Raw genomic sequence first — 57,671 nt, forward strand, 5'->3', positions numbered from 1 at the left:
CTATGATCGGGAGGGGATCACTTGGAAAAGGTTGATATTTTCAAAGATATTGCCGAAAGAACCGGCGGTGATATTTATTTAGGAGTAGTAGGTGCAGTTAGAACAGGAAAATCCACATTTATTAAAAAATTTATGGAGCTTGTGGTTTTACCGAATATAGACAATGAAGCAGAGAGATCGCGAACAGTGGATGAGCTTCCTCAAAGTGCTGCAGGTAAAACTATCATGACAACTGAGCCCAAGTTCGTTCCCAATCAGGCCGCTACTGTCCATGTTGACGAAGGACTTAATGTTAATATTAGACTCGTTGATTGTGTCGGTTACACGGTTCCAGGTGCTAAAGGGTATGAGGATGAAAATGGTCCAAGGATGATTACGACTCCTTGGTATGAAGAGCCGATTCCATTCCACGAAGCTGCTGAAATTGGAACTAGGAAGGTCATTCAAGAGCATTCTACGATTGGTGTAGTGGTGACTACTGACGGCACAATTGGTGAAATACCAAGAAGTAATTATATCGAAGCTGAGGAAAGAGTGATCAATGAGCTTAAGGAAGTGGGCAAACCGTTTATTATGGTTGTTAATAGCGCACAGCCATATCATCCGAGCACGGAAACACTCAGATCCAGCTTAGCGGAAAAGTATGACATTCCTGTGCTGGCAATGAGTGTTGAAAGCATGCGTGACAGTGATGTTCTTAACGTTCTTAGAGAGGCTCTATACGAGTTTCCAGTGCTCGAGGTTAATGTTAATCTTCCTAGCTGGGTAATGGTATTGAGAGAGAATCACTGGCTGCGTGAAAGCTATCAAGAAGCAGTTAAAGAAACGGTTAAGGATATCAAGAGATTAAGAGATGTCGATAGGGTTGTACAGCAATTCAGCGACTTTGATTACATTGAGAGGGCGGGATTAGCCGGAATTGAAATGGGTCAGGGTGTTGCGGAAATCGACTTATTTGCTCCAGATGAACTTTATGATGATATTTTAAAAGAAATCGTCGGAGTAGAAATTAGGGGTAAAGATCATCTTCTTGAGTTAATGCAGGACTTTGCTCATGCAAAAGCGGAATATGATCATATATCAGACGCGTTAAGAATGGTAAAACAGACAGGTTATGGTATTGCCTCACCGTCACTATCAGATATGAGCCTGGAAGAGCCGGAAATTATCCGCCAAGGTGCAAGGTTCGGTGTAAGACTGAGAGCAGTAGCGCCATCTATTCATATGATTAAGGTCGATGTAGAATCCGAGTTCGCCCCAATTATCGGGACTGAAAAGCAAAGTGAAGAGTTGGTGCGCTACTTAATGCAGGACTTCGAGGATGATCCACTGTCCATCTGGAATTCTGATATTTTTGGACGCTCGTTAAGCTCCATCGTCAGGGAGGGTATTCAGGCGAAACTATCCTTAATGCCAGAGAATGCAAGGTATAAACTAAAAGAAACATTAGAGAGAATCATAAACGAAGGATCTGGCGGTTTAATTGCAATAATTCTTTAATCTTGGAGACTCCAAATTGGAGTCTTCTTTTTTTGGCTGTGTTAATGAAAACTGTTGTGATTTTAGAACATGTTGATTGGAGCGGAAGGCGCTCGACTCCACATGAACGAGCTGAGTGCGACCCCGCAGGTCGGGACGACCGAAGGCTCACGGGCGAGCCCGCGGAAAGCGTAGCGCCTGAAGTGCAAATCAACAGCCCAGTTTAACACAGCCTTTTTTTTACAAAAAAACAACCAAGTTCGTCAAAAAAGGAGAAATTTGTAGAAATGAAGAAAAGATTACCATTATTTCATGAATTATTCTTGATAAGAGTAAATGATTGTGATAATCTTTTAACAGACTCACGTCATGGTGCTTAAAACCTTTATATAATAAGGTTTCTTATTAAAAAGTAGATAAAAATTTTAAAAACTGTAATTTTTGATTACTTTGCCAATAAAACCGCGCTATGACGTATAGAAATAAGAAAAATTGTTTAGAAATGTAGATAAGTAATCTTATTTACGATTCTTAACTTATATTATTGGGAGGAGGTGAATAGCATGAACAAGACAGAACTAATTAACGCAGTTGCAGAAGCAAGCGAACTTTCTAAAAAAGACGCTACGAAAGCAGTTGATGCTGTTTTTGATTCAATTCTAGATGCTTTGAAAAATGGTGATAAAGTCCAATTAATCGGTTTTGGTAACTTTGAAGTACGCGAACGTGCAGCACGTAAAGGTCGTAATCCTCAAACTGGTGAGGAAATCGAAATTGGTGCTAGTAAAGTTCCTGCTTTCAAACCAGGTAAAGCGCTTAAAGATGCAGTAAAATAATTACATAAATTTATTGCTTCGGCAAAAGGGTCATGGTAACACTCCATGACCTTTTTTCTATATGTTTGAACATCTTAACGGTTGTGCTAATATGTATTTGTCATATATACTTATTTGATATACACTAGGGGGAATATGCATGTCTAACGTGAATCGTACCCAGATTGAAGAGGCGGTACGTTTAATACTAACGGCGATTGGTGAAGATCCGACGAGAGAAGGTCTTCTTGATACGCCCAAACGAGTAGCAAAAATGTATGAAGAGGTCTTTAGTGGCCTAAATGAAGATCCAAAAAAACATTTCGAAACCATTTTTAGTGAAGACCATGAAGAATTAGTTCTAGTGAAGGATATCCCATTCTATTCCATGTGTGAACATCATCTTGTACCTTTCTTTGGTAAAGCACATGTAGCCTATATTCCTAAAAATGGCCGCGTAACTGGATTGAGTAAATTAGCAAGGGCAGTGGAGGCTGTCGCTAAGAGACCTCAGCTGCAAGAGAGAATTACCTCTACCATTGCTGATAGTATGATGGAAAAATTAGACCCTCATGGTGTAATGGTGGTTGTGGAGGCAGAACATATGTGTATGACCATGCGCGGGGTAAAAAAACCGGGGTCAAAGACAGTAACAACAGCAGTTCGAGGTAACCTTGCAAATGATACCATTGCCCGTTCTGAAATACTATCATTAATTAAGAATTAATGGGGTGATACTATGGAAAAAAGACAACCGCAAAGTAGTGACTTTGTTGTGATAAAAGCAATTGATGATGGTGTTAATGTGATTGGGTTGACTCGTGGAAGTGACACGAAATTTCATCATTCCGAAAAATTGGATAAAGGGGAAGTATTAATCGCCCAATTCACTGAGCACACATCCGCAATAAAGATTAGAGGAAATGCAAAAATATTGACACAATATGGTGAAATTGAAAGCGAAATGAGAAAATAAGATATCTAATATAGAAATGTATTTATTTTGTGAATTCCTGCCCATACATACGCTTTTGTGATATAATGGTCACTGCCTTGTTTAAACAAAAGGATCGTCATAAATATATAAATTCGGGGAAGCAAGGGTGATTAAATTGCCAGACATTCGACAAAAGTATACAGACATTAAGGAGCAAGTTGAGCAAAAAGTATTTCATCCTTACTTGCTAAAATATATTGAAACGCCAGTAATTGATGAAGATAAACTGCTTATTCTCGTGTCCATTATGGATCGACTCGAATTGTCTTACAATGAGATGAAAAATTACGCGATGACAACCATGCTTATTCAAATTGCCCTTGATACCCATGAGCATATATCTAACGATGCAGTAGATGAGATAAATAGACAATTAACGGTCCTTGCAGGGGATTATTATAGCGGCATGTATTATAAATTGTTGGCAGAGATTGAAGATATCAACATGATAAAGGAACTCTCTAAAGGAATTAAAGAAATTAATGAACATAAAATTTCTATTTATCAAAGAGAATTAAATGGAATTGAAAAGCTAATGACAAGTATAAAAAAAATTGAAAGCTCTTTACTTGTTAAGTTCTCAGAATGTTTTAAAGTTGACTTGTGGAATGAATTTATTGCTAATCTATTCTTTTTCAAGCGTTTACTATTTGAAAAAAGGCTTTTTCTTGAGGCTGGAAGCAGCTTAGTTTTCGAAACGTTAAAAGAATTAACTATTACGAATAACAATCGATCATTAAAAAGTTTGTCAGGAAAACAACAGAGTGATTTGCTTGTAATTTGTGATCGTTATCTTGATAGTTCAAAACAATTCCTCTTAAAAGGAATGAGTCAGCTGCCATATTTAAATGAGATGCTTGAAGCAAGGATTACTTCGATCATTAATGAACATCAACCAATTGCGAAAACTTTAGTGGAAGAAGGGTAAGCAAATGCAGCAATCAAAGGAACAACGAGTTCATAAAGTCTTTGAAAAAATATCCGATAACTACGATAAAATGAACTCGGTTATTAGTTTTCAGCAGCACATCAAATGGCGTAAGGATACAATGAAAAGAATGAATGTCAAACCAGGTTCGAAAGCCCTGGATGTATGCTGTGGAACAGGAGACTGGACGATTGCTCTAGCTGAAGCCGTTGGTCCTTCCGGTGAGGTTACTGGATTGGATTTTAGTCAAAACATGCTAAATGTCGGAATTGAAAAGGTTGAAAAACTCGGTCTAAAACAGGTTAATTTAATCCATGGAAACGCTATGGAACTCCCTTTCCCTGATAATAGTTTCGATTATGTAACGATAGGTTTTGGGTTAAGAAATGTACCTGATTACCTTCAAGTATTAAAAGAAATGAATCGAGTACTAAAGCCGGGAGGAATTGCTGTTTGTCTTGAAACCTCCCAGCCTACCTTAATTGGTTATAAACAGCTTTACTATTTTTATTTTAAATTTATCATGCCTTTATTTGGTAAGCTATTCGCTAAGAGTTACCAGGAATATGCTTGGCTTAATGAATCGGCACGCAGCTTCCCAGGTATGAAAGAATTAGCCCGAATGTTTGAGTCTGCCGGCTTTAAAGATGTGTTTTATAAACCATATAGCGGCGGGGCAGCGGCGGTTCATATTGGATATAAAAAGTAATTCTTTTTAGATTTGTAAACAGGAAGAAAAGCTGGTGAATACAAATGAAATTAAAGATGATGTATTCATTTTTGAATTCAGATATAAATACGATTGAAAAAAAACTCGAAGAGACCATCCAAGCTGATTCTCTTCTTTTGAAACGGGCTTCTTTGCATACCTTGCAGGCAGGAGGGAAAAGAATTCGGCCTGTTTTTGTTTTATTGGCTGGAAAGTTTGGCCGCTACGATATTAATGTGATGAAAAACGTTGCGGTTGCTCTTGAACTCATACATATGGCTTCACTCGTTCATGATGATGTAATCGACGATGCGGATTTGCGAAGAGGGCAGCCCACTGTAAAGGCAAAATGGGACAACAAAACCGCCATGTATACGGGCGATTTTATCTTTGCACTTTCCCTTGAATTGATGAGTGAAATTAATAAGCCCTTAGCTCATAAGATATTAGCTAATACTATTGTTGAAGTAACGGTTGGTGAAATCCAACAAATAAAAGATAAGTATCGTTTTAATCAAAATCTTAGGGATTATTTAAGAAGAATCAAAAGGAAAACTGCATTGCTGATCTCTGCAAGTTGTCAGTTGGGTGCGATTGCTGCTAATGTGGAGGAATCGATACATAAGAAATTGTATCTATTTGGTTATTATGTCGGAATGGCATTTCAAATAACAGATGACATCTTGGATTTTACCTCTTCTGAAGAGGAGCTAGGTAAGCCTGCGGGAAGTGATTTACTTCAGGGAAATATTACGGCTCCTGCTCTCTATGCTATGGAAAATGAAACAATTCGTTTGGAGATTGAAAAGGTTCATCAGGATATGGAACCAGCTCAAATTCAAAATATTATCACCCTTATTAAAGAGTCCAGTGCAATTGACAGGTCCATCGCATTAAGTGATATGTACTTAGATAAGGCACTGGCGGTGCTAGAAGAGCTTCCGGCTAATAAAGCCAAAAAGACACTGCGAGATATCGCAAAATTCATTGGGCGGCGTAAATATTAAAGCAAAGAGAGTAAAACAATCGTTTTCTCTCTTTTTATTTTTATTTTTACTAGAGTGAAGGCGCTTTCGACTTGCGAAATATTCCAAAAAATGATAACATTTTCATGGATTGTCCCACTATGGCAATTATTATACATACTAAATTAGGAGTGGAATTCATGGAAAAAACATTTTTAATGGTGAAGCCTGATGGTGTACAGCGTAATTTAATCGGAGAAATCGTTGCTCGTTTTGAAAAAAAGGGTTTTCAATTAGTAGGCGCTAAATTAATGAGCATCCCGACTGAACTTGCCGAGGAGCACTACGGTGAACACAAAGAACGTCCATTCTTTGGTGAATTAGTGGATTTCATAACATCAGGTCCTGTTTTTGCTATGGTTTGGCAAGGTGAAAATGTTATTGCTACAGCTCGACAAATGATGGGCTCAACGAATCCAAAAGATGCAGCCCCAGGAACAATCCGCGGTGATTTTGGCTTAACGGTTGGAAAGAATGTTATTCACGGTTCAGATTCACCTGCAAGTGCAGAGCGTGAAATTGGATTGTTCTTTAAAGATGGCGGAGTTGTAGAATACTCTAAACTAGTTAACGAATGGATTTACTAATTTAGATATAAGAGGCACTTGTATAGCACATACAGGTGCCTTTTTGTATGCGTATTCATCAAAAAAATAAAAATATTTTACAAACAATAGTGTACAAATAGAGTATCTGTTATTATCATTAGATAAATAATCATCAAGTAATTTATGCTATTTTCAGATAATTTTACTAGGTTTATTAGTCTGTTTATGGTATATTTATAAAAATCCTTTAATGAGTTGAAGGGGGAAAGTGTAATGGGAATGAGATATTTAACAGCTGGGGAATCACATGGTCCACAATTAACGACAATAATAGAAGGATTACCAGCAGGAATGCCACTATTGGCTGAAGATATAAATACTGAACTTGCAAGACGGCAACAGGGGTACGGACGCGGTAGAAGAATGCAAATTGAAAAAGATACTGTTGAAATTACATCTGGTGTACGACATGGACAAACACTTGGATCTCCGATTGCGCTCGTAGTAGAGAACAATGACTGGAAGCATTGGACAAAAATTATGGGTGCAGATCCGTTAGTAGATGGACAAGAGGATGAAGTAAAGCGTAAAATAACTCGTCCAAGACCTGGCCATGCTGACCTAAATGGGGCAATAAAATATGGGCATCGAGATATGAGAAATGTTCTTGAACGTTCATCTGCACGAGAAACGACTGTCAGAGTAGCAGCGGGCGCAGCGGCTAAGAAACTTTTGTCTTTAGTTGGTGTTACACTAGTTTCTCATGTAGTTGAAATTGGTGGTATTAAAGCGAATGCCAATGTCAATTTATCAATTGAAGAATTAAAACAAAAAACAGAGCTCTCACCTGTACGCTGTGCAGACCCAGAAGTAGAACAGGCAATGATGGATGCTATAGATAATGCTAAAAAGAATGGAGATTCAATCGGCGGCGTTGTTGAAGTAATCGCAACAGGTATGCCTGCTGGAGTAGGCAGCTATGTTCAGTATGACAGAAAATTAGACTCAAAGCTCGCAGCGGCAATTGTGAGTATCAATGCTTTCAAAGGAGTAGAGTTTGGCATCGGCTTTGAAGCAGCAAGAAAGCCCGGAAGTGAAGTTCATGATGAAATTGTTTGGGATCAGGAAAATGGTTATACTCGAAAGACGAATCGTCTAGGCGGTTTTGAGGGCGGTATGACTACGGGGATGCCAATTGTTGTTCGTGGGGTAATGAAGCCAATTCCAACTCTTTATAAGCCGCTCATGAGCGTTGATATCGATACAAAGGAGCCATTTTCGGCAAGTGTAGAGCGTTCTGACAGTTGTGCTGTTCCTGCAGCAGCTGTTGTTGCGGAAAATGTTGTCGCATGGGAACTTGCTAATTCGCTTATCGAGCAATTTTATAGTGATCGGTTTGATACTTTTGCAGCTGAAATTAAGCGTCAGCGTGAATACGCGAGGGAATTTTAATGGAGACCATTCAAATTCAAACGAGCTCCAAAAGCTATAAGGTGTTTGTTGGCGAAGGTGTAAGAACTGAAATTAGCAATTTTTTAAAAAATCATTTTGTAAATCTGACTAGAATATTAATTATAACAGATGAAACAGTTGCGGAAATTCATCTTGATAAGATAGTAACGCTCTTGTCTGAGTGGAACCCAGTTATTTATACTGCTCCGAGTGGTGAGAAGGCAAAAACATTCGAGGTATACTATGAAGCCTTATCCAAGGCATTAGAAAACCATCTTGACCGAAAATCTGTTATCCTCGCATTTGGCGGTGGTGCAGTGGGGGACTTATCAGGTTTTGTTGCTGCATCTTTTATGAGGGGAATACCATTTATCCAAGTTCCAACAACCATTCTCGCACATGATAGTGCAGTTGGCGGGAAAGTGGCCATTAATCATCCCCTGGGAAAAAACATGATTGGGGCTTTCCACCAGCCAGAGGCCGTCTTTTATGACCTTGAACTTCTCAAAACGCTGCCTGAGCAAGAAATTCGTTCTGGTTTTGCAGAGGTTATTAAACATGCTCTTATTTATGATGCTGACTTTTATCAATGGTTAAAAACAGAAATTCGTCATCTAAATGCTTTAACTTCTGAACAATTATTTGAATCACTCACAAAAGGGATTCAAATTAAAAATGAATTTGTGTCAAAGGATGAAAAAGAAACGGGAATCCGTGCTTTCTTAAATTTTGGGCATACACTAGGACATGCAATTGAATCAGAAATGGGTTATGGTAATTTCACACACGGTGAAGCAGTATTGATTGGAATGATTTTCGCTTTAAAGCTTAGTAATGAGGACTCAGGGTTATCCTTTAATACGGATGAGTTTATTTCATGGGTTCAAGAACTTGGGTATCAAACAGAGATCCCAACTCACCTATCAGCTGAGCGTCTCCTGTTAAAAATGAAGCAGGATAAGAAATCAGCCGGTGGAACAGTAAATTTTGTCTTATTAGAGCAAATTGGGAAACCAAAACTTCAAGAGCTTTCGGATGAATTTTTATTAAAACAAATTAAAAATTTCTAAAAAAGGGGGAGCTTTTCATGATTAGAGGGGTGAGGGGTGCAATCACGGTTGATTGCAATTCCGAAGAAGTAATTATATCAGCAACAGAAGAGCTTTTAAACCAGATAATCGAAGGGAACAACATCCTTCCAGACCAGGTTGCTTCTGTTTTCATTTCAACTACTGATGACCTAAACGCTGCTTTCCCTGCAAGAGCACTGCGAAAATTTCCTGGCTGGACGTATGTACCGGTGATGTGTATGAGAGAATTGGCAGTGCCAAATTCTCTGCCATTGTGCGTAAGAGTTATGCTGCATGTGAATACAGCAGTACCTCAGGAAGAAATTGTTCATGTTTACTTAGGAGGGGCAACGGTATTACGACCTGATTTAGGTAATACCTTGGCTAAATAAACAGATATTAATTGATCATTATAAGGATGGAGTGGAAATAAATGAGATGGAAAAAGCAGTTATTAACACTGACTCCATATCAGCCAGGTAAATCAATCGAGTCAGTTAAAAAACAATATAAATTAGATCAGATTGTTAAACTTGCATCAAATGAAAATCCTTTTGGGTGTTCTCCTAAAGTGCTTTCTGCCTTACAAAGTCAGCAGCCAGGCTTTGCTATTTATCCGGATGGGTATATGACCAGCTTAAGGGAATCAGTAGCTTCTTTTTTAAAGGTTGACCAAGATGAACTGATATTTGGTAATGGTTCAGATAATATTATTCAAATCATATCCAGGTCACTGCTGCACCCAGGTGCAAATACGGTGATGGCGACACCTTCCTTTTCTCAATACAAACATAATGCTGTTATTGAAGGTGCAGAGATTAGGGAAATCCCATTAATTGATGGTCACCATGATTTAGAACAAATGTATGCTGCGATTGATGATAATACCAATGTAGTTTGGGTTTGCAGTCCTAATAATCCGACAGGTACATATGTCTCACAAAATAAATTAATTTCATTTTTAGATAAGGTTCCATCCCATGTTTTAGTAGTATTGGATGAAGCTTACTATGAATACGTAGTTGCAGATGATTACTATGATTCAATTGAATTAACACGAACTTATCCGAATCTAATTGTATTGCGAACTTTCTCAAAAATCTACGGACTTGCCTCTCTACGGGTTGGTTATGGTGTTGCAAATCGGTCGATTATTCAAGCTTTGGAACCCTCAAGAGAACCTTTTAATGTTAATTCATTTGGACAGGTGGCGGCACAAGCTGCAATTGAAGACCAAGAGTTTGTCAAAGATTGTAAAGAGAAAAACAGCCAAGGTTTGACTCAATTTTATGATTTCTGCGAACGACACGATCTAAGCTATTATCCTTCTCAAACTAATTTTGTTCTAATAGATATCAATGCCGATGCCAATCAAGGGTTCCAATATTTATTAGAAAAAGGCTATATCGTTAGATCAGGAAAGGCCTTAGGATTCCCTACTTCCCTAAGAATTACAGTAGGCTCTTTTGATCAAAATGAAGGTGTATTAAAAGCATTAGGTGAATTTCTGACAGAACAAAATACAGCGAAACTCAGTGAAAACTAGGGGGACTACCAATGAAAGGCCGAGTTTTTGTTATTGGGCTTGGGTTAATTGGCGGTTCTTTAGCTTTATGTATAAAGAAAGAACATAAAGATTCTATCATAATAGGCTATGATATTTATCCAGAACAAGCTAGACTTGGAAAAATGCTAGGTGTTATTGATGAAGTCGCCGATGATATCGTCGAAGGTGCTAAAACCGCAGATTTAATTATAATTTCCGCACCAGTAATTGAAACGGAAACGATTATTCATTTGCTAGCAGGACAATCGTTGAAACCAGAAGTAATTATTACTGACACCGGAAGTACAAAAAGGAAAATAGTTGCTAATGCTGCAAGTTTAAAGGAAAAAGGATATACCTTTATTGGGGGTCATCCGATGGCTGGTTCCCATAAAAGTGGTGTGTCAGCGGCAAAAGAATTTCTTTTTGAAAATGCCTTTTACTTATTTACACCTGAGGACCATATAGAAATCTCAAAAGTGGAAAAGTTAAAGGAATGGCTCAAAGGTACAAATGCAAAATTCTTAACGGTTACCCCTGATAACCATGATTACTTAACGGGAATTGTTAGTCATTTCCCCCATATTATTGCCGCTTCGATTGTCCGTCAAACAGAAAGGTTAGCGGAAGGTGAAAGTCTTATTCCACGTTTAGCCGCAGGAGGGTTTAGAGATATTACTAGGATTGCTTCTAGCAGCCCTGAAATGTGGAAAGATATATTACTGCACAATCGTGAGGTTTTAATAGAGTTAATCGATAAATGGCAGGAAGAAATGGATTGGGTGAAGGTGTTACTCGAGCAAGAAAATAGTGAGGGGATTTTCCGCTATTTTTTGCAGGCAAAGCAATACCGTGATGGTCTCCCAGTAAGAGAAAAGGGAGCGATTCCTGCATTTTACGACCTATTTGTTGACGTTCCTGATTATCCTGGTGTTGTTTCTGAGGTTACAGGATATTTAGCAAAAGAAAATATTAGCATAACAAACATTCGCATTTTAGAAACTCGAGAAGATGAAATTTACGGAGTACTAGTAATTAGTTTTCAGACAGAAGAGGACCGCGGGCGTGCAGAAAGATGTATTCATTCCTGCTCAAGCTATGCTACCTCGATTGGAACATAATTTGATTTGAATATAGGTGATGAAATGGAAATAATAGCTTTACAGCCAACTCTAAATGGATTAAAAGGCAGTATTGAAATACCCGGAGATAAATCAATTTCACATCGCTCTGTTATGTTTGGTTCAATTGCCCAAGGTATTACAAAGGTGAAAAATTTCCTGCCAGGCGATGATTGTTTAAGTACCATTTCTTGTTTTCGAAAGTTAGGAGTCATCATTGAAGAAAATGACGAAGGTTTAACAATTTACGGAAATGGATTTGAAGGTTTAAAAGAACCTAATGAACTATTGGATGTTGGGAATTCAGGAACAACCATTCGACTATTATTAGGAATTTTAGCAGGGAGACCATTCTTCTCATCACTTATAGGTGACCAGTCGATTGGAAAAAGACCAATGACTAGGGTGACTGAACCATTAAGAACGATGGGGGCGAAGATTGACGGCAGAAAGAATGGAGAATTTACTCCACTAAGTATTCGTGGTGGAAGATTAAATCCTATTACCTATAAAATGCCAGTTGCAAGTGCTCAGGTAAAATCTGCTTTAATCCTTGCCGGGCTTCAAGCAGAGGGAGAAACGACTATAATCGAAAAAGAGGAATCACGTGATCATACAGAAAGAATGATTCGCAAATTTGGTGGTGAAGTCAAAAAGGATAATCGTAAAATCATGGTAAAAGGAGGTCAAAAGCTTATTGCTTCTGATATTCTTGTACCTGGAGATATCTCCTCTGCAGCGTTTTTCCTTGTTGCAGGTGCGATTGTTCCTGATAGTGAAATTCTCTTAAAGAATGTGGGTCTTAATCCGACTAGAACGGGAATCATTGAGATTATGAATCAAATGGGGGCTAATTTTGAAATTCATAACAAGGATGAAGATTCTTTTGAACCAGCAGGGGACATTACGATTAAAACTTCAAGGTTAAGAGGTACTGTGGTTCAAGGGGATGTTATTCCAAGATTAATTGATGAAATTCCAATCATTGCTTTATTAGCAACACAAGCTGAAGGGACAACAATTATTAAAGATGCTTCGGAGCTTAAAGTAAAAGAAACAAACCGAATTGATACTGTCGTTCAAGAGTTAACGAAATTGGGGGCTTCCATAGAAGCAACGGATGATGGAATGATTATTCATGGCGGAACTACCTTAAGAGGTGGAAAAGTCTCTAGTCATGGTGACCATAGAATTGGAATGATGCTTGCAATTGCCTCATTGCTATGTGAGGATCAAGTAGAACTCGAAGACCCAGAAGCTATCTCAGTTTCTTATCCTAATTTTTTCAATCATTTAAATAGCCTTAAGAACTAGAGCTGCCTTTGTGCAGCTTTTTTAATTCTTTATTTTCCTGTCATAGTTTATAAGAATGGCTCATAGCTTGTCTTAAGAAGGATAGATGTGAAAAGGGTGGTAGGATGGGTTATATTATTGAAAATGCTAATATTCTAAAGGAGACAAAACTGACAAAATTATCACTATTAATCGAGGGAGACCACATTGCTGTAAAGAAAGAACATATACAGAATAATAAATTAATAAAGATGTGTGCAGATTCATATATCATGACCCCGTCTTATGTAATTGTAGACACAAGAATACCTCTTAATGCCTCCTTTCTGGAATTTCGAAAATACATGGTGGAGAATTTTCTATTGAAAGGATGTACTACATTACTCACCTACTGTTCAATCACATACGAAAATCACATAACAGAAAAGATAAAAGAAACTAAAACGGCTCTCATTAGCAGTCCTATCGATTTTCTCATTAGTGTAAAAATTCCTCTGCGTCTGTTAACTCCTTCATTTATCAGGAAATGTAAGAAAGAAAGGATTCCGGCTATTTTTATCGATATAGAAGACCTTAATGAACTAACCAATGTTCCATGGGGATGGATTAGAGAGGCACTTTTTCCTTATAATTGTCCGCTTATCCCATTAATTTCTAACGGTTTAAAGAAGGATGCAAGAAGGGCTTTGTCGAAATGGAAGGATATAATGGAAAAAGAAAAAATTCCTGCAATCCTTGAAGAATTGAAGGAGAATCAGCCTTTGTCCATCCCAGTATTAAATAAAATCGGTTTATATCCTCATAAGGCAAGTTTATTGCATGGGACAGAAATAAGCTATAATCTATACCTTAAAGCTAGAGAAATCATCAATGTTGATGAAGTGGAATTATTTCATTATCATAGTGATAGACTTTTAGTTACAGTTAATAAGGGAAAAGTAATACGAGCAGGGGAAGAGGTTTTATTTAAACCTGGATTGGGAGAATATGTTAGGGTGCGAACCCCATCTTATTTTGCATTATAGTTAATTAAGGGAACCGAGAGGAAAGAGATAATGGACAGAGTGAATAAAATTATTACAATGTTGGAAAACGGCCAACATAATGAAGCCATAAATGAATATAATGTTGTATTAACAAAAGGTCAGCCCGATGAAAAATTCCTTCTTGCTGAAGAAATGTTCCAATTTGGATTTATAGCTGAATCAAAGGCACTGGTTGAAAACCTCTTAGCCATATATCCTGAAGAAGGGGAACTGCTCGTCCTACTTGGTGAAATATTAGTAGATGCCGGAGATGAGGAACAAGCCATCCTAGAATTAGAAAAAATCTCTGAACATGACCCCAGCTTTGGACAATCTCTCTTGCTGTTAGCAGACTTATATCAAGTTCAAGGTTTGTATGAGGTATGTGAAAGAAAATTGCAGCAAGCAAAGGATATATTACCAGATGAGGTTATTATTGATTTTGCACTGGGTGAACTCTATAGTGAACAAGGTGAAGTAACGAAGGCGCTGAAATCATATGAGGCTGTATTAAAGGAGCACCAAGAGATTGCAGGTGTAAGCATTTATCAACGAATAGCGGAGCTGCTAAGTGCCTCTGGAGAATTTGAAGAAGCTCTATTCTATTATGAGAAAGCAATTGAAGAGAAATTAGAGATTAATACCCTATTTGGTTATGCCTTTACAGCGCTTCAAGCAGGATATAATCGAACTGCAATCGAAAAGTTCGAGGAATTAAAAGGGCTTGATCCGGAATACCATTCTCTATATCTACATCTAGCGAAGGCATATGAACGGGAAGAAGAACTTGAAAATAGCTTAAACGTAATACAAGAAGGTATTAAGCAGGATGAATTTAATAAGGATTTATTTTTCTTTGGCGGCAAAATTGCCATTAAGCTCGCACAACCGGAATTGGCAGAACAATATTTCCGTGAGGCACTTGCATTAGATCCAGGCTTTACTGAAGCAGCACTAACCTTAAATAAGCTCTTCTTTCAGCAAGAGCGGTATGAAGCCGTAACTGATTTGATTTCACAGCTGGACTTTGTAGAAGATGAGGAACCCCAGCTACTATGGGACTCTGCCCTTGCCTATGATAAGTTAGAGGAATATTCTGAGGCATTAGACAAATATGAAAGTGCATATGCTTTTTTTAAGAATAATGAAGCATTTTTGAACGATTATGGTTATTTTTTAATTGAGGAAGGAAAAACCGACCTTGCTGCCGAAATTTTTAAACAGTTACAAAAAGGTGATCCAACAAATGGAGAGTATGCGGATTTGGTTGACCGTCTAATTAGTAGAGAGAATTAATAAAAAGCTGAATATACAGAGGAGGGAAACTATCATATGGCAACCCCTGTTTCTGTCAACGAGAAAAAGGACTTTATTCGCTGGTTTTTAAATCATTATCAATTAAAACGAAGAGAGTGTGTTTGGATTCTAAATTATTTAATGAGTCACGACCAATTAATGGAGAAGGTTCATTTTGTAGAGCAAGCACAGTATTGTCCGCGTGGGCTGATCATGTCTACTCACTGTGTTGATAAGGTACCATTTCGCTTTTATAAAGAGAATGTTATGACAACTGATGCTGAAAAATCCTTTCATGATATTCGCTTAAATCGTGACGAAGATATTTTTATTCAATTAAACTTTCATGCATCCAATCAGGCTCACCAATACGCTGCTGTATTAGAGGAAAACCCATTTGTTCCGAAACACCTTCAAGTAAATGAAAAAGACGGAGTTATAGCAGAACAATTTTTGCAAAACAGCATTGAACGGTTTCAACGCGAGAAGCTGCTTCAATTAATTGATGAAGCACTGGATAAGCAGGATAAAACTGCCTTTCGTGCTTTAACCGAACAGCTAAATCAACTCAAAGAAACAGAGCAAAATGGAAGCTTGCGATAAGCAAGCTTCCATTTTGTGTGTTTACTGAATTTTTTCTCTATTTCCTTTTATGTTGTCTAAAAAAAAATGATATGATAGAACTAATGATGAACAAGAGGGGGGTGTATGAATGAAGTGGGTTTCAAAGGATATAGAAACATACTTAACGGCAAAAGAATACGTGGATACAGCAGTAATCCCATTGTATTCTGTTTCATTTGGAAATGAAATGAAACAATCAGCCTCGAGCGCAGAATTTATTACGTTATTAACCAATTACCTTGAAAGACAATTTACTGGAAGACTGATGTTGGTTCCTCCATATACATACTTAAAAAGTGATCAGTATGAGGATATAATAAACGGATTGAAGAAATGGGAAGAGAATATTGAAAAAAACGAGTTTAAACATATATTCTACATAACATCTGAGATTGATTGGAAGAACTTTGAGGACGAACTTAAAGGATCATTAATTTGGCTTCCCTCCCTGCCGCTCGAGCATTTGAATGAATCACAAAAGATTTCAATGATTGAAAGTCAGGTAAAACAGCTTCTCACACTTTTCACGCAAAAATGGCATGAAAATTTGTAATTCTTTGCTGATTAACATGTTTTTGAAATAGTATGATATTGACCTAGGATAAAGATTGATATATCATGGTTATGTCCTAGTTTTATATGTGTTTAATTTATGTCCGATGGACTTAACTTGTGAATAGAGGGGGGATAAGCATGAGTAAGCATCGCGTATCAAGAAGACAATTTTTAAGCTATACTTTGACTGGTGTAGGGGGATTTATGGCAGCAGGTATGTTAATGCCAATGGTTCGTTTTGCAATTGATCCAGTATTAACAGCTGAAGCAGGTGGAGATTTTATTGCAACTCCATTAAAAACTAAAGATATTACCACTGAGCCACAACGAGTAGATTTCACCTTTGAACAAAAGGATGCATGGTATACCTCAGATGTTACGAATACTGCCTGGGTGTATAGGGATGAACAAGATAATATTGTAGCCCTATCTCCTGTCTGTAAACACTTAGGTTGTACTGTAGGATGGGCTACAGACAAGGCACATCCAGATCAATTCTTCTGTCCGTGTCACTTTGGCCGTTATACAAAGGATGGAATGAATGTTAAGGGTACACCACCAATTGCACCACTGGATGTATATCCAATTCAAGAAAAAGACGGTTTACTTTATTTAGGTAAAGCTGAACCACGGACGAAGGAGGCGTAATCATTGTTAAACAAAATTTACGATTGGGTAGATGAACGTTTAGATATTACGCCTTTGTGGCGCGATATTGCAGACCATGAAGTCCCTGAGCATGTAAACCCGGCGCACCATTTTTCAGCGTTTGTTTATTGCTTTGGTGGTCTAACGTTTTTTGTTACAGTCATTCAAATTCTTTCTGGTATGTTCTTAACCATGTACTATGTACCAGATATCAAAAACGCGTGGGAGTCTGTTTTCTACCTTCAAAACGAAGTTGCTTTCGGACAAATCGTACGCGGCATGCACCACTGGGGTGCGAGTTTAGTTATTGTAATGATGTTCTTACATACATTACGCGTTTTCTTCCAAGGCGCCTATAAAAAGCCTCGTGAACTTAACTGGATTGTTGGAGTTCTCATTTTCTTCATCATGCTTGCGTTAGGTTTGACGGGTTATTTATTACCTTGGGATATGAAAGCGTTGTTTGCAACAAAAGTAACACTTCAAATTATAGAAGCTACACCGTTTATTGGTGTATATCTAAAGACTTTACTTTCGGGCCATGAGACGATTGTTGGTGCTCAAACATTAACTCGTTTCTTTGCGATTCACGTGTTCTTCTTACCTGCTGCACTATTTGGATTAATGGCAGCTCATTTCATGATGATTCGTAAACAGGGTATTTCTGGACCACTATAATACTCTTATTTGATTCCGAACTATTTTTAATTTACGAATAAAGGAGGGGGATTGTTCGATGCATCGCGGTAAAGGAATGAAGTTCGTAGGTGACTCCCGTGTGTTGGCACCTGAGGCTCGTACGAAAAAGAATATTCCGAAAGATTACTCAGAATACCCTGGTAAAACAGAGGCGTTTTGGCCTAACTTCCTTTTGAAAGAATGGTTGGTAGGTGCAGTATTTCTTGTCGGCTTTTTAAGTTTAACAGTTGCACATCCGAGTCCACTTGAAAGGATTGCGGATCCATCAGATACTGGTTATACTCCAATGCCAGACTGGTACTTCTTGTTCTTATATCAATTGCTGAAGTATGAATTTGCTGCTGGACCTTATACAGTAGTAGGTGCTATGGTTATTCCCGGACTAGCTTTTGGAGCATTATTATTAGCTCCATTCTTAGATCGTGGACCAGAACGGAAACCAAGCAAGCGTCCATTAGCAACTGGCTTTATGCTGTTAGCGTTAGCTGCTGTCACATTTTTAACATGGCAGTCCGCTTCTACCCATGATTGGGAAGCGGCAAAAGAGTATGGAAAAATTGTCGCAGACGTTGAGGTTGATAAAACATCTGAGGAATACAAAATTGCTTCAGATAATACCTGTATTACCTGTCACGGAGATAGCTTCCAGGGTGGTGCTGGTGCACCAACATTAATTGAGACTGGATTGTCAGCTGAGGAAATTGCGACAATTGCAAAAGAAGGTAAAGGAACTATGCCTGCAGGAGTCTTTAAAGGTGATGACGACCAGCTTAAAAAGCTATCAGAATACATCGCAAACTTAGGGAAATAATAACAGATTGTAAAAAAGCTGACGGATTTTCGTCAGCTTTTATTATTAAAAGAAACGAGGAATAGAAGTGAAATGGATATATCCTCTATTGGCCAACAGGTCATTTTTATGGTTATTGCTTGTAGTTAATATTGCAGGAACAATTTACGGGTATATATGGTATGGGTGGCAGTTAAAAGAAACTCCCCCTATTTTCCTTATTTTTGTCCCTGATAGCCCTACTGCTAGTTTATTTTTTGTCGTTGTTCTAGTGGCGTTTCTATTGAAGAAGAATTGGCCGCTTATAGAGGCTCTCGCGATTGTCACGTTATTTAAATATGGAATATGGGCTGTGGTGATGAATCTCCTAGTCTTTACCGCTCAAGGAGAGTTAGATTGGATTGGCGTCATGTTGATTTTTTCTCATTTTGCTATGGCAGTCCAAGCATTATTGTATGCCCCTTTTTATCGATTTAGATGGTGGCATTTGATGGTTACAGCTATTTGGACTTTACATAATGATGTGATTGATTATGTCTTTTTCATGCTCCCTCGATACCATATGTTAAATGAATTTACACCTCAAATTGGTTATTTTACCTTTTGGCTTTCCATCTTTTCAGTAGTAATTGGTTACTATTTTGTAATACGAACAAATCGGTTTAAACTTAGTATTTAAACTAGAATTAAAATAGTTTTTTGATAGGATAAAAGATGGTCTAACCTTGTCCACCCCCTCATACATTTTAATAGTGATGATAGGGGGGACAAGTTTTGAAGTATAAATGGTTTCTATTTTTTTTAATTGTCATTATGCTGACTCCCATGACGGTTAGTGCGCATGAGCATACACCGATAGAGAAGCTTGATAATATCTCTGATGAGGCACTTCAAATGATAAAATTTCAGAGATATGAAGATGGCAAAAAGCTTTTGAGTTATTTTTCAGAGGAATTCACTGATATCTCAAACAAAGAACATCCATTTACGATGGATGAATTAAGAATCATTACCATTTCTCATGACGAGGCAATGGAGGCTGCAGCAAGCCCGAGTATGGAATATGAGGAAAGGGTCCAAAGACTTACGAAGTTCCGTTTAGTAGTTGACGCGATTGCAACTAGTCACCAGCCGTTATGGACAGAAATGAAGAATCAAATTTTAACCGCATTCCAGGAAGCGAGAGAGGCAGCAAGTACAGGCGATTCTGCACATTTTCACTCTAATTTCAATAATTTTATGGCCTTATACAACGTTATTTATCCAAGTATGAAAATTGATGTTTCAGCAGAAAATATTCAAAGAATAGATGCTCGTATCAATTTTATTGATGAATATCGTTCAGAGGTTGTAAATAACGTAAAAAGCCAACAGGAATTAGAAGGTTTAGAAACGGATTTAAAAAATCTATTTGAAAACATGGATGAGGATGAAGCAGATCCATCATTATGGTGGGTAATTATTTCAACTGGCAGCATTATCATTTTAACTCTTTCTTATGTAGGCTGGAGAAAATATCAGGGTGAAAAGGATTTACGTAAAAACCGTTCAAGAGTTCATAAGGATTAAGTTTGAACTTCACAATGAGATGATCACACCTATAGAAGCACTGGAGGTTCAAAATGGGATTTTTAATTTATTTTCTTATTATTATGCTGGTCCCCCTTTGGGCTCAATTCAGGGTTAAGGGTACCTTTGTTAAATATTCTCGTGTAGCTAATTCCAGCTATCGTACAGGAGCAGAGGTAGCGAGGGAAGTGTTAAATGCGAACGGTCTTTTTAATGTTGGAGTTGAAGAGGGAAGAGGCTTTTTAAGTGACCATTATGATCCAAGGACGAAAACTGTAAGGTTATCCCCTGAAAATTTTCGTGGCCATTCCATCGCTTCTACTGCCATTGCAGCCCATGAATGCGGGCATGCCATACAAGATGCACAGCGATATACATTTTTACGGTTCCGACATGCTTTAGTTCCTGTAGCGAATATAGGCTCTAACTTTTCGTGGGTACTTGTACTGATTGGGATCTTTTTTCAAATGAGCGGTCTGCTGTTAGCTGGTATTGTGTTTATGGCAGCGGCAGTACTTTTTCAAGTGATTACGTTACCAGTTGAGTTTAACGCATCCAATCGTGCAATGGACCAAGTAGTTTCTTTAGGGTTAATCCGTAATGAGGAAGAGCGAAATGCTAGAAAGGTTTTAAATGCAGCCGCATTAACATACGTAGCAGCTGCCGCGGTTGCTGTTTTAGAGTTATTGAGGCTGGTTCTAATTTTTACGGGAATGAATAGAAGTAATGAATAAAAGCAATGTCCAGCTGGACATTGCTTTTTAAATTTCTATAGGTTTCTTGTTTTCATCAAGGGTAAAACCTTCTCCGTGGACATCATGGACAACGGTAACCGAAACAAAAGCATGTGGGTCAACGGAGGTAATTAAATTTTTCAAGCGTACAATCTCGTTCTTAGCTACGACACAGTATAACACTTCACGTTCTATTTTTGTAAAAGAACCATACCCCTTAAGAACGGTAACGCCACGATCCATTTCATCCATAATTTTTTTCGCAATATCATCATTTCTTTCTGAGACAATCATTGCACCTCTAGCCGTGTAGGCTCCTTCTTGAATAAAATCAATCACCCTCGCTCCTATAAATACTGCGACTAGTGTATACATTGCCTCTCTGTAATTTAGATAGGTGAGAACAGAGGCTCCAATCACACATATGTCGAATATAAACATGGTCCGTCCTATACTCCAGCCAGCATATTTCTGAACAAGTCGTGCAATGATATCGACTCCGCCTGTCGTCCCACCGTATCGAAAGATAATACCTAATCCGATTCCAAGAAAAACACCCGCAAATAGTGCAGCCAGCAATAGGTCATCCTTTAAGGGCATGTCGATTGAATAACGCTGAAAAATCCATAAAAATACGGAGAGGCCAACTGTACCAAGAATTGTGTAGATAAAAGCGTTTCTTCCAAGCAATTTCCAGCCAATAAAAAAAAGCGGGATATTTAAAATTAGGTTTGTATAAGATGGATCCCATCTGAACATGAAATAAAGAAGAAGCGTTATACCTGTAAAGCCGCCTTCAGCGAGTTTATTTTGCATATTAAAATGGACCAGTCCAAAAGACATAATTGCTGTTCCAATAAGAATAAATAAAATATTTTTCATTTTAAGTCTAAATATCACAATTTTTCCTCCCCTGCCAAATAGTCCCTAGCCAGCGGCTTTAATTATAGCGAATTAACAATAGAAGAGCAATTTTGAACCGGAAAGTTTATACTTAATATAAAAATATTTGTAAAACGAACCTATTTTAGCTAATGTATTTAGTAGATGTTTTTGTATTTATTAAAAGAGGTGAATGGGTGTGCCCGAAGGGAAATCTATCAAAGATCTGCAGACGGAAGTAGATACATACATAAGTCAATTTAAAGAAGGGTATTTTAGTCCTCTTGCGATGGTAGCTCGCCTAACAGAAGAACTAGGCGAACTTGCTAGAGAAGTTAATCATTATTATGGTGAGAAGCCTAAGAAATCCAGTGAAACGGAAAAGGCAATTGAGGAGGAGCTGGGGGACCTTCTTTTTGTCATTATTTGCCTGGCCAATTCTTTGAATATTGACTTGGAACAGGCTCATGATTATGTTATGAATAAATTTAATACGAGAGACAAGGATCGCTGGACGAGGATTGAAAATAAAGATGAGGAGAGTAAGTAAATGAATAGAGTAAAAATTATTATTGCGGGACCACGTGGAAGGATGGGGTCTGAAGCTGTTAAAATGGTAACGAATACTGAACATTTTGAACTCGTGGCAGTAGTTGACCATAAATATGAGGATCATATGTTAAGTGACTTGGATGGTTTCCATTCTATTAAGAATGTACCCATTTACTCAACCATTGAAAAGAGCCTGCAAAGCGTTGAGTGTGATGTATTAATCGACTTAACAACACCTGAAGTAGGTATGCACCATGCAAGAACAGCGCTGCAGTATAATGTGAGGCCAGTTGTAGGAACCACTGGGTTTACAAAAGCTGACTTAGAAGAGTTGGAGCAAATATGTAAGGACAAGAACTTAGGTTGTATTATTGCCCCAAATTTTGCTCTTGGCGCAGTATTAATGATGAAGTTTTCACAGATGGCTGCAAAATATTTTAATGATATCGAAATAATCGAACTGCATCATGATCAGAAATTGGACGCGCCATCTGGCACTGCGGTTAAAACGGCTGAGATGATGGCAGCTGTGAGGGAATTCAAAGAACAGGGTCATCCTGATGAGAAAGAAACCATCAGTGGCGCGCGAGGTGCAGAATATAATGGAATGCATATTCACTCTGTGAGACTCCCGGGATTAGTTGCGCATCAACAGGTTTTATTTGGTTCAGATGGACAAACATTATCGATTCGTCATGATTCCTATAATCGCGCATCCTTCATGTCTGGTGTTAAGATAGCAGTAGAGACAGTAATGAAGCAAGATGTTTTTGTTTATGGACTTGAAAATATTCTAGAATAGGAGCACTACCATGAATATAGCCTTAATCGCACACGATAATAAAAAGAATGACCTTGTACAATTTGCAACAGCATATCAGACAATCTTTTCAAAGCACACACTTTTTGCTACCGGAACTACTGGGATGAGAATTCAAGAAGCAACAGGATTACCTATTACAAGATTTCAGTCTGGCCCACTTGGAGGGGATCAGGAAATAGGTGCGATGATTGCAAAAAATAAAATGGACGCCATTTTCTTTTTTCGTGATCCGCTAACTGCTCAGCCTCATGAACCAGATGTAACAGCACTCGTTCGTCTATGTGACGTGTACTCTATTCCGCTTGCAACAAATATGGGGACCGCTGAACTCTTGATTAGAGGTTTAGATGAAGGGTTCTTAGAGTGGAGAAATATCCTTAATAAAAACGGTGAGAGTGATGAGCGATAAACCCTTACATATTCTAGCGTTTGGTGCCCATGCTGATGACGTTGAAATTGGTATGGGAGGCAGTATTGCGAAACTGGCTGCAAATGGAAAAAGGATAGGGATTTGTGATTTAACCGACGCAGATTTATCTTCAAATGGGACGATTGAATTAAGGAAACAAGAAGGAAAGAAAGCTGCTGAAATATTGGGTGTGACAGAGAGATTGTCACTTGGATTACCAGACAGGGGGCTCCTTTTTAAAGAGGAATTTATTAAAGAAATTGCTTCCGTCATTAGACGATTCCAACCACAAATTGTCTTTGCTCCCTATTTTGAAGACCGTCATCCTGACCATGGGAACTGCGCCCGCCTTGTAGAAGAGGCGGTCTTTTCTGCTGGAATAAGAAAATACGCAACAAAAAATGATGAAGCACCTCATAAGGTTTCAAGAGTGTATTTCTATATGATAAATGGCTTCCATAAGCCAGATTTTACGATTGATATCTCTGATACCATGGAGAACAAACTAGCAGCATTGAGGGCTTATAAAAGCCAATTTGAACAAACTCAAAATAGTGTGGAAACACCGCTTATAAACGGATATATAGAATCCGTTGAAGCAAGGGAAAGATTATTTGGTCAACAAGTTGGAGTAAAATTTGCAGAAGGTTTTAAATCAAAGGTGCCAATCCTTTTGAATCGTGACTTGATTGGAGGTTAAAATGAGGAAACTAAAAATTGGAATTACCTGTTATCCCACTGTTGGCGGATCAGGAGTCGTAGCGACGGAACTAGGAAAAATGCTGGCTGAGAAGGGACATGAAATTCATTTTATTTCATCCAGCATTCCTTTTAGACTTAATCGAATTTATCATAATATTTTTTATCATCAAGTTGAAGTAAATCAATACTCTGTTTTTCAATATCCACCATATGACATTGCATTAGCAAGTAAAATGGCAGAGGTTGCAAACAGGGAGAATTTAGACATCCTTCATGTTCACTATGCAATCCCGCATGCAGTTTGTGCGATTTTGGCAAAACAAATGTCTAATGTGGATGTTAAGATTGTCACCACCCTTCATGGAACAGACATAACGGTTTTAGGCTACGATCCATCTTTAACTGAAGCCATTAAATTTGGTATCGAAAAATCTGATGTTGTAACGGCTGTTTCAAGATCTTTAATTGAGCAGACCCATGAACTTATTCAGCCAGATAAACAAATCGAAACGGTTTATAATTTTATTGACGAAAGAATCTATCAAAAAAGAGATGCAAATCATTTAAAAAAAGAATTTGGAATTAAAGATAACGAAAAGATCGTCATCCATGTTTCGAATTTCCGACCAGTTAAACGAGTACAGGATGTTGTAAAGACATTTGCCAGAATCTCAGCAGCAATGCCGGCTAAATTGCTGCTTGTAGGGGATGGTCCTGAAATGACACCTGTGTGCAGGTTAGTGAAAAAATTAGGATTAACGGATAAAGTTCATCTGCTTGGAAAACAGGAAAACCTTGATGAATTGTATTCAATCAGTGATTTAAAGCTTTTATTATCAGAAAAGGAAAGTTTTGGTCTGGTGGCGCTTGAGGCAATGGCCTGCGGGGTTCCTTGTATTGGTACGAATGTTGGTGGAATGCCTGAAGTTATTCAGCATGGGGAGACAGGATATATTTGTGAATTAGGGGATATTGACGATATTTCTACCAAGGCAATTACGGTTTTAAGCGACCAGCAAATACATCAGCAGTTTGCTACTAAGGGAGTTGCTGTCGTTAACACAAAATTTAAAGCCGAACAAATTGTCGGACAATATGAGCAATTATATTTTAAGCTCTTAAATTAAGGGTGATTAGAATGATAGAGCCTTTTTTAGCAGCGGTACCAGTTTTAAAAAAGCTGGAGTCTGCAGGATTTGAAGCTTATTTTGTCGGAGGTTCTGTCAGGGATTTCCTATTAAATAAGGAAATAAACGACGTGGATATTGCAACCTCAGCAACCCCTGATGAAGTAAAGAAAATATTTTCAAAGACTGTTGATATTGGGATAGAGCATGGAACTGTTTTAGTCCTTTTTCAAGGTCTGTCATATGAAATTACCACCTTTCGCAGTGAAGCAGAATATGAGGACTTCCGCAGACCAAAAGAAGTCTCATTTATTAGGAACCTGACGGAGGACCTGCAGCGTAGAGATTTCACAATGAATGCGATTGCTATGGACAAAGATGGAAGTCTTGTCGACCCCTTTAACGGACAAATTTCGATTAAGAATGAAGTCATAGAAACAGTCGGAAAAGCAGTTGATCGCTTTCAAGAGGATGCTTTAAGAATGATGCGTGCTGTGCGTTTTGTCAGTCAGTTATCATTCAAAATTGAAGAGAAAACGCTAAATGCACTGAAAGATTTAGTGCATTTACTTGAAAATATTGCGGTTGAACGAAAACAAGCTGAATTCGACAAATTACTTAGTGGTGATGATCGAAAACAAGCATTAGAACTAATCCTTGAAACGAATATTTATTCCTACTTACCAGGTTTATCGAACCAAGAAGACAAGATTAAATTAATGTTTGATTACAAGCTTGAAAAATTAAACAAACGTGAAATGTGGGCATTGCTTGTTTACTGTTTGAATTTTGAAAAAAAGGATAAAGAGGAATTCCTTAGAGGCTGGCGAATTCCGTTGAAGGAAATTAGGGAGATTCAGCTTATTCTCCACTACCTAAATCAGAGATTTGAAACAAGCTGGTCCTTATATGATTTATATACTGCCGGCAAAGAAATTTTTGTATCATCAGAAATTCTCTATCTTGTCATAAACGGAATTGAGGATCAAAATTCCATTACACACTATTTACAAGTGTATGAACAACTTCCAATTAAAGAGCGATCAGAGATGGATGTAACGGGAAATGACTTAATGGAATGGTTTAATAAAACCGGCGGACCATGGGTGAAGGAACTTTTGTTTAAGATTGAGCAAGCCATTATAGCTGGTAAAATAGCAAATAATAAAAAAATTATAAGGGAGTGGCTGATGGAGTGCAATCACAACTAAGGAAAGACTTACTTGATGCATTTACAAATGCTGGGGAAGCATACTTATCGGGGCAGGTGATTGCAGAATTGATTGGCTGCTCCAGGACCGCTGTTTGGAAGCATATTGAAGAGCTCCGTAAAGAAGGTTTTGAATTAGAAGCGGTACGGCGAAAAGGATATCGGATTGTGAAAACACCTGAAAAGATAACTGCTGATGAATTAAGACTAGGATTAAAAACGAACTTCATAGGTAAAAACGTTCACTATGAGGAAAGCGTAGAGTCCACTCAAAAAATTGCACACCGACTAGCTTATGATAATGCACCCGAAGGAACAGTGATTATCGCAGAAGAACAGGTAGCCGGCCGTGGCAGAATGGATCGTAAATGGCACTCACCCAAGTATACAGGCATTTGGATGAGTATTATCCTAAGACCAAATATCCCGCTGCCAAAGGCTCCGCAATTAACCCTATTAACAGCGGTTGCAATTGTTCAGGCGATAGAGGACCTTACAGGTTTGCTGCCTGAAATCAAATGGCCAAATGATATCCTCATAAGAGGGAAAAAGGTAACAGGAATACTAACCGAACTTGAGGCAGAAGCGGATCGTATTAATTCAATCATTATCGGAATCGGTATGAATGTTAATCAAACAAGAGAAGACTTTCCTGTTGAGCTCCAGGAGATAGCCACCTCACTTTTCATTGAAAAGGGGGAAAAAGTATCCCGATCAGACTTAATTAAGGGAATCTTTAGGAATCTCGAAAAATTGTATCTCCTATATTTAGAAGAAGGCTTCCTTCCTATAAAGTTTCTATGGGAAGGTTATGCCATAAGTATAGGCAGAAAAATCACAGCCCGTACCTTATCGAATTCTATTACAGGTACCGCAAAAGGCATTACAGATGATGGAGTCCTAATAATGGTAGACGACCATGGCAAAACACACCACGTTTACTCCGCAGATATAGAACTATAAAGTTAGCGGTTATTGATGAAAAGAATATCTTGCGGTTTTCTGAATTTTTTCTTATAATTCAAATAATGGGCGGTATCCTTGAGAGCTGCACCTGAAACTGCTTTTTACAATTAAAAAGGTTTCTGCCTAGATCCGTATCACGGACCGGGACAGAGGGATAGAACATGTAAAAGAGTACCAAGATCCTCTGCCTTCAGATGGATCTTTTTATTTGCTCTTTTTAGCCCCCTCTTCCTATTAAAAAGGAGGGAATGTGGATGAAGCTAAGTACAGATTTCTTGAAAATGAAAGAAAGCAAGGAAAAGATTGTCATGCTCACTGCTTATGATTACCCGTCTGCTAAGCAGGCCGAGCAAGCAGGAGTGGATGTAATTTTAGTTGGAGACTCTCTCGGTATGGTGGTACTTGGATACGACTCTACAGTGCCAGTGACGATGGAAGACATGATTCATCATACAAAAGCAGTTAAACGAGGAGCGAAAGATACGTTCATTGTCGTTGATATGCCGTTCTTAACCTATCATTTATCCGTTAGGGATACTTTACTGAACGCCGGAAGATTAATTCAAGAGACGGGTGCTCACGCTGTAAAGCTGGAGGGAGCAGATGAAGTAATTGACCAGATTGCAGCTCTTACAAAGGCAGGAATTCCGGTTTGTGGTCATCTTGGTTTAACCCCGCAGTCAGTTGGCGTATTAGGCGGTTATAAAGTACAAGGAAAAGATGTAAAAGCTGCAATGAAACTGTTGGAAGATGCGAAAAAGTGTGAGCAAGCAGGAGCATTCGCTATTGTACTAGAATGTGTACCAAAGCAGCTTGCTGAGGAAGTAGCTAAGAATGTAACCATTCCTATTATTGGTATCGGTGCAGGGGTTGATGTAGACGGGCAGGTACTCGTCTATCATGATATTTTAGGTTATGGTGTGGAGAGGGTACCTAAGTTTGTAAAGCAATATTACTCTCTTAATCCGTTCATAATTGAATCCATACAAGCCTACGTAAAGGAAGTAAAGTCGGAGCAGTTTCCTGAGGATAAGCACTCCTTTACGATGAAAGAAAGAGAGCTAAGCGGCCTTTACGGAGGAATAAAATGAGAGTCATTACCACAATAAAAGACATGCAAACTGAAATAATAAATCTGAAAGCCCAATCAAAGTCAATCGGGTTTGTGCCCACTATGGGATTTTTACATGAGGGTCATTTAACTCTATTAAAAAGAGCGAGAGAAGAAAATAATATTGTGGTTTTGAGTATTTTTGTCAATCCACTGCAATTTGGGCCGACTGAGGACTTTTCAACCTACCCTCGAGATTTTGATAGAGATCAATCTTTAGCTGATTGTGAGGGAGTTGACCTCCTTTTTTATCCTTCAGTAGAAGAAATGTATCACCATTCTTCATCCGTTAGAGTAACCGTTCAGGAACGTACGGATGTTTTATGTGGAAAATCTAGACCCGGCCATTTTGATGGTGTGGCTACTGTCTTAACAAAGCTTTTTAATATTGTGATGCCAACAAGAGCGTATTTTGGGATAAAGGATGCTCAGCAAGTAGCTGTAGTAGAGGGATTAATTTCTGATTTTAATTTTCCGATTGAGTTAATTCCTGTAGACATTGTCCGGGAAGAGGATGGCCTTGCAAAAAGCTCCCGAAATGTTAATCTCCTGCCTGAAGAGAGGTCCGAGGCTGTCGTTTTATATAAAAGCTTAACTGCCGCTAAAAAGGCCATAGAAGAGGGAGAACGGAACCCTCAAACAATTAAGGACCAAGTCTCAGATATGATTCGTTCAGAGACCCATGGACAAATTGATTATGTAGAGATTTACACATATCCTCAATTAAAAGAAATACAGAATTTAGAAGGCACTTGTATCATTGCGCTAGCGGTTAAATTTTCAAAGGTTCGGTTAATAGATAATATCATCCTTGAGATTAGCCAGGAAATTGGAGGAGTAAAATAATGTTTCGCCATATGATGAATGGAAAAATACACCGTGCTACGGTAACAGAAGCTAATCTTAATTATGTTGGCAGTATTACCATAGATGAAGATTTACTCGATGCTGTTGGTATGGCTGCAAATGAAAAGGTTCAAATTGTTAATAACAACAATGGTGCACGACTAGAAACATATATCATTCCAGGTGAAAGAGGAAGCGGTGTCATCTGTTTAAATGGGGCAGCTGCTCGGCTTGTGCAAAAAGGTGATATTGTTATTATTATCTCATATTGCTTAGTAGCTGATGAAAAAGTCCAGAGCCATCAGCCAAAAATTGCGATAATGGATGAACATAACAGAATAAAAGAACTAATTTATGCTGAACCAGCATTAACGATCATGTAATGAAATCCCCGTTAGCCGGGGGTTTTTTCTTTTTTTGTGAGAATTTTATATACTAAATGTAAGGTTTTCTTTTTCTTTTCGCTTTTTTGTGATACCGTTTTAATGAAGGTTTGAGGTGTTAGATAGAATGATAAATAAATTTGTGGTAGTGGATTTAGAAACTACAGGAAATAACCCTAAAAAAGGGGATAAAATAATTCAATTTGCCGCTGTGGTTATTGAAGACGGGAAAATCACGGAAAGCTTCTCATCTTTAATCAATCCCCAAAGATCAATTCCTGCTTTTATAGAAGAATTAACAGGCTTAGAGGATAAGATGGTAAAAGACGCCCCATTATTTACAGAAATAGCCCCAAAGGTGAACTCGTTATTAGAAGGTGCCTATTTCGTTGCACATAATGTTTTATTTGATTTGTCCTTTTTGCAGGAAGAATTAATTCAAGCTGGATTTGAAGGCTTCTATGGGTCCGTCTTAGATACAGTTGAAATGGCGAGAATCATCTTTCCTACTGCCGATGGCTATAAGCTATCAGACCTAGCTGTTAGAGAGGATCTACAGCATGATCGTCCTCACCAGGCTGATAGTGACGCCCAAGTAACGGCAGAGCTATTTCTTATACTGGTAAATCGGTTATCTCAATTGCCGGAAATAACGCTCCGTCAGCTTTCACAGCTTTCAGGAGGTCTAAAAAGTGATTTACAACAATTAATTGATGAAATTATTTTAGAAATAGACCAAACAAACGTGAGTTGGCACGAATCGCTTGAAATCTGCAACGATACTCTTGCCTTGAAAAAAACTCAGAGCACAATAACGTCAATTAGCAGGCAGTATCAGGAAGATGACCTGTATCCATCCGACGAAGATGAAAAAGTGAGGATGGTTAAAAATGCTTTTACCAACTTTGAAAAGAGAACCGGTCAATTTCAAATGATGGATGGGGTTTACCATGCTTTTCATTCAGGGAAGCATACGCTCATTGAGGCAGGAACCGGTGTTGGAAAATCGCTAGGATATCTGCTGCCAGTTGCTTATTTTGCAAAACAGATTAAGCAGCCAATTGTGGTAAGCACACATACGATTCAGCTTCAAGAGCAAATCATCTATAATGAAATTCCCATATTAGCAAAGGTCCTTCCTTTTGAAATAAAGTGCGTATTGTTAAAAGGGAGAAATCATTATCTTAGCTTAGAGAAATTCGCTCTGTCTTTGTTAGAGGAAAATGACAATTATGATACTACGTTAACTAAAATGCAGATTCTTGTCTGGCTGACGGAAACGAATACCGGCGATCGAGATGAATTAAATCTATCAAGCGGAGGCAATATTTTTTGGAATAAAATTAAAAATGAACAAACCATCTTTTCGATGAATAAACTTTGGCAGGAAAAAGATTTTTATTTACGGGCAAAAAACGAAGCACAGAATGCGGACATCATCATCACCAATCATTCACTGCTATTAAGTAATCTATCAGCTGATACATCCTTATTGCCTGGCTTTGATTATGCTGTTATTGATGAAGGTCATCATTTTGAAAAGGTGGCCAGTCAATATTTTGGCCGCTCTTTAGACTACTTAACAACGCGTTTACTTCTAAGCCAGTTTGGACAATATGAGCAGCGCCTGCTATTTTATGAGCTCGAAATCATACTAGATTCCTTAAAAGCTGATAGGGAAGAGGCAGCTGAGACCGGAAAAATAAATCAACTTGCCGCTGATCTTTCATACGAAATGGACGAGTTTTTTAAGCTGACGGCCCTTTATGCAAAATCCAATGCTGCAGAAAGAAAAGGCTTAAACCGAGCGAAGGTGCGTTTTTCACATAACGATGGCGGCAAAGAAAGAAATGCACTTGTCCATAGTGCCGAGCGGTTTGCCTTTTTATTGAAAGACCTGCAAACAGCAATAACACAGCGCCTAGAGTCGATAAAGAAAAGTAAGGGATCCCTAACAAGTAAGCAAAAAGGAAAGTTAGAGGAAATACTATCCTTTAGAAATGAGCTTGAAGAGCTGAGAATGACCGTTCAAGATTGCTTTATTAAAAAGTCCAATGATGTTAAGTGGATAGAAATAGATTTCCGTTCACAACAGAATGTAACGACCTTCTATGCCCAGCCGGCGTTTGTATCGGCTTCGCTAAGAGAAAGGTTCTTTAACATTAAAAAGGGAGTTGTCTTAACCTCAGCCACCCTAACTGTTAATCATTCATTTGATTATGTGATAAACGAAATTGGGCTTATCAAAGACAATACTTTGACATTGGCCATACCGTCTCCTTTTGATTATAGAAAACAGGTTCAGCTGTTAATTCCTCAGGATTTGCCAGAAGTAAATGCAACAAGTCTTGAAGACTATGTCATTGCCATTTCCGAGCATATTATTACGATTGCTGAGGCAACAAAAGGAAGAATGTTGATTCTCTTTACGGCTCACGATATGTTAAAGAAAACATATGAGCTTATTAAAGAAAGTGGATTCCTCAATGACTTTGCGATGATTGCTCAAGGGATTACAAGTGGCAGCCGATCGAGACTCACAAGGAATTTCCAAAGGTATGATAAAGCCATTTTGCTGGGGACAAGCAGCTTTTGGGAAGGGGTAGATATCCCAGGGGAGGATTTATCCTGTTTGGTGATTGTCAGATTGCCCTTCAGTCCACCTGACGAACCACTGACAGAAGCCAAGTGTCAAGTAATCAAACAGCAGGGTGGAAATGCCTTTACGGAATATTCATTACCCGAAGCCATACTCAGATTTAAACAGGGCTTTGGACGTCTAATCCGTACGGAAAAAGACCGTGGAATTATGATGGTTTTTGATAAAAGGATTATTACTACGAAATACGGTAAGGCTTTTCTAAAATCTATTCCAGATGTACCGATGAAGAAGGGGAACATTGATGAATTAGTTGAAATAATTTACAAATGGTTATAATGAAATTTGGAAAAATTACACATCCTAATAATATGGGAGGTATGTGTATGAAAATGTTATTACTTGCAGCAGTAATCTTTTTTCAGTTAACTTTGATTGGAAGTGCCTCTTCTTTTGAATATAGTAATGTTGAAAAAATCGATTTGAATTTGAAGGATCAGGAGATTGCTGTTACGTTTTTGGGATTAGGGGACGGTGAAGCTACCCTCATTCAAGGCTCTAATGGCGAAAATATCTTGATTAATACTGGTGGAGAAGAAACAAGTAAGGACTTAACAGAAATACTCAAAACTTACGGTGTAAAAAAAATTTCAACAATAATCATTACCAATCGTCAAAATCTTTTTGTTGACCAACTTACTCAAATCATACCAAAATACAACATAAAGAAATTGATTTCAACACCTGAGATAACAAACGAAGTAAAAAATATGCCGGCGCCATTTATTGATGTTGAAGTAATTCCATGGAAGGAGGGTACATCACAAGTTCTATTCCCCGATTTATTGGCAGAGGTCCTATTTGCCGGAAATAGTGAAAATGAAGGAATTGATTTTACGCTGCAGTTTTTTAAGCATCGCATTTTTTTGATGACTTCTTCTAGTGATCATGTGGAAGAAAATTTATTAAAGAAGCCCTTAGATGACGTTACTATTTTTAAAGTACCTAACTGGGCTAAGGAAGATTCGCTATCTGAGAAATTGATTCAATATGTGAATCCGCAAATATCGATTTTGTTTGAGTCAGAGCAGCATCAGCCTGACCCTAATATTATCTATGATTTGCAGGATACATGGTCAGAAGTTTTTTTTACCAAAAAGCATGGTACAATAACGATAAAATTTACTGAAAATAACTATGAAGTATTCACCTTTCCTGTAGAAAAGGAAGACTATAGCTGATATTATTGCTTTAGAGAGATAAAGGAGGAATACGATGGATTCAAAAATAGAGGTCCTCTCGACTGTAAAGCTTCAGCATAGTCCGGACTTATACAAAATTGTTGATGCCCTTAATCGAACATTAAAACAGCAGGACCTAATGTTCGGCTTGGCACTCGACAAAAAAGATCAAAGTAAAGCAATATTTACGATTTATCGTACATAAAGAGGTAAAGCGGAGGCGACTGTCCAACTTTGACGGATTGAAACGACCGAAAAGTTAGGAGCCGTAGCTGGAAGAAGTGGAGATTAATGAAAAAGATAATTTTATTTCTAGTTTTATTTATTATCATTTGTGTAGGGGTTTTTGTTAAAGTATATGCAAGTGCCCAGGAGCCACTAAATACAGCACAAGAAAAAGCTGTTTCATTGGCTAAAGAAAAGGTCGAGTTTAATGAGGTGGAGGATTTCCATATCTACCACGGAACAGAAACCGTAAGTGTTCTCGAGGGGAAAAATAAAAAAGGTGAAAATATCATCGTATGGATTCCTGAGAAGAGCAAGAAAGTAATTTGGGATAAACGGAAAAATGGAATCTCAAAAGAGGATGCTGTACAGAGACTATTGGAAGAGAAAAGTCCAAAAAAGATTATTTCGGTTAAATTAGGAATGGAAAATAATATCCCATTATGGGAAATATATTACCGTTCTGAAAATAATTTAATAAATTATTATTATGTTGATTTTAAAACAGGCGAATGGCTAAAAAAAATCGAAAATTTATAGCTTTGATTGGAGCAGGAGGATAAGAAAATGGCAGTTAAATTGGCAAACAGAGTACTAGCGTTAACACCGTCAACAACATTAGCGATTACAGCAAAGGCTAAAGAATTAAAGGATCAAGGGGTGGATGTGATTGGTTTAGGTGCTGGTGAGCCCGATTATAACACTCCACAGCATATTTTAGATGCTGCAACAAGATCTATGAATGAAGGGCATACAAAGTATACTCCTTCTGCAGGCTTACCAGCATTAAAGAAAGCCATCATTGACAAATTTGAACGTGACCAAGGTCTTTCCTATAAACCAAATGAAATCATTGTTGGTAATGGTGCAAAGCATGTACTGTACACGCTTTTTCAAGTGCTCTTAAATGAAGGTGATGAGGTTATTATCCCAACGCCGTATTGGGTAAGCTATCCTGAACAAGTTAAATTAGCAGGCGGTGTTCCTGTATACGTAGAGGGATTAGAGTCACAAAGTTTTAAGATTACGCCTGAACAATTAGATTCAGTCATTTCTGACAGAACGAGAGCTGTTATCATCAACTCACCAAGTAATCCCACTGGTGTTATTTATACAGCTGAGGAACTGCAGGAATTAGGCAAACTATGCCTCGAAAAAAATATATTAATCGTCTCAGATGAGATTTATGAAAAGCTCATCTATGGTGAACATAAGCATGTGTCCATTGCACAACTGTCACCGGAATTAAAGGAGCAGACAATTGTTGTTAATGGAGTTTCGAAATCACACTCAATGACAGGATGGCGTATTGGCTATGCAGCAGGGAATAAGGAAATCATTGAGGCAATGACAAATCTTGCAAGTCATAGCACCTCTAATCCGACGACTACTGCACAGTATGCCTCGATTGCTGCCTATAATGGCCCTCAAGAGCCAGTAGAAGAAATGCGGCAGGCATTTGAACATCGATTAGAGGTAATTTATAATCAATTAGTTTCAATTCCAGGGTTCACCTGTGTAAAGCCTCAAGGAGCTTTTTACTTATATCCAAATGTAAAGGAAGCAGCTGAAAAAACAGGATATCAGGATGTGGATGCGTTTGTTGAAGCATTATTAGTAGAGGCTAAGGTAGCGGTAATCCCTGGCTCTGGGTTCGGTACACCGGATAATATCCGTTTATCCTATGCAACCTCTCTAGATTTACTAGAAAAAGCTGTAGCAAGAATGAAGGATTTTGTTGAAACAAAACTTCAAGATTAAAATATTGGATAACCCAAAAAAAGTCTGCACCTGCAGGCTTTTTACTTTTTTAATAAAATCTGGTTATTCCAATCCTCTTCTAGAGAGAGGTTGTTCATGTTATACTAATCAAGAGGTGTCATAAAGATGAAAACAAATATAGTATCATGGCTTCAGGAAGGTAATATAACGGTTCCTGCTGTATTATTTTCTGAGTACCGAAATATGAATCTTAATGAATATGAACTTGTACTTTTATTAAATATTATTACCTTTTTAGATAAGGGAAACGACTTCCCAACCCCAGAAGAGCTTTCCTCTCGAATGACGATTACCGTTTCGGAATGCAACGATATTCTGCGCAGATTAATCCAAAAAGGGTTTATTGAAATCATAGATGAATACTCACAAGAAGGAATTAGGTTTGAGAAATACTCTGTTCAACCTTTATGGGAACGTCTTGTAGAACAATTTTTAATGAAAAACAAACAGTCTCAAGAGGTTTCCAAGAAGGCAGACGAAAGTGATCTTTACACGTGTTTTGAGAAGGAATTTGGACGTCCCTTATCCCCGTTTGAATGTGAATCGTTAGCCATGTGGATGGATGATGACCACCATGATCCCATTATCATAAAGGCAGCACTGCGAGAATCTGTCATGTCAGGAAAATTAAATTTCCGGTATATTGATAGGATTCTTTTTGAATGGAAAAAGAATGGGATTAAAACGATTGAACAGGCTAAAAATCATGGACGAAAGTTTCGGCAAAAGCAAACACCAAATAGACCGGCACAAGATACACAAGCTTCTTCATCTAATTCTGTGCCTTTTTACAATTGGCTCGAGCAATAAACATAATGAACGGGAGGAGTATTCCTCTCGTTTGTTTCCATTTATATTCATAAAAATTTATTACTCATGGCAGGTGACTTTCTTTGTTAAACAATACACAAATCCGTTTTTGTCTAGATAAAATGGACGAAATGTTTCCAGACGCACATTGTGAACTTGTACATTCTAATCCATTTGAGCTTGTGATTGCAGTGGCATTGTCCGCACAATGTACGGATGTACTCGTCAACAAAGTTACAAAGGAATTATTTAAAAAGTATAAAACACCAGAGGACTATTTAGGTGTTCCTCTAGAAGAATTACAAAATGATATTCGCTCTATTGGACTGTACAGAAACAAAGCGAAGAATATTCAAAGTTTGTGCCGATTACTTTTGGATGAATACGATGGTGTAGTACCGCGTGATCGTGATGAATTAACGAAACTGCCAGGTGTTGGCAGAAAAACGGCAAATGTTGTAGTGTCGGTAGCATTTAATATTCCAGCTATCGCTGTGGATACACATGTTGAGAGGGTAAGTAAACGCCTTGGAATATGCCGATGGAAGGATTCTGTATTAGAAGTTGAAAAAACATTAATGAAGAAAGTGCCCAAGGACGAATGGTCTGTTACTCATCACCGGTTAATTTTCTTTGGCAGATATCATTGCAAAGCCCAAAATCCACAGTGCCCTAGCTGCCCTTTATTAGAGCTGTGCAGGGAAGGTAAAAAGCGAATGAAAGGGAGGGAAGTAGTGAATGGATCATGAACAAATCATCCCTTATCTAAAGGAGCTAGAATTAGAAGCTTCGGAAGAGAATATTTCATACGTATTAGAAAAATGGGACGGAATAAGATCAGAACTTGAAACTTTTTATCGTAATCGAGATCAAAAATCTACACTTCATTTAATGAAGAAGGGGATTGGTTATTTCGTTAAATTTTTATATTGGTCAAATGATAGACAGGTTGATTCAAAAGAACCCACTCCTTTAAATCAATTCGAGATAAAACCGGTTAATCTTGAAGAGAGACTAACCTATATACTTCAAAGGCCCAACTTATTTCATTCTTACCGCCAGCTCACCGAGTTGTTTACGGAGCAAGAAAAACTGTTTGCTAAGAAAAATATCGTAAAAAAGCGTCTAGACCAAAAGGGCTAGACGCTTTTTTTACCGGAGTTTTATCCTCCATTTCCGTTACCGTTGCCATTTCCAATCCCATTACCGTTACCGTTACCATTTCCAGGGTCAGTGGTTACAGGTTCATCTTCTTCACCATCACCATCACCGTCTCCTTCCCCATTTCCGTCTCCATTCCCATTATCGTTGCCATCACCAATCCCAGTACCTTCATCCACTTCATTCTGTTGAGGCAAAGGTATTTCAACTGAGGTTGTAGCAGGATCACTTCTCTTGTTGTCCATAATAGCTGTGATTGTAATGCTATACGTTGTACCTGGTGTTGGGTTTTGAAGCGTTACGACTCTTTCTGTAACAGTTGATGTTTTTGGTGCAACACCATCCGTAACTGTTATTTCAAATTGAACATTAGCATTTCCTGGATTGTTGTAATCCCAGGTTAAGGTCACAACATTTTTTTCCGCATCAAAAATTGCTTTTGGATTGCTAGGAGCTGCAATCTTGTTGTATTTCTCTGATACCGTTTTTGGTGCATGACCTTTGACGGCATACTCTGTTATAACCTCACTATCCGGAGTAAATTCACTTGCTAGTGCTGGCGGTTTAGAACCTTTTTCAATTCTAACCTTTTGCACGCTGTCCGGGATAGGGAAGTCAGGTGTCTTGATGTCTCTGGATACATATTCCATGAGGTTCTTAAAGATTAATTGTGCAATCTTTTGATCTGCACCTGCTTGAATAGGTGTTTTAATACTGGAATAACCCGTCCAAACAGCCGCAGTGTAGTTGGTTGTGTACCCTGCAAACCATGCATCGGGAACAACCTTGCTGCTAGTGATATTCCATTTTTTCATATCAGCTTCTGTATAGTTCGTGGTGCCTGTTTTCCCTGCAATTGGAAGCCCTGGAACTCTTGCTGTTGTACCAGTACCAGGAGAAACTAGAACACTCTTTAACATATCTGTAATCATAAAAGCAGTAGAATCCTTCATGACAAGTTTGGATTCAGGTGCAGTGTCAAGGACTGTACCATCTCTGAGTTCGATTTTTTTGACGGCATAAGGTTTCGTATACATTCCATTATTTCCAAAAGCACTGTAGGCTCCGGCCATTTGGAGAGGGGACACTCCTACCGTTTTTCCGCCAAAGCCGCCGATGGCATAGGATTCATAAATTTCCTTTAACGGTATACCTAAGTTGACAGCAAAATCTTTCGCTTTTTCTAAACCAACCTGCTGAAGTGCTTGAACCGCAGGTGTATTTCTAGAATATTGTAAAGCAGTACGCATAGAAATTGGTCCCATGTATTTGTCATCCCAGTTACCAAACTCTTGACCAGTAGAATACTTTATCGGTTTGTCATCAATCGTTTGATAGGTACCCCAATTAAGGTATTCGATTGCTGGGGCATAATCGAGTACTGGTTTAATGGTTGAACCTGGCTGGCGCTGCGTATCAATCGCATAGTTAAAGCCTCGGCTCACTTCTTGGTTTCGCCCGCCGCCAATTGCACGGATTTCACCTGTTTTTGTGTCTATGAGAGCTATCCCTGCCTGAAACTCTGCATCTGGATAGTTGATTACTTCATCTGTGTTAAGTATGGTATTCACATGCTTTTGTGCGCTTTGATCAAGAGTAGTATGAATTGTTAGCCCATCAGAAAAGATATCAAAGTCACCTTGCTCCTCCACTTCATCAATGACCGCATCAACAAAAGAATCAAACGGCTTCTCATCTCTAACTCTTTCCTCTTCTTTTACTAAAGTAGCTGTCACTGGAACACTTTTTGCTTCTTCCATTTGTTCTTTGGTAATATAGCCATGCTGCTCCATTAACATTAATACAATATTACGTCTTTTTTCTGCTAAATCTGGATGATCAAATGGGTTGTAATTATTTGGACTTTGCGGCATTCCAGCGAGCTGTGCAGCTTCTGGAAGGGTAAGTTCATCTAATGATTTTCCATAATAAATTTTTGCAGCAGTTGCAAGTCCGTGACTGTTTTCGGATACAAAGACTTTGTTCACATACATTTCAAAGATTTGGTGCTTTGTATATTTTTGTTCAAGCTGATAGGCCATCCATACTTCCTGAACCTTTCGCTTAATGGTCTTTTCGGGAGTCAAAAATGAATTTTTAATGACCTGCTGTGTAATCGTACTTGCACCTTCAGAACCAAATCCTTCGCGGAAATTTGCCACAACAGCTCCAGCCAAGCGGATGGGGTCCAATCCATGGTGCTTATAAAAGCGAACATCCTCCACTGCTAAAACAGCATCCTCAACCAGTTTTGGTATGTCCTTGTAATTTACATATTCACGATTTACCGAACCAACTTCCGCAATCAGCTCGCCATCTTTATCTAAAACTTTAGATGAGATGGGGTCTTTTAATAACTTAGGATCCAGTTTAGGAGTATCCTTTACTAAATAAGCAAAAGTTCCAACGCCAGCCAAAATACCAATAATTCCAAGGGCAACCAGTACTAGAAAAATCTTTTTAACGATTCCGCTAGGTTTTTTCTTCGCTTTTTGTTTACCTTTAGACTGTTGTAGTTTTTTACGGCGCTCCTCTCTAGATTCTGCCATGATATATTTCCTTCCTTTCATACTTCAACCATTTTCGCTAAAACTAAAAATGAAAAAGTGTATCTATTATTTTAATATAGTCAATTCTGGGTTGAAATCCAAGTGGAATTAATATTCCTATTTGCTCGATTTCTTCCTTTGTAATGGATTTTCTTCCCCCATTTTTCATTCTATCCCAAAAGGACAACAAATGGTGAGCTTGTAGTAAATAGACTTGTTCCTGCTTAGAAAACCGGAGAATAACAAAACAGATACCACCTTGAGAAACCACTTCTTGCATATGATCAATTTGGTGCTGATGAAAGTTTTTTAATGGAAACGAGGTGGTGTTTGCCGTTTCCTTTGCTTCAAAATCAATGTATTTCCCTTTATAGACCCCGTTATAGTCAGTGGTTGAAGCTTGTTTGAAATAGGCTTCTTTAATAACAGCAGCACTTCTTTTAGGATAATCCACTTGAACAATTTGAACAGGTGTAGGTTTTTTATGAATGACTGCAATTTTTCTCTCTCGATAATATTCATTCGTTTCATTCAAATCTTCTTCGAGGGTCATTCCTCTATTACTATAGGAGTGATTACTTTGTTTCTTTACTTTTGTTTCTGTTACAGTTCCTTTTGGAATGTACCTTTTTCCGTTTGGATAATTAAAATTCATGATAAGCACCTCTCAAGCTACTACTTATCATATCAAATCTCGTTGTTATGGGGTGTATAAAATTATCTGGAAAACACACGCTAATAAAAATAATGTACCTTGACTCTTGAGAAAAAGCATGATTCTTTTTTCATAAATCATCCATTCTCAAAAACTACCTATTTGAAAGTAGATGGTGAATATGAATCATCTTACAATACATGAGATTGAGACCATCAGTCAAATTAAAGCTGAGACGAATAAAAAGAATCTTGATAATATATCAAGGACGGATGCTTATTTTGCGTATTTCAAAAAAAATTCGGATATTATTTGGTCATTTCTTGCCAGTATGGTATCAAGGAATGGCGGATGGAATATGTGTGATCTGGAGGGTCATGTCTTCCGAGAAATATTAGAGCCTAAAACCAGAAAAGAATTATTTCTGACTTTTGAACGCGCCAATTGGTTGATTTTCCACGACGTCTACCCACAATTACTGATCTACCAATATTCGACGAAAATAAAGCGTCCTATGTTTCATCTGCTACCATACTTTAAATGTTCAGAATTTATCCAAAAAGAGTGGGAGAAGTACTGGAGAGAAGGAGATCGGGAACGGCTTACCACAGCATTAATTATTAATGAGCAGAATGTAATACATACACCCGTTATTTTGCATCCAGTGTATAAAAAGAGGGTGTTCCAATCTTGGATCTTTAATATTCAAGACTGGCTACATTTCAGCTGCGTCCTACTTCCGACATGTGGCGGAGAATTATATGGCGCAAGTGTAAATGGCTTTAAGTCGTTATCAAAACGAATTAATTTAGGAAAGAGGCTTGCTAGAATATTGACCCACCCGCGTTTATTTCCCTTTTTTTTCGAGTTTGCCAATAAAACGCCGCATACTGGATCGCGTTCTGATTACGAACAATATTTTAAGACCAAAACCAATCGAAAGACGCCGATATTAAGAGCAACTTTTCCGCTCATTGAGCACAATCATTATGAATATCAGGATTGGAGCAAAAAAAAGGTAATCTCCCCTGCGTGGCTTCATTTTCCAGCAAGACATCGACATCCTATTCACTTAACAGATTGGTACTTTGAGAAATCAAATCAGCTGGATTTAATGCTTGCCTTACACAAGGCTTCACATGTAAAGAAAATATAAAAAGCAAGGCATGTGCCTTGCTTTTTATATTTCTTATTCAGCCGGACGATTAGGTCCTTCGAGCTTTTTATCACCATAGCCAACTTTATTTTCTGATTGTGCTGCGCCAGATTTTTTGTTTTGTTTCTTTTTGGACATTATCAACACCTCCAATTTTAGCTTGTTCGATTTTCCATTTTTCATGCGAAAATGGAGCAGTGTCGAATAGGAAGGTAATAAATGCCAAAATGGCACTTTCTTTGCCGAAACTCTTCTAGTTTTGTCAGAGGGGGAGGAAGCCTTAAAAAGAAAGCGAATAGTACCAGTATATAATCGCGAGGAGGTTCTTAATTTGATGAATTCGTCATTGCCGGAAAAGGAAAAGCTGCTTTCTATGCTGACAGAGATACATGATCAATTAGAAGAATTGGAGACTGTGCTGGAAGCATCTTTCTCAGACCTTCGCAATCAAATGAATAATGAGGAGCTGAATAAATTATCGGCACCTGTACAAAGACTCTCTAAGCTTGAAGAAGAACTAGATAAAATAAATCCAACAACAAATGAAGCAAATACAGAACAAAACAATTCAGTTGCAAAAGCACTAAAACTTGAAATGGGCTTTTGGTTACCGATAGAATATGAATAGATCAAAATTGAGTAGCTTTATAAAAAGCTGCTTTTTATTTTTTGTAACCGAAAGGACTAATAATCGATGTCAGAAGAAATACTTGATTTAACCAAAAAGCTGCTAAACTTTAACCATTTATTTATTAAATATTACGAGGAAGCCCGTGAGAAAGGGACCAGCTATGATTTTCACGAAGTGATTAAGCCTTTTGCCGATGAGGTTAAGAAAGTTGCCCAAGCATGGGGTACAGAGATGAAAAACTGGTTAGTTAAAAATCCGCAAAAACATCTCCATCTTAAACAGATTGATACAACTTTAGATCATATTGATCAATTATCTATACAGGCATTCTTCCCAAAAACAAGCCGTTCAAGATTTTTAAATGCAAATCGGACGGTTGAATTTTTTCTGTTAGAGATTGTAAAAGAATTAGAAAAATAAAAAGAGATGCGTAAATTGCATCTCTAATAGGCTTGTCTAGCTGTATTTTTCTTTTATTATGAATTTTCGATGAGGGAGTCTTCCTTATAATCGTCAGGAAATACGGCACCCTGAGCTTCAAGCTCACGTACAAGCAGGCGATATTCTTTGATGTTAATTTCGTTGTGAATATAAGCCTTTTTAGCAAAATCCATTAATGCGTTTACATCATCAGTGCTATAGTCCCGACTTTGATTAAATTTGCTTTTAAGTGAGCCAATGTCCATATGTAATTCCTCCTTCATCATTTTTTTAATCGTAACATGAAAAAAAAGGATTCCTAGTTTTTAAAATATTTAAACTTTAGACAAAAAACTCCGTATTTTGACATTGAAAAATGTTTAATTATGTGCACCTCTCACTTAAATGTTACATAGTGTGTAGTAATGAAAATGCGGAGGAGATGTTTGCCCATGTACGGTGGAAATAGATCAAATTATTATATAAATCATGGATACTCGGGGCAAATGAACTACAGAAGCCCGGGTTATTATCCATCCAATTTTCAACCCGATCCTCGTAATCAGCCAAATCCTTACCAAGCTGTACAAAGCATGGAATGGTACCCATATCAACAACAAAACCCTTACTTTCAGCCGAACTATCAACCGTATAATCCGTCCTATCATCCTAGTGAAAACCTTTTGCAAATGTCCAATCCAACGGGGCATTATCCTCCTAAAAATGCACAATTTCTATTTCAAAATCCTCTCCAGCCTAAGGAGGAAATACCGCCAAACCAATATATGCCGCAAATGAACGGATACAGTGTGGTGAACCCATATCCAAAACCAAATGCAATGATCAAACAGCCTGGGGGAATTCAATCTCTAATGAATTCTTTTAAATCACAAGATGGGACAGTCGACGTAAATAAGATGGTGAATACAGCGGGGCAGGTAGTAAGTGCAGTAACCCAAGTATCCTCTCTTGTTAAAGGTCTTGGAGGAATATTTAAAGCATAAAAAAGCAGAAAGACGGCCAAAAGCCGTCTTTCTTTTTGGGTATTTGTCGAAAAATTTATAGGTTGATTTTTTATTTTGCTTTTTAGTCCTCTATATTTATTGTTTTTCCTCTAACCTGTGGAATTCGAATGGTTAGTAATCCGTCTCGATAAGAAGCCTTAACCAATTTTTCATTAATGGTCACAGGTAAGGGGATGGTCCGTGAAAGTTTTTGTTGCGAAACCCTTTTTTGGAAAAAGTGATTGTTTAGATCTTCCTTTGTTTCCATTTCTTTATTTTCGACGGAAATACTCACTTGATTTGGTAAGATATTAAGACGTATTTGTTCTTTTTTAACCCCTGGGAGCTCCGCTGTAATAATGTATTCGTCCTCTGTTTCCCGAACCTCAACAGGAAAAGCTCCACTAGGAAACGGACTAGAAAAAAATTCATCAATAGATTGTAGAAATCCCTTTACGGGTTTTTCATGAATAAAGTCATTCATCGTTCTAAAAAAATCACGAAACTGCTCAGGTTTATACTTTTTTTTGTTATTATCGTCACTTGGAGGCATGGATGACATCAAACTTTCCCTCACTTTCCATATTTTCTCACCATATCATATGCGTTAGGCTAGTGTGTGTGCAGCGTCATAAGTTTGCGATAAATTATGAACCTTTTATTACAACTTTATTTTTAGTGATAAATGTCACATGAAAAACTTTCTAGTATTTGTATCATGAAAAAGTAATTTACGAGAAAGCGAGGGAACAGAATGTTCTGTAATCAGTGTGAACAAACTCCTGCTGGAGGCTGTACAGTCGTGGGGGTGTGTGGGAAGGACGAAACCATTTCAAGCTTGCAGGATACCATTATCTACGGATTAAAAGGAATTGCGGCTTATCGGACACATGCGAATCAACTAGGATATACGGATTCATTTGTAGATACAACAACACAAGAAGCTCTTTATATGACATTGACAAATTCTAATTTCAATCTGCAAGAACATATCGACATGGCAATGAAGGTGGGTCAGGCAACTGTACGTGTAATGGAAATGCTTGATGAAGCCCATACAAAGCGTCTTGGCATTCCCGAGCCAATTCGGGTCAGCCAAAACAAAATTGAAGGAAAATCGATTGTGGTTTCGGGTCATAACTTGTTTGCACTCGAGGAGCTGCTAAAGCAGACTGAAGGAAAAGGCATTAATATTTATACACACTCCGAAATGCTGCCGGCACATGGGTACCCAGCATTAAAGAAATATCCTCATTTAAAAGGAAATATCGGTAAGGCATGGTATGACCAAAGACGGTTATTTGAAAAATTCCCTGGTGCGATTTTAGCAACCACCAACTGTGTAATGCCAATCAAAGGTACATACGCAGATAGAATGTTTAGTTATGAAGTGGCAGGTCTTGAAAATGTACAAAAAATCACCAATGATGACTTTTCACCACTAATCGAGAGAGCTCTTGAGCTTCCTGAAGCGGATATACATTCAGACGAGACCTTGCTTACAGGTTTCCATCATGAAACCGTTCTTGGCTTAGCACCAGAAGTAATAGAAGCAGTAAAGGCTGGTAAAATTAAACGGTTCTTTGTCATTGCGGGCTGTGATGCGCCTGGTAAAGGAGGAGAATATTATCGTGAGTTAGCAACTTCACTGCCGCAAGAAACAGTTATTTTGACAACATCATGTGGTAAGTTCCGTTTCAACGATGTTGATTATGGTGTGGTTCCTGGAACTAATATTCCTCGTTATATCGATTTAGGGCAGTGTAACAACTCAGGATCTACCGTAAAGATTGCGATGGCATTGGCTGATGCATTTGGATGCGAAATTAATGAACTTCCTGTTAGTATCGTATTATCCTGGTTCGAGCAAAAAGCTGTGGCGATTCTGTTAGGGCTATTTAGTTTAGGAATACAGGATATTCGTATCGGACCAAAGCCGCCTGAATTTATCTCAGAAGGTGTCTTGCAGGTTCTCCAGGAAACATTTAATTTAAAATTAATTGGTACCGCACAAGAAGACATGGCAGATATGCTTCAGTTATCAAAAGCTTAATCAATAGAAAAACCGCAGTTATTTAAACGCTGCGGTTATTTAAATTAAATTAATTTCTGAAAGCAGGACATCTATATTCAGGAGCATATTTCCATTATTATCTACTTCGATTAGTTCGTCCTTTTTCAATTTCGTCAGTGTTCTGCTGATGGTTTCGCGGGTAGTCCCGATCATACTAGCCAAGTCACGGTTGGTAAACTCAGACTTAAGCAGAATCGTTCCATCCTCTAATTCCTTTCCATGCTTTTGCCCAAGACGGATGAGGAGTTTGATTATTTGCTCATATGTATTATTAAGAATTTGTTCTTCGAGGCGGTTTTGCAAATCGACGATTTTTTCACCTAGTACCTTAAAAACCTTAATACTTAGCTCAGGATACTCAATGAGAACACCTTCAAATTTTGAAATAGGGACTGCAATTAGTGTTGATGGTTCAAGAACTTCGGCGTAAGCTGGGTAACTGCCTTTTCTAAAAAAGCCGACGTGGGGAAACATTTCACCCTTTTTCATAATGGCGACTATTTGTTCTTTTCCGTGAATATCACTTTTGTATACTTTGATTTTCCCATCATAAATGAAATAAACAGTTTCTAAAGGATCACCTTGAAGAAAAACATGACTTTGCTTTTTCCATTCCCTTGCAATGGAAATGTTGGCAATCTTAGTTAATTCGTAGTCATCTAATTCCCTAAAAAGCATGAACTCAGAAAGCACCTTCTTAATATCTTCAATTCTCATGCTATACCTCCACAGACGAAATAAAATACCTTATACTATTGTAACAGACAACTAAATAATAATTAATAAGCTTTTTCTGCGAACGTTTATTCGCTATAATGGTAGTAACGGGGTGATTCCATGAAATTGAAAAAAAATCTGCAAGATATTCTTGCCGATTTAAAAATAAATGATAGTTTTAAAGAAAATATTGTGACCTGGAAAACACTTGAAGCCAAAGAAGCACAAACTGTCTCCCTTCCAGATAACCTTCATACGGCATTAAGAGATTCACTGAATAGTAAAGGAATAGAAAAACTGTATACACACCAAAAGACAGCATACGAAAATATTATGGCTGGTAAAAGTGTTGTAGCTGTTACGCCCACTGCTTCCGGAAAAACACTTTGCTATAACCTGCCCGTTTTACAAAGTATTTTATCGAACCCGAACTCAAGGGCACTTTATATGTTTCCTACAAAAGCGCTGGCACAGGACCAGAAGAGTGAAATAAATGAAATCATTCAGGCGGCGGGGATTGATATTAATAGTTATACCTATGACGGTGATACACCAGCAAACATTCGCCAAAAGGTACGCAAGGCTGGTCATGTTGTGATAACCAACCCTGATATGCTCCATTCAGCCATCCTCCCTCATCATACGAAATGGGTTTCGCTTTTTGAGAATCTTAAATTTGTCGTGATTGATGAGCTGCATACGTATCGAGGCGTTTTTGGAAGCCATGTAGCCAACGTTATTCGCCGCCTAAAACGAATCTGTCGTTACTATGGCAGCAATCCTGTATTTATTTGTACATCTGCGACGATTGCCAATCCACTTGAGCTTGCTGAAAACCTCACAGAAGAAAAGATGGTCCTGATTGATAATAATGGTGCTCCAAGTGGAAACAAACACTTCCTTTTTTATAATCCGCCAATCGTAAATAAACCCTTAAATATAAGAAGAAGTGCAACACTTGAGGTTCGGAAAATCGCAGGTGAATTGTTAAAAAATAAAATTCAAACCATTGTCTTTGCTAGAAGCAGAGTTCGAGTAGAGATCATTTTAACCTATCTGCAAGAGCTGGTTAAAAATCAATTAGGACCTAAATCAATCATGGGCTATCGCGGAGGTTATCTGCCAACCGAACGAAGAAAAATTGAAAAAGGCCTTCGTTCTGGGGATATTTATGGAGTTGTCAGTACCAATGCTCTTGAGCTTGGCGTGGATATTGGCCAGCTTCAGGTATGTATTATGACTGGGTATCCTGGTACGATTTCCAGCGCATGGCAGCAGGCTGGGAGAGCAGGAAGAAGACATGGGGAAGCCCTTGTAATTATGGTTGCAAGTTCTAGTCCACTCGATCAGTACATTATCCAGAACCCTGAATACTTTTTTAATAAAAGCCCAGAGACAGCTAGGATTAATCCTGATAACCTGATCATTTTAATTGACCATATAAAATGTGCGGCTTTCGAGCTGCCTTTTAAAGCTGGTGAGCAGTTTGGAAACGTTGGAACGGAGGATTTAATTGAATATCTGACAGAGGAACGTATTCTGTACCAAAACGGTGATAAATGGTATTGGATGAATGATTCGTTCCCTGCACACAATATTAGTTTGCGCTCCGCTTCCCAGGAAAATGTTATCATTGTGGACCAATCAGATGTTGCTAACGTAAAAGTAATCGGAGAAATGGACCGCTTTTCAGCTATGACCCTGCTGCATGATGAAGCCATTTATCTGCATCAAGGAACCCAATTTCAGGTAGAAAAGCTCGATTGGGAAGAAAAAAAGGCATTTGTCCGTGAAGTGGATGTGGATTATTTCACAGATGCCAATTTAGCTGTTCAACTAAAGGTATTGGAAGAGGACAAATTGAATCAGTTAGAGGATGCAGAGGTTGGCTATGGGGATGTGAGCGTCCGGGCAATGGCGACCATCTTTAAAAAAATTAAATTTGAGACCCATGAAAATATCGGTTCTGGTCCAATTCATCTTCCTGAAGAAGAGCTCCACACGAGTGCAGCATGGATTTCGTTAAATAAGTCATTCTCAGAAATGGGACAAGAACGATTAGAGCAGGGGCTAGTCGGCACGGCACATGCCTTAAATCATATTGCACCATTATTTGTCATGGCAGATCCACAAGATATCCATGTGATTCCACAGGTTAAAGCGGATCATAACGAAAAGCCGACTATTTTCTTTTATGACCGTTATCCTGGCGGCATTGGTTTAGCTGAGAAAATCCATTCTGGAATGTCAGTGGTATTTGCGGAAACGAAAAAAATGATTGATAACTGTAAATGTCAAACGGGGTGTCCATCGTGTATTGGAACCGAAGCAGTGGGTGAGACCGCAAAAAGGGATACATTAAAAATAATCGAAGCTTTTATAAACCCTTCCAATTAAAACGAGGAAGTGCTGAAATGTCATTGAAGAATAAATTAAATCGTCTAAAACCGCATATATCAGGAGGAGAGGTAGAAAAAAGGACAATTCCTCCTTCTGAATCTGCAAGGACCGAGATACCCTTCCTTCCTAAATGGGAAAGCGAAAAGGTGTCCCCTTATTTTTTGGATCAGGATTACTGCCTGATTCGTGAAGTAAAATATCCGTTGTCTCAGAAACATGGTCATTATCATTTTCATGATTTTCTTAAAGCTGTTGATATCTGGAATAAGCAGCCGATTAACCATCCATTATCAGCCGAAGGGCATTCTGCAGAAGAATTATTCTTTTTTGATACAGAAACGACAGGACTCGGCGGTGGAGTAGGGAATACGATTTTTTTACTTGGTTATGCGAGTGTAATCGGTGAAAACCTTGTTTTAAGGCAGCATATACTCCCGCATCCAGGTGCGGAAGTCCCGTTATATCAAAGCTTTCTAGAGAACGTAAACTATAAAACTTTAGTCACATATAATGGGAAATCCTTTGATTGGCCGCAAGTAAAAACCAGACATACCCTTGTAAGAGATCATGTACCTAAGCTTCCTGCTTTTGGTCATTTTGACTTATTTCATGCTGCAAGGAGATTATGGAAACATAAATTGGACCGATTGAAACTAGCAGACGTTGAAAAAGATGTCTTAGGGATAGAACGGCAAGATGATATCCCGGGATTTTTGGCCCCGATGATTTATTTTGATTTTATTGAGAGTAAACAGCCTGATGGAATGCTTGGAATCATAAAGCACAATGAAATCGATATATTATCGCTGGTTACCTTATATACCCATCTTACCTTTCAACTCTGTGGAATAGACAACAACCAAACACGGAAAGAATCATTTGAAGTCGGACGCTGGTATGCTGCTCTGGGGGAAAGAGACGAAGCTGCTAAGGTATTAACGAAGCTTGTAGAGGGCAGTGACTTTACATCTTTACAAGCTAAGCTGACGTTAGCCTATCAATCTAAAAAAGAACAAAACTGGGAAATGAGTTTACCATTATTTATAGAAGTGGCTGACACCGAAAATCCGATATTGAGTCTTGAAGCATGCATTGAAGCTGCAAAAATATATGAGCATAAAATAAAAGATTATAAAATCGCCTTGGATTATTGCCTAAGGGCTTTGGAAATAGTAAGGAATAACAATACTCCAATGCAAAAAGTTCAGCAGCAGCTTGAAAAAAGACTGAACCGATTGGAGGGGAAATTCGCCAAATTTACCAGGTACAACCAATATTCGCCAACTCTTGATTGTTTGTAACAAAAATTTCACATTTAATCTCTGAAATTTTCGATATCCCATATTGTTTCTTATAGTTGAAACATGTAAAATATTAAACTGTGAGTAAAAAACGACTATAAAACAATAATGGGGTAGATACGATGTATAAAGCAATCTTGTATTTATTTTTTGTTGTCGTTTGTTTGACTGCAGTACTTTTTTCAAGCTTAAAAGATAACTTATATTCGATGCTATAAAAAGTTAGAGTACCCAATTCTGAGAAATTTAGACAGTTATCACGAGGTACTTGAGCTAGACAGTGGTCTAAGTGAAGTTAATCTTAATTAGATAAATGAAAAATAGGTATTTTCATTAGTACAAGAAATACTCCCCTAACATAGGCTGTTAATGTAAACAGAATATATTTTTGAAGGGAGAGCTTATATTGTATCTTGGAACTAATTTTGCGCCGCCAGTCATTCATCCGACTAAACAAATCGTAAACCACACTTTCTCAACAACTGTGGTTCCGCATATTCATCCAACACATACAACAACGATTAATCATCATATGTTCCAGCATAAACACTATTGTCCTCAGACAGCTTCTGCTGCACAAGATTGTTGTCATCAACACATAAATTGCTGTCCAGGTGGTATGCCGGCACCTACGGCTGTTGCTGGAGCTCAGAGCAATGCTTTACCTCCAGGGAACAACATGCCGCCAAATCTGGGACCAGGCATGATGGGACCAGGTATGGGTCAAGGAATGGGACCAGGCATGATGGGACCGGGTATGGGTCAAGGAATGGGACCAGGCATGATGGGACCGGGTATGGGTCAAGGAATGGGACCAGGCATGATGGGACCGGGCATGGGTCAAGGAATGGGACCAGGTCAATTCCCTCGTCCGCGACGTTTCTTTGGTTGATCAAACTAACAAGGGTAAGTTTGCCCTTGTTTTTTTATGTATTTTGTTATGTTAATAAAAAAGACAATATTCATCTGCCGATAAGGAGAATAACCTTGATTAAAGTTTTAGCTATATCAGGTTACAAACCATTTGAATTAGGAATTTTTAAAAACGATCATCCTGCTGTTATGTTTATTAAAGCTGCTCTAAAGAAAGAGTTAATTCCAATGATGGAGGCTGGATTAGAGTGGGTCTTAATCAGCGGGCAATTGGGTCTGGAGCTTTGGGCTGCCGAAGTTGTCTTTGAACTAAAATCAGAATTCCCTGATGTAAAACTAGCTGTTATCACCCCATTTTTTGACCAGGAAGCCTCTTGGAGTGACAACAACAAGGAATGGTATAAATCTATTCTTGCACAAGCGGATTTTATCGACTCAGTAACGAAAAAAGGGTATGAAAAACCATGGCAGTTTCGATTGAAAAACCAATTCTTTATTGAAAAAAGCGACGCACTTCTCCTTTTATATGATCAAGAAAAAGAAGGAAGTCCAAAATACATATACGAAATGGCGTTACATTATCAAAACAATCACACATATCCTATCCAGCTCATTACATTTTATGATTTACAAGTAATCGTAGAAGAAGAAGAATTAAAACGATTAGATTTTTAATAATACGTACCCAATTATTATGAATTAGATAGAATAGTAAAGAAAAATTGACAAAACGGCTTATTTTTGAAAAAATAATAGGTAATGATTGGTGAATGACTTGAGGTGGAATTGAATGGTATCCGATAAAATAAAACTAACCGCTAAGGATATTTTAGAAAAAGAATTTAAAACCGGTGTCCGCGGCTATAAACAAGAAGATGTTGATAAGTATCTGGACTTGATAATCAAGGATTATGAAATGTTCCAACAGGAAATCGAGGATCTGCAGCAAGAAAATCTCCGCTTACGTAAACAGCTGGAGGAAACTTCTAGAAGACAGCCGGTAACTCAGCCTGCAGGTACAACGAACTTTGATATCTTAAAGCGTTTATCAAATCTTGAAAAACATGTTTTTGGCAATAAACTATACGATTAACAGATAGTACCTTGATTTCCTAATTAAAACCATTGATTAATAAACTGCAAATGCATATAATAAGAAAGTATCATTAATAACGTTCGGGTAATCGCTGCAAGGAGCATTTGCTTACCTTGTAGAGGAAAGTCCATGCTCGCACGAGCTGAGATGCTCGTAGTGTTCGTGCCTAGCCAATTCATAAGCTAGGGCAGCCTTTCTGGCTGACGGCCGGGAAAATACCTAAGTCCTTACGGATATGGTATGAATACCTATAAAAGTGCCACAGTGACGGAGCCTTTTCAGAAATGGAAAGGGTGGAACGAGGTAAACCCCACGAGCGAGAAACCCAAATAATGGTAGGGGCACTTTCTCTAAGGAATTGAACGAGGAGAAGGACAGATTCACCTGAATCTGTAGATAGATGATTACCACCTAAGTACGAGGCGTGTAACGCCGATTGCAGTACTATGGTACAGAACATGGCTTACAGAACGTTATTAATGCAATAAAGTTAACGGTATCGACTCTCCTTATGAGGAGAGTCTTTTACTTTTTGCATGGGCTTTCTGATTTTGGTCTATAATGGTAAGATAGGCAAGCATGCATTCATACATAATAAGGTAAAAAGTTAAGGGTGGAGTAAATGGGAAAATATCAATTAATTGCAACCGCCGCAATGGGTCTGGAAGCATTAGTAGCAAAAGAAGTACGTGCTCTTGGTTATGAGTGTGAAGTAGAAAATGGCAAGGTCATTTATACGGGTGATGAAAACGCGATTGCCCGCAGTAATATGTGGCTTCGAACAGCTGACAGAGTAAAAATAAAAGTCGGTGAATTTAAAGCTTTTACCTTTGATGAACTATTTGAAAAGACGAAAGCACTTCCATGGGAAAAATACCTACCGGAGGATGCGGAGTTCCCCGTTACTGGGAAGTCAGTAAAATCTAAATTATTTAGTGTTTCGGATTGCCAGGCCATTGTAAAAAAAGCGGTTGTGGATCGAATGAAAAGTCATTACAAGCGGAACTCCTGGTTTGAAGAGACAGGTGCCTACTTTCGAATTGAAGTGGCATTGTTAAAGGACGTTGCTACGATAACAATTGATACAAGTGGTCAAGGACTACATAAACGAGGATATCGTGTTGATCAAGGCGAAGCTCCACTAAAGGAAACTCTTGCAGCAGCCTTAGTATCTCTAACGAATTGGAATCCTGATAAACCGTTTATCGACCCTTTCTGTGGTTCCGGTACGATTCCAATTGAAGCCGCCATGATTGGTCAAAATATTGCACCCGGCTTTAATCGAGAATTTGTTTCAGAAAATTGGAATTGGATTCCGGGTAAGGTATGGGACGAAGCTCGAACAGAGGCTGAAGATTTAGCAAATTATGATCAGCCATTGGATATTATGGGGACTGATATTGATCATCGAATGATCAAAATCGCTCAAGAAAACTCCTTTGAGGCAGGTCTTGGTGATCTTATTCAATATAAACAAATGCAAGTAAGGGATATAACTACTACCAAAGAATATGGCGTGATTGTTGGCAATCCTCCATATGGAGAAAGACTCGGTGAGAAAAAAGCTGTTGAGCACATGTATTCGGAAATGGGACAAGCATTTAGTAAGCTTGATACCTGGTCCATCTACATCATGACCTCCAATGAACAGTTTGAGCAATTTTATGGAAAACCAGCTACAAAAAAGCGGAAGTTGTTTAATGGCTTTATCCGCACAGACCTTTATCAATATTGGGGCAAAAGACCTCCCCGTACAGTTGAATAGTACTGATAAAAACCATTGGAGCCTGCCCGAAAAAGGCTCCATTTAATTCGTTTATAGGAGTGGTTATATGCAAGACCGTATTCCATTTGTAGTTTCTAAAACTGAATCCTTTTATGACAAGCTTAGTGAATGGATTGGCGACTTATTTTATGATATTTTACCAGAGGCAGGATTTGAATTACGAGATGAACAAATCTTTATGGCCTTCCAGCTGGAAAAGGCATTTAAAGATAAAAAGGTCATGTTTGCAGAAGCGGGAGTAGGGACCGGCAAGACAATCGTTTACTTACTTTATGCAATTATGTACGCCAGATACACCAATAGACCAGCTATCATTGCCTGCGCGGATGAAACATTGATCGAACAGCTAGTTAAAAAAGAAGGAGACATTGCCAAGCTTGAAAAAGTACTTGGGCTCAATATTGATGTTAGATTGGCAAAATCAAGGGATCAATATCTTTGCTTAAAAAAGCTCGATTATGTTAGGCATGAGGACTTTAACGAAGATATAGCCGGAATCTATGAGGAATTACCGGATTTCGTCCATAGTGATGGGTCTATGCAAAAATTTGAAAGATATGGCGACCGCCGGGATTATCCTTCGTTGTCCGATGAAACATGGGGGAAAATTAACTGGGACATGGTCCAGGACTGTTTTTCTTGTGAAAAAAAGACACCGTTGCGGGCTCACTCTAAATCGTGATTTTTACCGTCACGCAAAGGACTTGATTATTTGCTCACATGATTTTTATATGGAGCATATTTGGACTAAAGAATCACGTAAGCGAGAAGGGCAGCTGCCTTTATTGCCTGATCACTCTTCCGTGGTGTTTGATGAAGGACATTTACTTGAATATGCAGCACAGAAAGCGTTAAGCTATCGTTTCACTGATTCTACACTAGAAACCTTATTAACAAGGTTGATGGAAAATGAAGTACGTGAAAAAACGTTATATACCATTGAAGAGGCTCTTTTAGATAATGATAAGTTTTTTAGTGCTATATCACAGCATGCTGTCCCGTCACACGGTTCAGAAAAACAAATGATTAATATGCATCCTTCTTTAATACAGTACGGTACAACGCTGTTAAATAGGCTTCAAGCAATCGAAGAGGAGCTTGTCTTTGAAAGCGAATTGTATGTAATCAATGAATATGATCTAAAAATTGTTGAGGAATATTTGGAGCAAATCACTTACTCGCTATCACTTTTTCTTAAAGAAATGAACGGGATTACTTGGTTTGAAGAAAAAGGCTATGAACGAACACTTGTGATTATGCCGAAAATGGTAGAAGAAGTCATGAGGGATGAAGTTTTTTCACAAAAGAAACCGTTCATCTTTTCTTCTGCGACATTATCCAACGACAAGAAGTTTGATTACATTGCAAATAGCTTGGGAATTAAAGAGTATTTATCGTTTTCTGTTGTTTCACCATTCGATTACGACGAAAAAATGGAAGTATTCCTTCCAAGATTCAATCAAAACTCATTGGATGAAAAACTAGATTATGTCATTAACAAAATTATTCAATCAGAAGGTCGGGCACTTATTCTTCTAAACAATCAAAATGAATTAAAAGATCTAAAAGAAAAGCTGTCAGGGAATATTCCGTACCCTGTTTACTTTGAAGGTGATGAAGAGATAAGCACGTTAGTGTCAAAGTTTCAAAATGAAGAGCAGGCTATTCTTTGCGCCATTCATCTTTGGGAAGGTTTAGATATTCCTGGCAGATCATTAGAGAATGTGTTGATTTTCTCACTTCCATTCCCGCCTAATGATCCCGTGTTTAAGGCGAAGCGAAATGGTGTTAGTGACCCATTTGCAGAAGTAGATTTACCATATATGCTGCTGCGATTGAGACAGGGGATTGGTCGATTAATTAGGAGTGAAAACGATCGAGGTAGTGTTCATATCATGCTAAATGAAAATATCGACCCAGCGTTATTACAAAAAATTAAAGATGTTCTACCGACAGAAGCAATTGAAGTATAAGCAAAAAAGGTCAGCACCTGAGCTGACCTTTTTCTTATCTACCTAATAAACGAAGTCCTTCTGCTGTCATTTTCTCAGGGGACCACGCAGGCTCCCAAACAAGATTCACTTCAACGTTTCTAGTTTCTTCAATTCCTTCAATACTATAGCGTACTCCTCTTGTAATACTGTCATGAAGAGGACAGCCAGGTGTGGTTAATGTCATCGTAACCTCTACATCATGATCATCCGTTACATCAACATTATAAATTAACCCTAAGTCGACCACATTAATATTTAATTCAGGGTCATATACACATTTTAATGCTTCAACTACTTTATCTTTTAGATTCATGATAAACACCTACTTTATTTTTTTAGGACTTTTAAAACACTAATGGCAATTAAGATAAACACAATTGATAGTACAAATTGTCCGATATTAAAGATCAGAATGGATTTAATGACAATTGAAAAGAAAACAGCAACTACTGCAATTACAAATAAGGAAAACAAGGGAACGACAATTTTTTCATTCATCATATCTTTTAAGGATGGAACGGATTTTTTGCCGACTTCCTTACTGTATTTATATGTCCACCACAGGAACGGAACAATTTTATATAAATATCCCATAATACTTAGGACGATCCACAGTAATAAATATAAGTAAACAAATGGACCCATTAGGGCTGAAACTTGCTCACTCCATAAAGCAATGAAAGCTGCTAAATGGAGGATGTTCCCCAATTCAATTGCGACTAATGCAAATGTAAATGAATGATCCAGCTTTTTCTTTAGTCTCTTTTTAATAATGATAGAGATATGCCAGCTAAAAACTGAAAAACCTGCAAGCAGTAAGAAAAATCCTACTTTTACGAGAAAATGATTCCCATTAAAAAATGAAAATAATGTAATTACTAGACCAGCAACATAAAGTCCATATACATATCGAGCATGTACCATTGGAAACCCGTGTGATAATGAAAACATCGGAACCATTTTATAAGAAAAACCGAAAATTAATAGTGTAAACCAGCCTGTTACGCCCATTAAAAGATGGCTTTTAAAAATAGCCTGATAGTACTCAGCTGCAAAGCCTGTTTGTAGTGAATAAATCAATGTTATCCCTAAGAATATCGTTAAGAATAAACAAACAAGCGCGCTTCCGACAAAGGCGGATAGGATATTAGGTTTTGCCTGCTTTCTAAGGGTCATAAACATTTGAAATAAAAACATTAAAATGCCCAACAGCATTAGAATTCCAGGAATCAATGCGTTTTGTGGAGAGACATATAACAACAA

At 38.1% G+C, this 57,671-nt stretch carries 61 protein-coding genes, 1 other RNA gene and 1 pseudogene (1 of these 63 only partly in view); 55 read left to right on the forward strand and 8 right to left on the reverse strand.

Annotated elements, in window-relative coordinates; translation table 11 throughout:
- The first annotated feature begins 21 nt into the window (after positions 1-21).
- From spoIVA to QFZ28_RS10955, 24 genes are all read left to right on the forward strand, one after another.
- Complete coding sequence (gene spoIVA, locus QFZ28_RS10840) at positions 22-1,500, forward strand: stage IV sporulation protein A (RefSeq protein ID WP_045517337.1); 1,479 nt, start codon at positions 22-24, stop codon at positions 1,498-1,500.
- Between the two features lie 542 nt (positions 1,501-2,042).
- Positions 2,043-2,315: a non-specific DNA-binding protein Hbs gene (hbs, locus tag QFZ28_RS10845; protein WP_034676225.1), complete on the forward strand. Its 273-nt coding sequence runs from the start codon at positions 2,043-2,045 to the stop codon at positions 2,313-2,315.
- A 139-nt stretch (positions 2,316-2,454) separates the two neighbouring features.
- Complete coding sequence (gene folE / locus QFZ28_RS10850) at positions 2,455-3,021, forward strand: GTP cyclohydrolase I FolE (protein ID WP_307194638.1); 567 nt, start codon at positions 2,455-2,457, stop codon at positions 3,019-3,021.
- Between the two features lie 12 nt (positions 3,022-3,033).
- Entirely contained in the window at positions 3,034-3,270 is a 237-nt protein-coding gene (gene mtrB / locus QFZ28_RS10855; RefSeq protein ID WP_307194639.1) for a trp RNA-binding attenuation protein MtrB, read from the forward strand.
- 127 nt (positions 3,271-3,397) lie between these two features.
- A complete protein-coding gene (locus tag QFZ28_RS10860) occupies positions 3,398-4,219 on the forward strand; it encodes a heptaprenyl diphosphate synthase component 1 (protein ID WP_307194640.1) in 822 nt (273 codons plus the stop codon).
- A 4-nt stretch (positions 4,220-4,223) separates the two neighbouring features.
- Positions 4,224-4,928, forward strand: a complete 705-nt coding sequence (locus QFZ28_RS10865; protein WP_307194641.1) for a demethylmenaquinone methyltransferase — start codon at positions 4,224-4,226, stop codon at positions 4,926-4,928.
- 44 nt (positions 4,929-4,972) lie between these two features.
- On the forward strand, positions 4,973-5,935 hold the full coding sequence (gene hepT / locus QFZ28_RS10870) for a heptaprenyl diphosphate synthase component II (protein ID WP_307194642.1): 963 nt from the start codon (positions 4,973-4,975) through the stop codon (positions 5,933-5,935).
- Positions 5,936-6,093: 158 nt separating this feature from the next.
- A complete protein-coding gene (ndk, locus tag QFZ28_RS10875; RefSeq protein ID WP_179596406.1) occupies positions 6,094-6,540 on the forward strand; it encodes a nucleoside-diphosphate kinase in 447 nt (148 codons plus the stop codon).
- Between the two features lie 240 nt (positions 6,541-6,780).
- Positions 6,781-7,953, forward strand: a complete 1,173-nt coding sequence (gene aroC, locus QFZ28_RS10880) for a chorismate synthase (protein WP_307196999.1) — start codon at positions 6,781-6,783, stop codon at positions 7,951-7,953.
- On the forward strand, positions 7,953-9,023 hold the full coding sequence (gene aroB, locus QFZ28_RS10885; protein ID WP_307194643.1) for a 3-dehydroquinate synthase: 1,071 nt from the start codon (positions 7,953-7,955) through the stop codon (positions 9,021-9,023). The genes aroC and aroB overlap by 1 nt, the downstream gene beginning before the upstream one ends.
- A gap of 17 nt (positions 9,024-9,040) precedes the next feature.
- The gene (gene aroH, locus QFZ28_RS10890; RefSeq protein WP_307194644.1) at positions 9,041-9,415 is read left to right on the forward strand and encodes a chorismate mutase; all 375 of its coding nucleotides are present in this window, start codon (positions 9,041-9,043) and stop codon (positions 9,413-9,415) included.
- Between the two features lie 41 nt (positions 9,416-9,456).
- Positions 9,457-10,569: a histidinol-phosphate transaminase gene (hisC, locus tag QFZ28_RS10895; protein ID WP_307194645.1), complete on the forward strand. Its 1,113-nt coding sequence runs from the start codon at positions 9,457-9,459 to the stop codon at positions 10,567-10,569.
- An 11-nt stretch (positions 10,570-10,580) separates the two neighbouring features.
- On the forward strand, positions 10,581-11,690 hold the full coding sequence (locus QFZ28_RS10900) for a prephenate dehydrogenase (RefSeq protein ID WP_307194646.1): 1,110 nt from the start codon (positions 10,581-10,583) through the stop codon (positions 11,688-11,690).
- Positions 11,691-11,714: 24 nt separating this feature from the next.
- On the forward strand, positions 11,715-13,004 hold the full coding sequence (gene aroA / locus QFZ28_RS10905; protein WP_307194647.1) for a 3-phosphoshikimate 1-carboxyvinyltransferase: 1,290 nt from the start codon (positions 11,715-11,717) through the stop codon (positions 13,002-13,004).
- 104 nt (positions 13,005-13,108) lie between these two features.
- Positions 13,109-14,008: a hypothetical protein gene (locus QFZ28_RS10910; RefSeq protein WP_307194648.1), complete on the forward strand. Its 900-nt coding sequence runs from the start codon at positions 13,109-13,111 to the stop codon at positions 14,006-14,008.
- 30 nt (positions 14,009-14,038) lie between these two features.
- Positions 14,039-15,304: a tetratricopeptide repeat protein gene (locus QFZ28_RS10915; RefSeq protein WP_307194649.1), complete on the forward strand. Its 1,266-nt coding sequence runs from the start codon at positions 14,039-14,041 to the stop codon at positions 15,302-15,304.
- 36 nt (positions 15,305-15,340) lie between these two features.
- Entirely contained in the window at positions 15,341-15,907 is a 567-nt protein-coding gene (locus QFZ28_RS10920) for a ReoY family proteolytic degradation factor (protein WP_307194650.1), read from the forward strand.
- A gap of 109 nt (positions 15,908-16,016) precedes the next feature.
- Entirely contained in the window at positions 16,017-16,481 is a 465-nt protein-coding gene (locus tag QFZ28_RS10925) for a YpiF family protein (protein ID WP_307194651.1), read from the forward strand.
- Between the two features lie 134 nt (positions 16,482-16,615).
- Positions 16,616-17,131, forward strand: a complete 516-nt coding sequence (locus tag QFZ28_RS10930) for a QcrA and Rieske domain-containing protein (protein WP_307197000.1) — start codon at positions 16,616-16,618, stop codon at positions 17,129-17,131.
- 3 nt (positions 17,132-17,134) lie between these two features.
- Entirely contained in the window at positions 17,135-17,809 is a 675-nt protein-coding gene (gene qcrB / locus QFZ28_RS10935) for a menaquinol-cytochrome c reductase cytochrome b subunit (protein ID WP_307194652.1), read from the forward strand.
- A 58-nt stretch (positions 17,810-17,867) separates the two neighbouring features.
- Positions 17,868-18,641 (forward strand): menaquinol-cytochrome c reductase cytochrome b/c subunit, encoded by a 774-nt coding sequence (locus QFZ28_RS10940; protein ID WP_307194653.1) that lies wholly within the window; start codon positions 17,868-17,870, stop codon positions 18,639-18,641.
- Between the two features lie 67 nt (positions 18,642-18,708).
- Positions 18,709-19,299, forward strand: coding sequence for a DUF1405 domain-containing protein (locus QFZ28_RS10945; protein ID WP_307194654.1), 591 nt, complete (start codon positions 18,709-18,711; stop codon positions 19,297-19,299).
- Between the two features lie 95 nt (positions 19,300-19,394).
- On the forward strand, positions 19,395-20,189 hold the full coding sequence (gene ypjB, locus QFZ28_RS10950) for a sporulation protein YpjB (protein ID WP_307194655.1): 795 nt from the start codon (positions 19,395-19,397) through the stop codon (positions 20,187-20,189).
- A 53-nt stretch (positions 20,190-20,242) separates the two neighbouring features.
- Entirely contained in the window at positions 20,243-20,923 is a 681-nt protein-coding gene (locus QFZ28_RS10955; protein WP_307194656.1) for a zinc metallopeptidase, read from the forward strand.
- A 27-nt stretch (positions 20,924-20,950) separates the two neighbouring features.
- Here the strand turns inward: QFZ28_RS10955 and QFZ28_RS10960 are convergent, their stop codons facing one another.
- Complete coding sequence (locus QFZ28_RS10960) at positions 20,951-21,805, reverse strand: YitT family protein (RefSeq protein ID WP_373428124.1); 855 nt, start codon at positions 21,803-21,805, stop codon at positions 20,951-20,953.
- A 199-nt stretch (positions 21,806-22,004) separates the two neighbouring features.
- Here QFZ28_RS10960 and QFZ28_RS10965 point away from each other — a divergent pair, with 199 nt between their 5' ends.
- From QFZ28_RS10965 to QFZ28_RS11050, 18 genes are all read left to right on the forward strand, one after another.
- Positions 22,005-22,355, forward strand: a complete 351-nt coding sequence (locus QFZ28_RS10965; protein WP_307194658.1) for a nucleotide pyrophosphohydrolase — start codon at positions 22,005-22,007, stop codon at positions 22,353-22,355.
- Positions 22,356-23,159 (forward strand): 4-hydroxy-tetrahydrodipicolinate reductase, encoded by an 804-nt coding sequence (dapB, locus tag QFZ28_RS10970; protein WP_307194659.1) that lies wholly within the window; start codon positions 22,356-22,358, stop codon positions 23,157-23,159. It abuts the gene before it with no gap.
- 10 nt (positions 23,160-23,169) lie between these two features.
- On the forward strand, positions 23,170-23,589 hold the full coding sequence (gene mgsA / locus QFZ28_RS10975) for a methylglyoxal synthase (protein WP_307194660.1): 420 nt from the start codon (positions 23,170-23,172) through the stop codon (positions 23,587-23,589).
- Positions 23,579-24,289, forward strand: coding sequence for a bacillithiol biosynthesis deacetylase BshB1 (bshB1, locus tag QFZ28_RS10980; RefSeq protein ID WP_307194661.1), 711 nt, complete (start codon positions 23,579-23,581; stop codon positions 24,287-24,289). Before mgsA ends, bshB1 begins: the two co-directional genes overlap by 11 nt.
- Position 24,290: 1 nt before the next feature.
- Entirely contained in the window at positions 24,291-25,418 is a 1,128-nt protein-coding gene (gene bshA / locus QFZ28_RS10985; RefSeq protein WP_307194662.1) for an N-acetyl-alpha-D-glucosaminyl L-malate synthase BshA, read from the forward strand.
- Between the two features lie 11 nt (positions 25,419-25,429).
- Positions 25,430-26,629, forward strand: a complete 1,200-nt coding sequence (locus QFZ28_RS10990) for a CCA tRNA nucleotidyltransferase (protein ID WP_307194663.1) — start codon at positions 25,430-25,432, stop codon at positions 26,627-26,629.
- The gene (locus tag QFZ28_RS10995) at positions 26,614-27,591 is read left to right on the forward strand and encodes a biotin--[acetyl-CoA-carboxylase] ligase (protein ID WP_307194664.1); all 978 of its coding nucleotides are present in this window, start codon (positions 26,614-26,616) and stop codon (positions 27,589-27,591) included. Before QFZ28_RS10990 ends, QFZ28_RS10995 begins: the two co-directional genes overlap by 16 nt.
- Positions 27,592-27,848: 257 nt before the next feature.
- Positions 27,849-28,685 (forward strand): 3-methyl-2-oxobutanoate hydroxymethyltransferase, encoded by an 837-nt coding sequence (panB, locus tag QFZ28_RS11000; RefSeq protein WP_307194665.1) that lies wholly within the window; start codon positions 27,849-27,851, stop codon positions 28,683-28,685.
- Complete coding sequence (panC, locus tag QFZ28_RS11005) at positions 28,682-29,551, forward strand: pantoate--beta-alanine ligase (protein ID WP_307194666.1); 870 nt, start codon at positions 28,682-28,684, stop codon at positions 29,549-29,551. Before panB ends, panC begins: the two co-directional genes overlap by 4 nt.
- Positions 29,551-29,934 carry an aspartate 1-decarboxylase gene (panD, locus tag QFZ28_RS11010; protein WP_307194667.1) on the forward strand — a complete coding sequence of 128 codons (384 nt, stop codon included), beginning with the start codon at positions 29,551-29,553 and terminating at the stop codon, positions 29,932-29,934. The genes panC and panD overlap by 1 nt, the downstream gene beginning before the upstream one ends.
- Positions 29,935-30,061: 127 nt before the next feature.
- Positions 30,062-32,872 carry an ATP-dependent DNA helicase DinG gene (gene dinG / locus QFZ28_RS11015; protein WP_307194668.1) on the forward strand — a complete coding sequence of 937 codons (2,811 nt, stop codon included), beginning with the start codon at positions 30,062-30,064 and terminating at the stop codon, positions 32,870-32,872.
- 47 nt (positions 32,873-32,919) lie between these two features.
- Positions 32,920-33,774 carry an ATP-dependent DNA helicase gene (locus QFZ28_RS11020; protein ID WP_307194669.1) on the forward strand — a complete coding sequence of 285 codons (855 nt, stop codon included), beginning with the start codon at positions 32,920-32,922 and terminating at the stop codon, positions 33,772-33,774.
- A gap of 34 nt (positions 33,775-33,808) precedes the next feature.
- Positions 33,809-33,979 (forward strand): YpmA family protein, encoded by a 171-nt coding sequence (locus tag QFZ28_RS11025; RefSeq protein WP_307194670.1) that lies wholly within the window; start codon positions 33,809-33,811, stop codon positions 33,977-33,979.
- An 86-nt stretch (positions 33,980-34,065) separates the two neighbouring features.
- Positions 34,066-34,539 carry a cell wall elongation regulator TseB-like domain-containing protein gene (locus QFZ28_RS11030; RefSeq protein WP_307194671.1) on the forward strand — a complete coding sequence of 158 codons (474 nt, stop codon included), beginning with the start codon at positions 34,066-34,068 and terminating at the stop codon, positions 34,537-34,539.
- A gap of 27 nt (positions 34,540-34,566) precedes the next feature.
- A complete protein-coding gene (locus QFZ28_RS11035; RefSeq protein WP_307194672.1) occupies positions 34,567-35,760 on the forward strand; it encodes a pyridoxal phosphate-dependent aminotransferase in 1,194 nt (397 codons plus the stop codon).
- Between the two features lie 126 nt (positions 35,761-35,886).
- The gene (locus QFZ28_RS11040; RefSeq protein ID WP_307194673.1) at positions 35,887-36,591 is read left to right on the forward strand and encodes a DnaD domain-containing protein; all 705 of its coding nucleotides are present in this window, start codon (positions 35,887-35,889) and stop codon (positions 36,589-36,591) included.
- An 83-nt stretch (positions 36,592-36,674) separates the two neighbouring features.
- The gene (gene nth, locus QFZ28_RS11045) at positions 36,675-37,340 is read left to right on the forward strand and encodes an endonuclease III (protein ID WP_307194674.1); all 666 of its coding nucleotides are present in this window, start codon (positions 36,675-36,677) and stop codon (positions 37,338-37,340) included.
- Positions 37,330-37,734 carry a YpoC family protein gene (locus QFZ28_RS11050; RefSeq protein ID WP_307194675.1) on the forward strand — a complete coding sequence of 135 codons (405 nt, stop codon included), beginning with the start codon at positions 37,330-37,332 and terminating at the stop codon, positions 37,732-37,734. The genes nth and QFZ28_RS11050 overlap by 11 nt, the downstream gene beginning before the upstream one ends.
- Positions 37,735-37,754: 20 nt before the next feature.
- Here the strand turns inward: QFZ28_RS11050 and QFZ28_RS11055 are convergent, their stop codons facing one another.
- On the reverse strand, positions 37,755-40,301 hold the full coding sequence (locus tag QFZ28_RS11055; RefSeq protein ID WP_307194676.1) for a penicillin-binding protein 1A: 2,547 nt from the start codon (positions 40,299-40,301) through the stop codon (positions 37,755-37,757).
- Between the two features lie 43 nt (positions 40,302-40,344).
- Positions 40,345-40,956 carry a Holliday junction resolvase RecU gene (gene recU, locus QFZ28_RS11060; protein ID WP_307194677.1) on the reverse strand — a complete coding sequence of 204 codons (612 nt, stop codon included), beginning with the start codon at positions 40,954-40,956 and terminating at the stop codon, positions 40,345-40,347.
- Between the two features lie 181 nt (positions 40,957-41,137).
- Here recU and QFZ28_RS11065 point away from each other — a divergent pair, with 181 nt between their 5' ends.
- The 3 genes from QFZ28_RS11065 to QFZ28_RS11075 all read left to right on the forward strand — a co-directional run bounded on the left by QFZ28_RS11065 (position 41,138) and on the right by QFZ28_RS11075 (position 43,163).
- Positions 41,138-42,112, forward strand: coding sequence for a DUF2515 family protein (locus tag QFZ28_RS11065; RefSeq protein WP_307194678.1), 975 nt, complete (start codon positions 41,138-41,140; stop codon positions 42,110-42,112).
- 331 nt (positions 42,113-42,443) lie between these two features.
- The gene (locus QFZ28_RS11070) at positions 42,444-42,740 is read left to right on the forward strand and encodes a hypothetical protein (RefSeq protein WP_307194679.1); all 297 of its coding nucleotides are present in this window, start codon (positions 42,444-42,446) and stop codon (positions 42,738-42,740) included.
- Between the two features lie 66 nt (positions 42,741-42,806).
- The gene (locus QFZ28_RS11075) at positions 42,807-43,163 is read left to right on the forward strand and encodes a DUF1798 family protein (RefSeq protein ID WP_307194680.1); all 357 of its coding nucleotides are present in this window, start codon (positions 42,807-42,809) and stop codon (positions 43,161-43,163) included.
- 56 nt (positions 43,164-43,219) lie between these two features.
- Here QFZ28_RS11075 and yppF read toward each other — a convergent pair whose 3' ends face one another.
- The gene (gene yppF / locus QFZ28_RS11080) at positions 43,220-43,429 is read right to left on the reverse strand and encodes a YppF family protein (protein ID WP_307194681.1); all 210 of its coding nucleotides are present in this window, start codon (positions 43,427-43,429) and stop codon (positions 43,220-43,222) included.
- Between the two features lie 186 nt (positions 43,430-43,615).
- Between yppF and QFZ28_RS11085 the strand changes: the two genes are divergently transcribed.
- Positions 43,616-44,167, forward strand: coding sequence for a YppG family protein (locus QFZ28_RS11085; RefSeq protein ID WP_307194682.1), 552 nt, complete (start codon positions 43,616-43,618; stop codon positions 44,165-44,167).
- A gap of 82 nt (positions 44,168-44,249) precedes the next feature.
- Here QFZ28_RS11085 and QFZ28_RS11090 read toward each other — a convergent pair whose 3' ends face one another.
- Positions 44,250-44,729 (reverse strand): Hsp20/alpha crystallin family protein, encoded by a 480-nt coding sequence (locus QFZ28_RS11090; RefSeq protein ID WP_307194683.1) that lies wholly within the window; start codon positions 44,727-44,729, stop codon positions 44,250-44,252.
- Positions 44,730-44,921: 192 nt separating this feature from the next.
- On the opposite strand from QFZ28_RS11090, the gene hcp reads away from it, so the two are divergent.
- Positions 44,922-46,220 carry a hydroxylamine reductase gene (hcp, locus tag QFZ28_RS11095; RefSeq protein WP_307194684.1) on the forward strand — a complete coding sequence of 433 codons (1,299 nt, stop codon included), beginning with the start codon at positions 44,922-44,924 and terminating at the stop codon, positions 46,218-46,220.
- Between the two features lie 39 nt (positions 46,221-46,259).
- On the opposite strand, the gene QFZ28_RS11100 is transcribed toward hcp, so the two are convergent.
- Positions 46,260-46,958 (reverse strand): Crp/Fnr family transcriptional regulator, encoded by a 699-nt coding sequence (locus tag QFZ28_RS11100; RefSeq protein ID WP_307194685.1) that lies wholly within the window; start codon positions 46,956-46,958, stop codon positions 46,260-46,262.
- Positions 46,959-47,078: 120 nt separating this feature from the next.
- Here QFZ28_RS11100 and QFZ28_RS11105 point away from each other — a divergent pair, with 120 nt between their 5' ends.
- From QFZ28_RS11105 to QFZ28_RS11140, 8 genes and pseudogenes are all read left to right on the forward strand, one after another.
- Entirely contained in the window at positions 47,079-49,355 is a 2,277-nt protein-coding gene (locus QFZ28_RS11105) for a DEAD/DEAH box helicase (protein WP_307194686.1), read from the forward strand.
- A 17-nt stretch (positions 49,356-49,372) separates the two neighbouring features.
- Entirely contained in the window at positions 49,373-50,659 is a 1,287-nt protein-coding gene (locus QFZ28_RS11110; RefSeq protein WP_307194687.1) for a ribonuclease H-like domain-containing protein, read from the forward strand.
- A 406-nt stretch (positions 50,660-51,065) separates the two neighbouring features.
- Positions 51,066-51,551, forward strand: a complete 486-nt coding sequence (locus tag QFZ28_RS11115) for a CotD family spore coat protein (protein ID WP_307194688.1) — start codon at positions 51,066-51,068, stop codon at positions 51,549-51,551.
- Positions 51,552-51,649: 98 nt separating this feature from the next.
- The gene (locus QFZ28_RS11120) at positions 51,650-52,207 is read left to right on the forward strand and encodes a DUF1273 domain-containing protein (protein ID WP_307197001.1); all 558 of its coding nucleotides are present in this window, start codon (positions 51,650-51,652) and stop codon (positions 52,205-52,207) included.
- Positions 52,208-52,322: 115 nt separating this feature from the next.
- Entirely contained in the window at positions 52,323-52,625 is a 303-nt protein-coding gene (gpsB, locus tag QFZ28_RS11125; RefSeq protein ID WP_307194689.1) for a cell division regulator GpsB, read from the forward strand.
- 79 nt (positions 52,626-52,704) lie between these two features.
- Positions 52,705-53,099, forward strand: an RNA gene (rnpB, locus tag QFZ28_RS11130) — RNase P RNA component class B.
- A gap of 151 nt (positions 53,100-53,250) precedes the next feature.
- On the forward strand, positions 53,251-54,393 hold the full coding sequence (locus QFZ28_RS11135) for a THUMP domain-containing class I SAM-dependent RNA methyltransferase (protein WP_307194690.1): 1,143 nt from the start codon (positions 53,251-53,253) through the stop codon (positions 54,391-54,393).
- Positions 54,394-54,460: 67 nt separating this feature from the next.
- A pseudogene (locus QFZ28_RS11140) lies at positions 54,461-56,387 on the forward strand (ATP-dependent DNA helicase).
- A 34-nt stretch (positions 56,388-56,421) separates the two neighbouring features.
- Here QFZ28_RS11140 and QFZ28_RS11145 read toward each other — a convergent pair.
- Both QFZ28_RS11145 and QFZ28_RS11150 read right to left on the reverse strand, forming a co-directional pair.
- The gene (locus QFZ28_RS11145; protein ID WP_307194691.1) at positions 56,422-56,721 is read right to left on the reverse strand and encodes a metal-sulfur cluster assembly factor; all 300 of its coding nucleotides are present in this window, start codon (positions 56,719-56,721) and stop codon (positions 56,422-56,424) included.
- A gap of 14 nt (positions 56,722-56,735) precedes the next feature.
- A protein-coding gene (locus QFZ28_RS11150) for a hypothetical protein (protein WP_307194692.1) crosses the window boundary here: on the reverse strand, positions 56,736-57,671 show its 3' portion. 309 nt of this gene lie beyond the right edge of the window; only the last 936 of its 1,245 coding nucleotides appear in the window; its start codon lies off the right edge, out of view; its stop codon occupies positions 56,736-56,738.

The organism is Neobacillus niacini (genome assembly GCF_030817695.1).
Lineage (GTDB): Bacteria > Bacillota > Bacilli > Bacillales > Cytobacillaceae > Neobacillus > Neobacillus niacini_F.

Bases quoted from the DNA above. Each gene is read 5' to 3' on its own strand.
- hbs (WP_034676225.1), top strand. From the start codon at position 2,043: ATGAACAAGACAGAACTAATTAACGCAGTTGCAGAAGCAAGCGAACTT.
- folE (WP_307194638.1), top strand. From the start codon at position 2,455: ATGTCTAACGTGAATCGTACCCAGATTGAAGAGGCGGTACGTTTAATA.
- mtrB (WP_307194639.1), top strand. From the start codon at position 3,034: ATGGAAAAAAGACAACCGCAAAGTAGTGACTTTGTTGTGATAAAAGCA.
- QFZ28_RS10865 (WP_307194641.1), top strand. From the start codon at position 4,224: ATGCAGCAATCAAAGGAACAACGAGTTCATAAAGTCTTTGAAAAAATA.
- hepT (WP_307194642.1), top strand. From the start codon at position 4,973: ATGAAATTAAAGATGATGTATTCATTTTTGAATTCAGATATAAATACG.
- ndk (WP_179596406.1), top strand. From the start codon at position 6,094: ATGGAAAAAACATTTTTAATGGTGAAGCCTGATGGTGTACAGCGTAAT.
- aroC (WP_307196999.1), top strand. From the start codon at position 6,781: ATGAGATATTTAACAGCTGGGGAATCACATGGTCCACAATTAACGACA.
- aroB (WP_307194643.1), top strand. From the start codon at position 7,953: ATGGAGACCATTCAAATTCAAACGAGCTCCAAAAGCTATAAGGTGTTT.
- aroH (WP_307194644.1), top strand. From the start codon at position 9,041: ATGATTAGAGGGGTGAGGGGTGCAATCACGGTTGATTGCAATTCCGAA.
- hisC (WP_307194645.1), top strand. From the start codon at position 9,457: ATGAGATGGAAAAAGCAGTTATTAACACTGACTCCATATCAGCCAGGT.
- QFZ28_RS10900 (WP_307194646.1), top strand. From the start codon at position 10,581: ATGAAAGGCCGAGTTTTTGTTATTGGGCTTGGGTTAATTGGCGGTTCT.
- aroA (WP_307194647.1), top strand. From the start codon at position 11,715: ATGGAAATAATAGCTTTACAGCCAACTCTAAATGGATTAAAAGGCAGT.
- QFZ28_RS10910 (WP_307194648.1), top strand. From the start codon at position 13,109: ATGGGTTATATTATTGAAAATGCTAATATTCTAAAGGAGACAAAACTG.
- QFZ28_RS10915 (WP_307194649.1), top strand. From the start codon at position 14,039: ATGGACAGAGTGAATAAAATTATTACAATGTTGGAAAACGGCCAACAT.
- QFZ28_RS10920 (WP_307194650.1), top strand. From the start codon at position 15,341: ATGGCAACCCCTGTTTCTGTCAACGAGAAAAAGGACTTTATTCGCTGG.
- QFZ28_RS10925 (WP_307194651.1), top strand. From the start codon at position 16,017: ATGAAGTGGGTTTCAAAGGATATAGAAACATACTTAACGGCAAAAGAA.
- QFZ28_RS10940 (WP_307194653.1), top strand. From the start codon at position 17,868: ATGCATCGCGGTAAAGGAATGAAGTTCGTAGGTGACTCCCGTGTGTTG.
- QFZ28_RS10955 (WP_307194656.1), top strand. From the start codon at position 20,243: ATGGGATTTTTAATTTATTTTCTTATTATTATGCTGGTCCCCCTTTGG.
- QFZ28_RS10960 (WP_373428124.1), bottom strand. From the start codon at position 21,805: ATGAAAAATATTTTATTTATTCTTATTGGAACAGCAATTATGTCTTTT.
- dapB (WP_307194659.1), top strand. From the start codon at position 22,356: ATGAATAGAGTAAAAATTATTATTGCGGGACCACGTGGAAGGATGGGG.
- mgsA (WP_307194660.1), top strand. From the start codon at position 23,170: ATGAATATAGCCTTAATCGCACACGATAATAAAAAGAATGACCTTGTA.
- bshB1 (WP_307194661.1), top strand. From the start codon at position 23,579: ATGAGCGATAAACCCTTACATATTCTAGCGTTTGGTGCCCATGCTGAT.
- bshA (WP_307194662.1), top strand. From the start codon at position 24,291: ATGAGGAAACTAAAAATTGGAATTACCTGTTATCCCACTGTTGGCGGA.
- QFZ28_RS10990 (WP_307194663.1), top strand. From the start codon at position 25,430: ATGATAGAGCCTTTTTTAGCAGCGGTACCAGTTTTAAAAAAGCTGGAG.
- panB (WP_307194665.1), top strand. From the start codon at position 27,849: ATGAAGCTAAGTACAGATTTCTTGAAAATGAAAGAAAGCAAGGAAAAG.
- panC (WP_307194666.1), top strand. From the start codon at position 28,682: ATGAGAGTCATTACCACAATAAAAGACATGCAAACTGAAATAATAAAT.
- panD (WP_307194667.1), top strand. From the start codon at position 29,551: ATGTTTCGCCATATGATGAATGGAAAAATACACCGTGCTACGGTAACA.
- dinG (WP_307194668.1), top strand. From the start codon at position 30,062: ATGATAAATAAATTTGTGGTAGTGGATTTAGAAACTACAGGAAATAAC.
- QFZ28_RS11020 (WP_307194669.1), top strand. From the start codon at position 32,920: ATGAAAATGTTATTACTTGCAGCAGTAATCTTTTTTCAGTTAACTTTG.
- QFZ28_RS11025 (WP_307194670.1), top strand. From the start codon at position 33,809: ATGGATTCAAAAATAGAGGTCCTCTCGACTGTAAAGCTTCAGCATAGT.
- QFZ28_RS11030 (WP_307194671.1), top strand. From the start codon at position 34,066: ATGAAAAAGATAATTTTATTTCTAGTTTTATTTATTATCATTTGTGTA.
- QFZ28_RS11035 (WP_307194672.1), top strand. From the start codon at position 34,567: ATGGCAGTTAAATTGGCAAACAGAGTACTAGCGTTAACACCGTCAACA.
- QFZ28_RS11040 (WP_307194673.1), top strand. From the start codon at position 35,887: ATGAAAACAAATATAGTATCATGGCTTCAGGAAGGTAATATAACGGTT.
- QFZ28_RS11050 (WP_307194675.1), top strand. From the start codon at position 37,330: ATGGATCATGAACAAATCATCCCTTATCTAAAGGAGCTAGAATTAGAA.
- QFZ28_RS11055 (WP_307194676.1), bottom strand. From the start codon at position 40,301: ATGGCAGAATCTAGAGAGGAGCGCCGTAAAAAACTACAACAGTCTAAA.
- recU (WP_307194677.1), bottom strand. From the start codon at position 40,956: ATGAATTTTAATTATCCAAACGGAAAAAGGTACATTCCAAAAGGAACT.
- QFZ28_RS11065 (WP_307194678.1), top strand. From the start codon at position 41,138: ATGAATCATCTTACAATACATGAGATTGAGACCATCAGTCAAATTAAA.
- QFZ28_RS11075 (WP_307194680.1), top strand. From the start codon at position 42,807: ATGTCAGAAGAAATACTTGATTTAACCAAAAAGCTGCTAAACTTTAAC.
- yppF (WP_307194681.1), bottom strand. From the start codon at position 43,429: ATGGACATTGGCTCACTTAAAAGCAAATTTAATCAAAGTCGGGACTAT.
- QFZ28_RS11085 (WP_307194682.1), top strand. From the start codon at position 43,616: ATGTACGGTGGAAATAGATCAAATTATTATATAAATCATGGATACTCG.
- QFZ28_RS11090 (WP_307194683.1), bottom strand. From the start codon at position 44,729: ATGTCATCCATGCCTCCAAGTGACGATAATAACAAAAAAAAGTATAAA.
- hcp (WP_307194684.1), top strand. From the start codon at position 44,922: ATGTTCTGTAATCAGTGTGAACAAACTCCTGCTGGAGGCTGTACAGTC.
- QFZ28_RS11100 (WP_307194685.1), bottom strand. From the start codon at position 46,958: ATGAGAATTGAAGATATTAAGAAGGTGCTTTCTGAGTTCATGCTTTTT.
- QFZ28_RS11105 (WP_307194686.1), top strand. From the start codon at position 47,079: ATGAAATTGAAAAAAAATCTGCAAGATATTCTTGCCGATTTAAAAATA.
- QFZ28_RS11110 (WP_307194687.1), top strand. From the start codon at position 49,373: ATGTCATTGAAGAATAAATTAAATCGTCTAAAACCGCATATATCAGGA.
- gpsB (WP_307194689.1), top strand. From the start codon at position 52,323: ATGGTATCCGATAAAATAAAACTAACCGCTAAGGATATTTTAGAAAAA.
- QFZ28_RS11135 (WP_307194690.1), top strand. From the start codon at position 53,251: ATGGGAAAATATCAATTAATTGCAACCGCCGCAATGGGTCTGGAAGCA.
- QFZ28_RS11145 (WP_307194691.1), bottom strand. From the start codon at position 56,721: ATGAATCTAAAAGATAAAGTAGTTGAAGCATTAAAATGTGTATATGAC.